At 63.1% G+C, this 57671-nt stretch carries 54 protein-coding genes and 1 tRNA gene (2 of these 55 only partly in view); 28 read left to right on the forward strand and 27 right to left on the reverse strand.

Annotated elements, in window-relative coordinates:
- A protein-coding gene (locus tag J2W40_RS06630; RefSeq protein ID WP_310222892.1) for a methyl-accepting chemotaxis protein crosses the window boundary here: on the reverse strand, positions 1–306 show its 5' portion. Its footprint begins 1074 nt before the window's first position; only the first 306 of its 1380 coding nucleotides appear in the window; the start codon lies at positions 304–306; its stop codon lies beyond the left edge, outside the window.
- Between the two features lie 132 nt (positions 307–438).
- Between J2W40_RS06630 and J2W40_RS06635 the strand changes: the two genes are divergently transcribed.
- Together J2W40_RS06635 and J2W40_RS06640 are read left to right on the forward strand one after the other, a co-directional pair.
- On the forward strand, positions 439–1614 hold the full coding sequence (locus J2W40_RS06635; protein WP_096061993.1) for a vWA domain-containing protein: 1176 nt from the start codon (positions 439–441) through the stop codon (positions 1612–1614).
- A gap of 125 nt (positions 1615–1739) precedes the next feature.
- Positions 1740–2708 (forward strand): hypothetical protein, encoded by a 969-nt coding sequence (locus J2W40_RS06640; protein WP_310222895.1) that lies wholly within the window; start codon positions 1740–1742, stop codon positions 2706–2708.
- A 41-nt stretch (positions 2709–2749) separates the two neighbouring features.
- On the opposite strand, the gene J2W40_RS06645 is transcribed toward J2W40_RS06640, so the two are convergent.
- Positions 2750–3835 (reverse strand): anhydro-N-acetylmuramic acid kinase, encoded by a 1086-nt coding sequence (locus tag J2W40_RS06645; protein WP_310222897.1) that lies wholly within the window; start codon positions 3833–3835, stop codon positions 2750–2752.
- 64 nt (positions 3836–3899) lie between these two features.
- Between J2W40_RS06645 and tyrS the strand changes: the two genes are divergently transcribed.
- Together tyrS and J2W40_RS06655 are read left to right on the forward strand one after the other, a co-directional pair.
- Positions 3900–5117 carry a tyrosine--tRNA ligase gene (tyrS, locus tag J2W40_RS06650; protein ID WP_310222899.1) on the forward strand — a complete coding sequence of 406 codons (1218 nt, stop codon included), beginning with the start codon at positions 3900–3902 and terminating at the stop codon, positions 5115–5117.
- A gap of 77 nt (positions 5118–5194) precedes the next feature.
- The gene (locus tag J2W40_RS06655; RefSeq protein ID WP_310222901.1) at positions 5195–5548 is read left to right on the forward strand and encodes a PilZ domain-containing protein; all 354 of its coding nucleotides are present in this window, start codon (positions 5195–5197) and stop codon (positions 5546–5548) included.
- Here the strand turns inward: J2W40_RS06655 and J2W40_RS06660 are convergent.
- From J2W40_RS06660 to plsY, 3 genes are all read right to left on the reverse strand, one after another.
- The gene (locus J2W40_RS06660) at positions 5520–6605 is read right to left on the reverse strand and encodes a mechanosensitive ion channel family protein (RefSeq protein WP_310222904.1); all 1086 of its coding nucleotides are present in this window, start codon (positions 6603–6605) and stop codon (positions 5520–5522) included. The genes J2W40_RS06655 and J2W40_RS06660 overlap by 29 nt on opposite strands.
- Positions 6606–6774: 169 nt before the next feature.
- Positions 6775–7857, reverse strand: coding sequence for a DNA-processing protein DprA (gene dprA / locus J2W40_RS06665; protein WP_310222906.1), 1083 nt, complete (start codon positions 7855–7857; stop codon positions 6775–6777).
- Positions 7854–8450, reverse strand: coding sequence for a glycerol-3-phosphate 1-O-acyltransferase PlsY (gene plsY, locus J2W40_RS06670; RefSeq protein ID WP_310222908.1), 597 nt, complete (start codon positions 8448–8450; stop codon positions 7854–7856). Before plsY ends, dprA begins: the two co-directional genes overlap by 4 nt.
- Positions 8451–8550: 100 nt before the next feature.
- On the opposite strand from plsY, the gene murI reads away from it, so the two are divergent.
- Positions 8551–9354: a glutamate racemase gene (murI, locus tag J2W40_RS06675; RefSeq protein ID WP_310223051.1), complete on the forward strand. Its 804-nt coding sequence runs from the start codon at positions 8551–8553 to the stop codon at positions 9352–9354.
- Positions 9355–9494: 140 nt separating this feature from the next.
- The gene (hemA, locus tag J2W40_RS06680) at positions 9495–10721 is read left to right on the forward strand and encodes a 5-aminolevulinate synthase (protein WP_310222910.1); all 1227 of its coding nucleotides are present in this window, start codon (positions 9495–9497) and stop codon (positions 10719–10721) included.
- A gap of 218 nt (positions 10722–10939) precedes the next feature.
- Here hemA and J2W40_RS06685 read toward each other — a convergent pair whose 3' ends face one another.
- Both J2W40_RS06685 and J2W40_RS06690 read right to left on the reverse strand, forming a co-directional pair.
- The gene (locus J2W40_RS06685) at positions 10940–11584 is read right to left on the reverse strand and encodes a class I SAM-dependent methyltransferase (RefSeq protein WP_310222912.1); all 645 of its coding nucleotides are present in this window, start codon (positions 11582–11584) and stop codon (positions 10940–10942) included.
- Positions 11581–12801: a BtaA family protein gene (locus tag J2W40_RS06690; RefSeq protein ID WP_310222914.1), complete on the reverse strand. Its 1221-nt coding sequence runs from the start codon at positions 12799–12801 to the stop codon at positions 11581–11583. Before J2W40_RS06690 ends, J2W40_RS06685 begins: the two co-directional genes overlap by 4 nt.
- A 132-nt stretch (positions 12802–12933) precedes the next feature.
- Between J2W40_RS06690 and J2W40_RS06695 the strand changes: the two genes are divergently transcribed.
- The gene (locus tag J2W40_RS06695; RefSeq protein WP_310223053.1) at positions 12934–13929 is read left to right on the forward strand and encodes a ligase-associated DNA damage response exonuclease; all 996 of its coding nucleotides are present in this window, start codon (positions 12934–12936) and stop codon (positions 13927–13929) included.
- A gap of 94 nt (positions 13930–14023) precedes the next feature.
- Positions 14024–15607, forward strand: a complete 1584-nt coding sequence (locus tag J2W40_RS06700; RefSeq protein WP_310222916.1) for a cisplatin damage response ATP-dependent DNA ligase — start codon at positions 14024–14026, stop codon at positions 15605–15607.
- A gap of 81 nt (positions 15608–15688) precedes the next feature.
- Here the strand turns inward: J2W40_RS06700 and J2W40_RS06705 are convergent, their stop codons facing one another.
- The gene (locus J2W40_RS06705; protein WP_069064773.1) at positions 15689–16252 is read right to left on the reverse strand and encodes a fasciclin domain-containing protein; all 564 of its coding nucleotides are present in this window, start codon (positions 16250–16252) and stop codon (positions 15689–15691) included.
- 196 nt (positions 16253–16448) lie between these two features.
- Between J2W40_RS06705 and J2W40_RS06710 the strand changes: the two genes are divergently transcribed.
- From J2W40_RS06710 to J2W40_RS06720, 3 genes are all read left to right on the forward strand, one after another.
- The gene (locus tag J2W40_RS06710) at positions 16449–17654 is read left to right on the forward strand and encodes a saccharopine dehydrogenase family protein (RefSeq protein WP_310222919.1); all 1206 of its coding nucleotides are present in this window, start codon (positions 16449–16451) and stop codon (positions 17652–17654) included.
- 98 nt (positions 17655–17752) lie between these two features.
- On the forward strand, positions 17753–18925 hold the full coding sequence (locus J2W40_RS06715; RefSeq protein ID WP_310223055.1) for a carboxynorspermidine decarboxylase: 1173 nt from the start codon (positions 17753–17755) through the stop codon (positions 18923–18925).
- Positions 18926–19073: 148 nt separating this feature from the next.
- Positions 19074–20264 (forward strand): type III PLP-dependent enzyme, encoded by a 1191-nt coding sequence (locus J2W40_RS06720; RefSeq protein WP_310222920.1) that lies wholly within the window; start codon positions 19074–19076, stop codon positions 20262–20264.
- Between the two features lie 69 nt (positions 20265–20333).
- On the opposite strand, the gene J2W40_RS06725 is transcribed toward J2W40_RS06720, so the two are convergent.
- The 7 genes from J2W40_RS06725 to J2W40_RS06755 all read right to left on the reverse strand — a co-directional run bounded on the left by J2W40_RS06725 (position 20334) and on the right by J2W40_RS06755 (position 28134).
- Positions 20334–21539, reverse strand: a complete 1206-nt coding sequence (locus J2W40_RS06725; protein WP_310222921.1) for a class I SAM-dependent RNA methyltransferase — start codon at positions 21537–21539, stop codon at positions 20334–20336.
- Positions 21536–22918 (reverse strand): NAD(P)H-hydrate dehydratase, encoded by a 1383-nt coding sequence (locus J2W40_RS06730; RefSeq protein ID WP_310222923.1) that lies wholly within the window; start codon positions 22916–22918, stop codon positions 21536–21538. The genes J2W40_RS06725 and J2W40_RS06730 overlap by 4 nt, the downstream gene beginning before the upstream one ends.
- Positions 22915–23277 carry a hypothetical protein gene (locus J2W40_RS06735; protein ID WP_310222925.1) on the reverse strand — a complete coding sequence of 121 codons (363 nt, stop codon included), beginning with the start codon at positions 23275–23277 and terminating at the stop codon, positions 22915–22917. The genes J2W40_RS06730 and J2W40_RS06735 overlap by 4 nt, the downstream gene beginning before the upstream one ends.
- Entirely contained in the window at positions 23274–23990 is a 717-nt protein-coding gene (locus J2W40_RS06740; protein ID WP_310222927.1) for an N-formylglutamate amidohydrolase, read from the reverse strand. The genes J2W40_RS06735 and J2W40_RS06740 overlap by 4 nt, the downstream gene beginning before the upstream one ends.
- Positions 23987–24868 (reverse strand): 4-(cytidine 5'-diphospho)-2-C-methyl-D-erythritol kinase, encoded by an 882-nt coding sequence (locus tag J2W40_RS06745; RefSeq protein WP_310222929.1) that lies wholly within the window; start codon positions 24866–24868, stop codon positions 23987–23989. The genes J2W40_RS06740 and J2W40_RS06745 overlap by 4 nt, the downstream gene beginning before the upstream one ends.
- Positions 24855–26411: a tetratricopeptide repeat protein gene (locus tag J2W40_RS06750; protein ID WP_310223057.1), complete on the reverse strand. Its 1557-nt coding sequence runs from the start codon at positions 26409–26411 to the stop codon at positions 24855–24857. The genes J2W40_RS06745 and J2W40_RS06750 overlap by 14 nt, the downstream gene beginning before the upstream one ends.
- Before the next feature lie 70 nt (positions 26412–26481).
- A complete protein-coding gene (locus J2W40_RS06755; RefSeq protein WP_310222931.1) occupies positions 26482–28134 on the reverse strand; it encodes an electron transfer flavoprotein-ubiquinone oxidoreductase in 1653 nt (550 codons plus the stop codon).
- A 128-nt stretch (positions 28135–28262) separates the two neighbouring features.
- Here J2W40_RS06755 and J2W40_RS06760 point away from each other — a divergent pair, with 128 nt between their 5' ends.
- The 7 genes from J2W40_RS06760 (at position 28263) to J2W40_RS06790 (ending at position 33440) form a co-directional block, all read left to right on the forward strand.
- Entirely contained in the window at positions 28263–28994 is a 732-nt protein-coding gene (locus tag J2W40_RS06760) for a uracil-DNA glycosylase family protein (protein WP_310222932.1), read from the forward strand.
- A complete protein-coding gene (locus J2W40_RS06765) occupies positions 28991–30778 on the forward strand; it encodes a lytic transglycosylase domain-containing protein (protein WP_310222934.1) in 1788 nt (595 codons plus the stop codon). Before J2W40_RS06760 ends, J2W40_RS06765 begins: the two co-directional genes overlap by 4 nt.
- Entirely contained in the window at positions 30778–31305 is a 528-nt protein-coding gene (gene moaB, locus J2W40_RS06770) for a molybdenum cofactor biosynthesis protein B (protein WP_310222936.1), read from the forward strand. The genes J2W40_RS06765 and moaB overlap by 1 nt, the downstream gene beginning before the upstream one ends.
- Positions 31306–31386: 81 nt before the next feature.
- Positions 31387–32151, forward strand: coding sequence for a 4-hydroxy-tetrahydrodipicolinate reductase (gene dapB, locus J2W40_RS06775; RefSeq protein WP_310222938.1), 765 nt, complete (start codon positions 31387–31389; stop codon positions 32149–32151).
- Positions 32152–32156: 5 nt separating this feature from the next.
- Complete coding sequence (gene nth, locus J2W40_RS06780) at positions 32157–32846, forward strand: endonuclease III (protein ID WP_310222940.1); 690 nt, start codon at positions 32157–32159, stop codon at positions 32844–32846.
- A gap of 57 nt (positions 32847–32903) precedes the next feature.
- Entirely contained in the window at positions 32904–33290 is a 387-nt protein-coding gene (locus J2W40_RS06785; protein WP_310222941.1) for a hypothetical protein, read from the forward strand.
- Positions 33291–33363: 73 nt separating this feature from the next.
- Positions 33364–33440 (forward strand) — tRNA-Arg (locus J2W40_RS06790).
- 21 nt (positions 33441–33461) lie between these two features.
- On the opposite strand, the gene J2W40_RS06795 is transcribed toward J2W40_RS06790, so the two are convergent.
- Both J2W40_RS06795 and J2W40_RS06800 read right to left on the reverse strand, forming a co-directional pair.
- Positions 33462–33935 carry a group I truncated hemoglobin gene (locus tag J2W40_RS06795; protein WP_310222943.1) on the reverse strand — a complete coding sequence of 158 codons (474 nt, stop codon included), beginning with the start codon at positions 33933–33935 and terminating at the stop codon, positions 33462–33464.
- Positions 33936–33945: 10 nt separating this feature from the next.
- Complete coding sequence (locus J2W40_RS06800) at positions 33946–34818, reverse strand: DUF3034 family protein (RefSeq protein WP_310222945.1); 873 nt, start codon at positions 34816–34818, stop codon at positions 33946–33948.
- A gap of 117 nt (positions 34819–34935) precedes the next feature.
- On the opposite strand from J2W40_RS06800, the gene J2W40_RS06805 reads away from it, so the two are divergent.
- The 3 genes from J2W40_RS06805 to J2W40_RS06815 are packed head-to-tail and all read left to right on the forward strand — an operon-like array spanning position 34936 to position 38292.
- Entirely contained in the window at positions 34936–35550 is a 615-nt protein-coding gene (locus J2W40_RS06805) for a cupredoxin domain-containing protein (RefSeq protein ID WP_310222948.1), read from the forward strand.
- Positions 35547–37850, forward strand: a complete 2304-nt coding sequence (locus J2W40_RS06810) for a putative bifunctional diguanylate cyclase/phosphodiesterase (RefSeq protein ID WP_310222950.1) — start codon at positions 35547–35549, stop codon at positions 37848–37850. Before J2W40_RS06805 ends, J2W40_RS06810 begins: the two co-directional genes overlap by 4 nt.
- 52 nt (positions 37851–37902) lie before the next feature.
- Positions 37903–38292: a nuclear transport factor 2 family protein gene (locus J2W40_RS06815; protein WP_310222952.1), complete on the forward strand. Its 390-nt coding sequence runs from the start codon at positions 37903–37905 to the stop codon at positions 38290–38292.
- Positions 38293–38301: 9 nt separating this feature from the next.
- Here the strand turns inward: J2W40_RS06815 and proS are convergent, their stop codons facing one another.
- The 3 genes from proS to phaR form a co-directional block, all read right to left on the reverse strand.
- A complete protein-coding gene (gene proS, locus J2W40_RS06820) occupies positions 38302–39828 on the reverse strand; it encodes a proline--tRNA ligase (protein ID WP_310222954.1) in 1527 nt (508 codons plus the stop codon).
- Positions 39829–39918: 90 nt separating this feature from the next.
- On the reverse strand, positions 39919–40260 hold the full coding sequence (locus tag J2W40_RS06825; RefSeq protein WP_310222956.1) for a hypothetical protein: 342 nt from the start codon (positions 40258–40260) through the stop codon (positions 39919–39921).
- 21 nt (positions 40261–40281) lie between these two features.
- On the reverse strand, positions 40282–40863 hold the full coding sequence (phaR, locus tag J2W40_RS06830) for a polyhydroxyalkanoate synthesis repressor PhaR (RefSeq protein ID WP_096060475.1): 582 nt from the start codon (positions 40861–40863) through the stop codon (positions 40282–40284).
- A 124-nt stretch (positions 40864–40987) separates the two neighbouring features.
- On the opposite strand from phaR, the gene J2W40_RS06835 reads away from it, so the two are divergent.
- Both J2W40_RS06835 and J2W40_RS06840 read left to right on the forward strand, forming a co-directional pair.
- Positions 40988–41950 carry an alpha/beta fold hydrolase gene (locus J2W40_RS06835; protein ID WP_310223059.1) on the forward strand — a complete coding sequence of 321 codons (963 nt, stop codon included), beginning with the start codon at positions 40988–40990 and terminating at the stop codon, positions 41948–41950.
- A gap of 48 nt (positions 41951–41998) precedes the next feature.
- Positions 41999–43171: an acetyl-CoA C-acetyltransferase gene (locus tag J2W40_RS06840; RefSeq protein WP_310222958.1), complete on the forward strand. Its 1173-nt coding sequence runs from the start codon at positions 41999–42001 to the stop codon at positions 43169–43171.
- Between the two features lie 98 nt (positions 43172–43269).
- Here J2W40_RS06840 and J2W40_RS06845 read toward each other — a convergent pair whose 3' ends face one another.
- From J2W40_RS06845 to J2W40_RS06870, 6 genes are all read right to left on the reverse strand, one after another.
- On the reverse strand, positions 43270–45267 hold the full coding sequence (locus tag J2W40_RS06845; RefSeq protein ID WP_310222960.1) for an acetyl/propionyl/methylcrotonyl-CoA carboxylase subunit alpha: 1998 nt from the start codon (positions 45265–45267) through the stop codon (positions 43270–43272).
- Complete coding sequence (locus J2W40_RS06850; RefSeq protein ID WP_310222962.1) at positions 45264–45575, reverse strand: hypothetical protein; 312 nt, start codon at positions 45573–45575, stop codon at positions 45264–45266. The genes J2W40_RS06845 and J2W40_RS06850 overlap by 4 nt, the downstream gene beginning before the upstream one ends.
- Positions 45576–45836: 261 nt before the next feature.
- Positions 45837–46934, reverse strand: coding sequence for a biotin synthase BioB (bioB, locus tag J2W40_RS06855; RefSeq protein ID WP_310222964.1), 1098 nt, complete (start codon positions 46932–46934; stop codon positions 45837–45839).
- Positions 46934–49081: a methylmalonyl-CoA mutase gene (scpA, locus tag J2W40_RS06860; protein ID WP_310222967.1), complete on the reverse strand. Its 2148-nt coding sequence runs from the start codon at positions 49079–49081 to the stop codon at positions 46934–46936. The genes bioB and scpA overlap by 1 nt, the downstream gene beginning before the upstream one ends.
- 182 nt (positions 49082–49263) lie before the next feature.
- Positions 49264–49701, reverse strand: coding sequence for a methylmalonyl-CoA epimerase (gene mce / locus J2W40_RS06865; protein WP_310223061.1), 438 nt, complete (start codon positions 49699–49701; stop codon positions 49264–49266).
- 114 nt (positions 49702–49815) lie between these two features.
- Complete coding sequence (locus tag J2W40_RS06870; RefSeq protein ID WP_310222969.1) at positions 49816–51348, reverse strand: acyl-CoA carboxylase subunit beta; 1533 nt, start codon at positions 51346–51348, stop codon at positions 49816–49818.
- Positions 51349–51512: 164 nt separating this feature from the next.
- On the opposite strand from J2W40_RS06870, the gene J2W40_RS06875 reads away from it, so the two are divergent.
- The gene (locus J2W40_RS06875; protein ID WP_310222971.1) at positions 51513–52928 is read left to right on the forward strand and encodes a helix-turn-helix domain-containing protein; all 1416 of its coding nucleotides are present in this window, start codon (positions 51513–51515) and stop codon (positions 52926–52928) included.
- Between the two features lie 9 nt (positions 52929–52937).
- Here the strand turns inward: J2W40_RS06875 and J2W40_RS06880 are convergent, their stop codons facing one another.
- Positions 52938–53378 carry a DUF983 domain-containing protein gene (locus J2W40_RS06880; protein ID WP_409050351.1) on the reverse strand — a complete coding sequence of 147 codons (441 nt, stop codon included), beginning with the start codon at positions 53376–53378 and terminating at the stop codon, positions 52938–52940.
- A 141-nt stretch (positions 53379–53519) separates the two neighbouring features.
- Between J2W40_RS06880 and ychF the strand changes: the two genes are divergently transcribed.
- The 4 genes from ychF to J2W40_RS06900 form a co-directional block, all read left to right on the forward strand.
- Complete coding sequence (gene ychF / locus J2W40_RS06885) at positions 53520–54620, forward strand: redox-regulated ATPase YchF (RefSeq protein ID WP_310222976.1); 1101 nt, start codon at positions 53520–53522, stop codon at positions 54618–54620.
- A gap of 4 nt (positions 54621–54624) precedes the next feature.
- Entirely contained in the window at positions 54625–55158 is a 534-nt protein-coding gene (locus J2W40_RS06890; protein WP_310222978.1) for a DNA-deoxyinosine glycosylase, read from the forward strand.
- 68 nt (positions 55159–55226) lie between these two features.
- Positions 55227–56501, forward strand: coding sequence for an alkaline phosphatase family protein (locus J2W40_RS06895; RefSeq protein WP_310222979.1), 1275 nt, complete (start codon positions 55227–55229; stop codon positions 56499–56501).
- Positions 56502–56522: 21 nt separating this feature from the next.
- Positions 56523–57671: the 5' portion of an alkaline phosphatase D family protein gene (locus J2W40_RS06900; RefSeq protein ID WP_310222981.1), read on the forward strand. Its footprint extends 402 nt past the window's final position; only the first 1149 of its 1551 coding nucleotides appear in the window; its start codon is at positions 56523–56525; its stop codon lies off the right edge, out of view.

The raw sequence follows: 57671 nt of genomic DNA on the forward strand, positions 1-57671 counted from the left end.
CTCCAGCCCTGTGACATGCTCGACCAGTCCGGTCAGCTCGCCGATCGACAGGGTGATGACGTCATGCCCCTCGGCAATGATCTGCCCGGCCCGCCGCGCGGTCAGGCGCAATTCTTGCGCCGCCGTCACGCTTTCGCCATGGCTAGCTGCCAGCGCGTCCATATTCGCCTGCAAATCAGCCAGTTGCGCGGCATCGCCCTGGATACGGTGATTGAGCGCACCCAGAAACCCGGCCGTTTCGCTGCATTGCAATGCAATGTCACCCGACCTTTCGCCCAGATCAGCCAGTAAATCCCCGTTTTTCAAGCGCGCCCCGCAGCATCAATCATGTCTGGATAGTGACGGATTAACCCTGCACTGCAACACTTAATATTGTGCTGCCGTTATGATCGCTCGACCGGCTTGCATCGGCGCACACCCTGTCCGACAAGCCTTCCCATGTTGCTCAACTTTCTCGACGCCCTGCGCGCCGCGGGCATTCCCGCCAGCATCAAGGAGCATCTGCTGCTCCTCGAAGCGCTCGACCGCGACGTCATCGCCCGCCGCCCGGAGGATTTCTACTATCTCGCCCGCGCGACCTATGTGAAGGATGAGGGCCTGCTCGACCGCTTCGACCAGGTGTTTGCGCAGGTTTTCAAGGGCGTGTTCAGCGCGGAGGGCGTCGAAGCCGACATCCCCGAAGAATGGCTCCGCCTCGTCGCGGAAAAGTATCTGAGCGCGGAAGAGATGGAGAAGATCAAGTCGCTGGGTGACTGGGACGAGATCATGGACACGCTGAAGAAGCGGCTGGAGGAGCAGAAAGGGCGGCATCAGGGCGGCAATAAATGGGTCGGCACCGGCGGCACCTCGCCCTTCGGCCATGGCGGCTATAATCCCGAAGGCGTGCGCATCGGCGGCGAATCCCGCCACAAGCGCGCGATCAAAGTCTGGGAAAAGCGCGACTTCGCCAATCTCGACAACACTAAGGAATTGGGCACCCGCAACATCAAGGTCGCGCTGCGCCGCCTGCGCCGTTTCGCCCGCGAAGGGGCGGCCGACGAACTCGACCTCGACGAAACCATCCGCGGCACGGCGCGGCAGGGCTGGCTCGACATCCGCATGCGCCCCGAACGGCATAATGCGGTCAAGCTGCTGCTCTTCCTCGACGTCGGCGGATCGATGGACCCGTTCATCACGCTCTGCGAAGAATTATTCTCGGCCGCGACCGGCGAATTTAAAAATCTGGAATTTTTCTACTTCCATAACTGCCTCTATGAAGGTGTGTGGAAGGACAACCGCCGCCGCTTCGCCGAGCGCACGCCGACCTGGGACATTCTCCACAAATATGGCCATGACTATAAGGTGATCTTCGTCGGCGACGCGGCGATGAGCCCCTATGAGATCAGCCATCCGGGCGGATCGGTCGAACATATGAACGAGGAAGCAGGTGCGGTCTGGCTCGAACGGGTCGCCCACACCTACCCCGCCACCGTCTGGCTCAACCCCACGCCGCAGGCCCATTGGGGCTATAGCCAGTCCACCCGCCTGATCCGCGACCTGATGAACGACCGCATGTATCCGCTGACGATCGAGGGGATAGACGAGGCGATGCGGGAATTGACCCGGAAGCGGTAAATTGGTCCATTTCGGATGGATGGCCCTTCCTGATGCCATATGGCGTCGAAACGGTCCAAACTCCCGTTGTTACGCCTCCGGTATAGGATCAGCCTTCTCTTCGCCAAACAGGTGGGAGAAGGCTCATGCGCGTCATCTATATTATTCCTGTACTTGCTCTGTCTTTGCCAGCGCCTTTGCTGGCGCAGGATGAAGAATGCACGGCCCAGGAAAAGGCCGTGAACGAAATCACCGGCCTGTTTCTCAAAGATCAGAATGATTTGAACAGTCGGTCGAAAAGCATTCAGGATGACGCGGACAAGGTCGGCATATCTGGCTCCGTGGACCTCAAGATGGTCGAGCAGAAATGGATTTTCGATATCCCGACCGTGGTGATGAAGACCAAGGCGATGGCGCTCGATCTGCCGCAAGTCACCATGAATTTACGCACCTTGTCTTGGGACAACCCCACCATCGTGATGCAGCCAAAGCCGATGGGGCGCTATCCCGAATTTTATTGCAAGGGCGGCTGGATTCCCAAATGCACGGTTAAATGGAAGGACATCATCACCCATGTCCCCGTCACCGAAATGCGGCGGAAAGAAATCAAAATGCACATTCCTGAAACGAAGATGGCGCGCACTGATTTCAAGATGGACATTCCCGAAATTCATTCGGATCGCAAAGAATGGTTCGTCAAAGTGCCCGAAGTCACGCTTCGCAATGTCGTCGTCGAAGCCGAAAAGCTCAAATCGCGCGGCGACGCCCTGGGCGCGGATGCCATGGCCTTGGCCTCCCGCCAGAAAGAGGTCGCGGCAGAGCGCACGGCCGCCCTGTTCCTATGCCACATCACCAGCCTGCAAGCCAAACGGACGGATGTTGCCACCCAGTTCGAAACAGCGCTGGGCAGCATCGACGGCGCGATCGACATGATCCAGAAAAATGGCGGCAATCCGAGCAGTCTTGTCACGGACGCTGGCGGGCCGCCTACCAATTTGCTGGCGCAGCGGCTGGAACTGATTGCCCAGCGCGATCTCGCGCTGAAGCAGATCGACGAGGCCCTGAACATATTGCAAAAGGATCAGGTGCTTCAGGTTGAAAAAACGATCGCCTGACACAAAGCGCGGCCTTGCTCATCAGGGGCAAGGCCGCGCCTTCACGCCTTGAACACCACCCCGCCCGTCATCGGCTGCGGCACCCCAGTCGTCCCCGGAAAGCTGATCGGCAGCCCCAGCAGCGACCGCACCGCCATATAGGCAAAGCCCTGCGCCTCCAGCGCGTCGCCGTCCCATCCCAGGCCATCGACCGGCACCACGTCCAACCCCGTCCGCGCCCGCAGCATCGCCATCAACGTGGCATTATGCCGTCCTCCGCCCGCGACATGGATGCAAGCGGGGCGTACCGCCAGATGGTCGATCGCCCGTGCCACCGCTGCGGCCGAAAAGGCAGTCAGCGTCGCCGCGCCATCCTCCAGGCTCAGGCCCAGTACCGCGTCAATGGTAAACGCTTCCCGGTCGATGCTCTTGGGCGGCGGCAAGTCAAACCAGGGATCGGCCAGCATCGCCGCCAACCGCGCCTCGTTCACTTGGCCAAGCGCCGCAACCGCACCCCCTTCATCATAGGCCGCATCGCCCTGCGCCTGCATCCAGTTGTCGATCAACCCGCTCGCCATGCCGGTGTCGAACGCGACCAGATCGCCGTCCGTCCCGATGGCGGTGATGTTCGCCACGCCGCCCAGGTTCAGGATCGCGGCGGGTTTCGCCAGCCCATCGGCGAGCGCGCGATGATAGACCGGCATCAAAGGCGCGCCCTGCCCGCCCGCCGCCACGTCGGCGCTGCGCAAATCGCCCACAACAGCTATCCCGAACGCACCCGCCAGCGCCGCCCCGTCCCCGATCTGCCAGCTCCAGCCCCGGTCGGGCCGATGCGCCACGGTATGGCCGTGAAAGCCGATCACCCCGATATCTTCCGCCACATGCCCGCTGCGCCCCAAAAGGTCCGCGACCGCCTCGACATGTAATTCGGTCAATTCGCCCTCGACCGACGCGATCAGCGGCTCGAACCCCGGCGTATCCATCGCCATCGCCCGCGTACAGCTTTCCGCCAGCCGCATACGAAAGCCGTCATCATAGGCTTTGGCGTGAAAGGCGACCGGCGTCACCGCCCCTTCCCCGTCGGTCTCGATCAAGGCCGCGTCGATGCCATCGCGCGACGTTCCGGACATCAGGCCAATTGCCAGCATTCATTGAACTCCGTTCGGATGGGGGACTTTTCGCCACGCATTGCCAATGCTACAGGCGCGGCCCATGAGCAACTATCAGTCCGATCTTCTGCGCCTGCTCGAAGCGCGCGGCTACATCCACCAGCTAACCGACGCGGCCGGCCTCGACGCCATGGCTGCCAGCCAGGTGGTGCCGGGCTATATCGGTTTCGATCCCACCGCCCCCTCGCTCCATGTCGGCAGCCTGGTGCAGATCATGATGCTGCGGCGGATGCAGCAGGCCGGGCATAAGCCGATCGTCCTGATGGGCGGCGGCACCGGCAAGATCGGCGATCCTTCGCTGCGCGACGAAGCCCGCTCGCTGCTGACCAACGAAAAGATCGCGGAAAATGTCGCCAGCATCAAGCGTGTGTTCGAACGCTTCCTGACCTTTGGCGATGGCCCGACCGACGCGATCATGGTCGATAATGCCGACTGGCTCGACAAGCTCGAATATATCCCCTTCCTGCGCGACATCGGCCAGCATTTCTCGGTCAACCGGATGCTCAGCTTCGATTCGGTCAAGCTGCGGCTCGACCGCGAACAATCGCTCAGCTTCCTCGAATTCAATTATATGATCCTGCAGGCCTACGACTTTCTGGAGCTGTCGCGCCGCGCCTCCTGCCGCCTGCAAATGGGCGGATCGGACCAATGGGGCAATATCGTCAACGGCATCGAACTCGCCCGCCGGGTCGATGGCACCCAGGTCTTCGGCCTTACCTCCCCGCTCATCACCACCGCGGACGGCGGCAAGATGGGCAAGACCGCCAAAGGCGCGGTCTGGCTCAATGCCGATGCGCTCTCGCCCTATGATTATTGGCAATTCTGGCGCAACACGCAGGATGCCGATGTCGGCCGCTTCATGCGCCTGTTCACCGACCTGCCGCTCGACGAGATTGCGAGGCTGGAAGCGGCACAGGGCGCTGAGATCAACGAGGCCAAGAAAATACTGGCCGATGCCGCCACTGCCATGGCCCATGGCACGGACGCGGCAAGCGCCGCCGCAGAAACCGCGCGCAAGACGTTCGAGGAAGGCGCGTCTGACGCCAACCTGCCGACCGTCAGCCTCGGCGCCGACGGCCTGACCGTCGTTCAGGCAACCGCTGGCCTCGGCTTTGCGCCATCGAACAAGGAAGTTCGGCGCAAGCTGGCCGAAGGCGCGATTCGCGTGAATGGCCAGGTCGTGACCGATCCGGCCATGATGCTGAACGCAGGCGACAAATTGAGTTTCGGCGCGAAAAAGCATGGCATGATCGTCGCCTGACGGGGAATAGAGTCTTAGGCCGACATTAACGCTTTCTGGCAGGACGTCGTTCACATCTAGGCGGGCAGGCTGCGGCCATGTCCTCGCTACTTGCCAATCTCGACCATGTCCTGCGCTCGCGCGATCCCGCCGTGGATCAGCGCCGTGCGCGCCGCGATCTCGTTGACCTGGTCAGCCATATGACCGCAGGGAGCCACGCCCATAGCGTGCGGATCATCAACCTCTCGCCGCTCGGCCTCATGTGCCGCAGCGACGACAGGGTATCGGTGGGCGAGCGCGTGACCGTGTGGCTACCGCTGGTGCAGGACGTGCCCGCCGACATTCGCTGGGTCGAAGATGGCCGGATCGGCATGGAGTTTATCGAGCCGATCAATCCGCGCATCTATGACGCGCTGATGGCGCTCATCCCGCCGCGTCGGACGGCCTGGTAAAAGGTACCATCGCCGCCCCCTCCGCCGTCTCGATCCGTTGCCGCCCGCGCACCAGCGCTTCGGGCATCTCGGTCCGCAAAAAGTCCAGCATCGCCTCGCGCACGTCGCAGCGTAGGTCGAACGCCACCCCGGCATTGCGCGCCGACAACAGGCAGCGCAACTCCAGCGCATCGGCACGATGGTCGGTCACCTGCAACAGTACGACCCGCCCGTCCCAGCGCGCATTTGCCTTGGTCACCTCGACGAGTTTTTCACGGATGCGCGCCACATCGGCGGTCGGATCGACATAGAGGAACACCGTGCCCAACAGGTCCGACGTCTTGGTCGTCCAGTTCTGGAACGGCTTTTCAAGAAAATAGGACACCGGCACCACCATCCGCCGATCGTCCCAGATGCGGACCACGACGAAGGTCAACGTAATATCCTCGATCCGCCCCCATTCGCCTTCCACAATCACCACATCGTCCAGCCGGATCGGCTCGGAAAAAGCCATCTGAATGCCCGCGATGAGGTTCTTGAGCGCAGGCTGGGCCGCCGCACCCACGGCTAGGCCCACCAGACCCGCCGAAGCCGCCAGCGTCACGCCGATCGTCCGCACGCCAGGAATCGCCATCAGGATCATCGCGATCACAAGCACCGCGACGATGCTCTGGGCAATGCGATAGAGGATGCGGACGCGGGTATGGCGCTGGCGCGCTTTCAGATTATCCTCGACATTAATGTCCGACCCGCGCTCGATCATCACCCGGATGGCGCGCATCAGCCGCAACAACATCCAGCCGACCAGCAGCGCGAACACCATCTTCGACCCGATCGACCAAAGCCCCTCGACGCGCGGCCCCAGATCCAGCGGCTGCACCCCCGCCCCCAGCGCCAGCAACACCACCAGCCACCGCGTCGGCTGAAACAGCGCGGGCAGCAGCACCGGGTCCATCCGCTGCCGCACAAGCCGCAACGCGATCGCATAGAGCGCCCATTGCAGCAGGAAGGCCGAGGCAACAGCGAGCGCGATCGAAAAGGCGGCGGTCGATGTGATATGAGTCAGGCTGATGTCCATCCCAAGAAAACGCGGCAAAAGGCCGATTGTTTCGCAGGTGCAGCATAACCGCCGAGAGTTTGGTTTCTTTCTTCCTCGCCCGCGCGCGCTGCAACCCGCCGTCGCGGCTAACCAGTTGTCTGCTTTTCTTAGCCCTCTACCGCCTTCGCTGGCATGACGAAATTTATCGTCACCGCAAACTCACCCGTCCGCCCGCCAGCCGGTCCAGCCGCTCGGCCAGTTCCAGTTCCAGCAGGACCGTCTGCACCACAGCCGGACTAAAGCCGCTCAGCCGGATCAGGTCGTCGACCGGCGCGGGTGCATGGCTGAGCAGCGCGATCACCGCGTCGCGTTCGCCCGCCGCGACGTCGCTTGAAACGGATTCGCCCGCAAAGTCAAAGCTGCCCTGCCGCACCATGCGCGGGTCGATCTGGCCGACCGCTTCCAGCACATCGGCCGCATTCTGGATCAGCGTCGCGCCTTCGCGGATCAACTGGTTGCACCCCTGCGCGCGCGGGTCGAGCGGGGAGCCGGGCACGGCCATCACCTCGCGCCCGGCTTCGCCCGCCAATCGCGCGGTGATGAGCGAGCCCGACTTGGGCGCAGCTTCCACCACCACGGTCCCCAGCGCCAGCCCGGCGATGATGCGATTGCGTGTCGGGAAATGCCGCGCCAGTGGTTGGGTGCCGGGCGGATGTTCAGTCACCAGCAGGCCTTCGTCCGCAATCTGCGCCTGCAAATCGCGATTTTCCGGCGGGAACACCACGTCCAGCCCACAGGCGATGACACCGATCGTCCCGCTCGCCACCGATCCTTGATGCGCGGCCGTATCGATACCCCGCGCCAGGCCCGATACGACCACCGCGCCGCGTTGGCCCAAATCCTGCGCCAACACCCGCGCAAAGCGCACCGCCGCTGCCGACGCATTGCGCGCGCCGACCATCGCGATACATTGCCCCTCCGTCAGTGCCGCATCACCGCGCACGATCAGCGCAGGCGGCGCGCCCTCCATCTGGTCGAGCAGCGCGGGATAGTCGGCATCGCCCATCATCAGATAGCGGGCGCCCAAAGCTTGTGACGCCGCAATCTCCCGCTCCACCGCGCCCGCGTCCGCCACGCTGGCCTTGCCACCACCGCGCGCCGCGAGGTCAGGGATGGCGCGCAACGCGGCTCCGGCCGTGCCGAAGCGGGCGAGCAATTGCCGATAGCTGACCGGCCCGATCCGGGGCGATCGGATCAGCCGCAGCCGGTCGAACCGCTCCCCCTCGCTCATTCCTTGGCGGCCCCGATCTTCGGCTCCGTGCCCTGCATCAGCCGCGCGATATTGGCGCGATGCCGCCACAATAGGATCAGCGTCAGCGCGAGCGTCACCGGCACCAGGTCGCTCCCCATGAACCACAAAGCGATCGGCGCGCTGACCGCTGCCGCCATGCCGCCGACCGACGACCATTTCGTCCCGAACAGCGCGCCCAGCCACACCGCCGCAAAAATGCATCCGGCGGGCCAATGGAGCGCCGTCACCACGCCCATCATCGTCGCCACACCCTTGCCCCCGGCAAAGCGCAGCCAGGCGGGGTAGCAATGGCCGATAAACGCCATCGCACCCGCCATCGGCCCACCCCCTTCGATAAGCGCCGCGCCGATCAGCACCGCCACCGCACCCTTGAGCAAATCCAGCAGCAAAGTCGCCGCCGCCAGCCCCTTGCGCCCGGTCCGCAGCACATTGGTCGCGCCGATATTACCCGACCCGATCTGCCGCAAATCCCCCGCCCCGGTGAGGCGCGTCAGCACCAGGCCAAAGGGGATGGAGCCAAGCAGATAGCCAAGGGCCAGCACGAAGAGCGGAAGCAGCCAGGGAAGTGTCATGATCTCGCCGATAGAAGGAAAGCGCGACCATAGCGTGACGAACGACGCGAGCAATGGGTGTGTTGACACCCTCGCCCGATCCCGCGACATGGTCGGCATAATGACCGTCGCATCCTCCGCCCCGATCCTGTTTTTCGATTCCGGCGTGGGAGGACTGTCCATCCTTGGCCCTGCGCGCGCGCTCATACCAACGGCACCAGTGATTTATGCCGCCGACAGCGCGGGCTTTCCCTATGGGACCAAGAGCGAGGCGGAGATTGCGGCGCGGGTGCCTGCGCTACTGGGGCGGCTGGTGGAGCGCTATCGGCCGCGCCTTGCCGTCATCGCCTGCAACACCGCGTCGACCATCGCGCTTCAGCATGTGCGCGCTGCGCTCGACATTCCGGTTGTCGGCACCGTCCCGGCGATAAAGCCTGCCGCGCTGGCATCCAAAACCCGCGTGTTCGGGGTGCTGGGCACCGCGGCCACCGTACGCCAGCCCTATGTCGATCGGCTCGCCGCCGAACATGGCGCGGACTGCATCATGCTGCGCCATGGCAGCGCGGCGCTGGTCGAATTGGCCGAAGCGAAGCTGCGCGGCGAGCCGCTCGATCCCGCCATTGCCCGCATTGCGCTCGCAGGTTTGACCGAGCAGCCAGGCGGTGATCGGATGGATGTGGTGGCGCTCGCCTGCACCCATTTTCCGCTGGTCGAGGCCGAACTGGCGGCCGCCGCGCCCCCTCCGCTTACCTTCGTCCATGGCGGCGACGGTATTGCCCGGCGCATCGCTTTTCTGACGCAGGGCCAGCGATGGCCCGATGCACCGCCGCCGGGCATAGCGGTATTCACGCGCATCGACGACAAGGTCCGCGCCCTTGCTCCGGCGCTGGCCCGCTACGGCCTGGACCGGATAGAACTGCTATAATATGGGGCTTGGACAAAAGGTCCGATATCACTGATCGGTATTTCCCCCTATGTCTGCGAGTGGTTAGCGCTGGTAAAGAGCGCCATCAGTCGGTAAACGCCGCACCCAGAGGATGCGGGCCATCAAGGGATAGGGCGAGCGTGAACTACAAGCATATCTTTGCGCAGGCGATCGACCGTCTTCATGAAGAAGGCCGGTACCGGGTGTTCATCGACATCCTCCGCAACCGCGGTTCCTACCCCAATGCGCGCTGCTTCCACGGCCATAATGGCCCCAAGCCGATCGCCGTCTGGTGCTCCAACGACTATCTCGCCATGGGCCAGCATCCCAAGGTGATCGCCGCGATGGAAGATGCGCTGCATGATGTCGGGGCCGGTTCGGGCGGCACGCGCAACATTGGCGGCAACACCCATTATCATGTCGATCTGGAAGGCGAACTGGCCGATCTGCATGGCAAGGAAGCCGCCCTGCTGTTCACGTCGGGCTATGTCTCGAACGAAGCGACGCTGGCGACGCTGGCGCGTCTGCTGCCCGGCTGCATCATCTTTTCCGACGAACTCAACCACGCCAGCATGATCGCTGGCATCCGCAATTCGGGCTGCGAAAAGCGCGTCTTCCGCCATAATGACGTAGAGCATCTGCGCGAATTGCTGGCCGCCGAAGACCCCGAAGCGCCCAAGCTGATCGCTTTCGAGAGCGTCTATTCGATGGACGGCGACGTCGCGCCGATCGCGGAAATCTGCGACCTGGCCGACGAATTCAACGCGCTCACTTATCTCGACGAAGTCCATGCCGTGGGCATGTATGGCGCGCGCGGTGGCGGCATTTCGGAACGCGACGATGTCGCGGATCGGCTGACCATCATAGAAGGGACGCTTGGCAAGGCGTTCGGCGTCATGGGCGGCTATATCGCGGCCGACCAGATGATCGTCGATGTGATCCGCAGCTATGCGCCCGGCTTCATCTTTACGACCTCGCTGTCGCCCGTGCTGGTCGCAGGCGTGCTGGCGAGCGTGCGCCACCTCAAGGCGTCGAGCGAAGAGCGCGAGGGCCAGCAGGCCGCCGCTTCCATGCTCAAGACGATGATGGCGGACGCTGGCCTGCCGGTCATGCCGTCGGTGACGCATATCGTCCCGCTGATGGTCGGCGATCCGGTCAAGGCCAAGCGGATCAGCGATATCCTGCTCGCCGAATATGGCGCCTATGTGCAGCCCATCAACTATCCCACCGTCCCGCGCGGCACCGAGCGCCTGCGCTTCACGCCGGGTCCGGCGCACACCGAAGCGATGATGCGCGACCTGGTGAGCGCGCTGGTCGAGATTTGGGATCGGCTGGACCTGGAAAAGGCAGCACGGCGCGCGGCTTGAATTCTCGCCTTCTCTGGGGGGTAGGCTTCACGTATTGGCAGAGGTCCACCCCCACCGTTCGCCCTGAGTTTGTCGAAGCCTGTCCTGAGCGCCTGCCTTGCAGGCAGTCGAAGGGGGCCTTACTTTTCTTCAGACAAGAAAGAGGCTTCGACAGGCTCAGCCCGAACGGCTGGGAAGTTGGTGCGTGATCAATAGTCTCCCTGCAGCGAGAGGCAGTACTAACCCAGCGCCACCCCTCCCCGCACCGCATAACCGCGATACAGCGTCCGAACGTTAGGTTGTCCACCAACGTCTCGTGCAACCGTTTCAATCGCATTGCTCAAAACCGCGCGCGGCGTCACATGAAAGCGCGCCAGCCAGCCGAACAACGCCCGCCGCCATATGCCCGGCCAGCCTTCCTGCTGCCCGAAATCCACGACTTCCAGCCGCCCGCCCGGCGCAACGCAGCGCGCCGCCTGGGCCAGCGCCGCTTCCCATTCGGGGATCATCGACAGCGCATAGCTGATGAACACCCGGTCGAAGGTCGCACGCCCAAATAGCGCCATCGGATCGAAGTCGACAGCATCGCCCTGTGCCAACCGGACGCAGCGCGCCATGCCGACCCGTTCGACCGACAGTTGCGCTGTGTCGAGCATCGCCTGCGAGATGTCCACGCCATATAGCCGGGCATGGGGCCAGACCTTGCCTACTGCGATCAGGTTGCGCCCGGTGCCACAGCCAATCTCCAACACGCTGCCACCCGATGGCGGGGCAAGGTCAGCGATCAGGCCATCGCGCCCCAGCAGATAATATTTGCGGGTAATGTCGTAGATATGGCGCTGCCAGCGATAGGTGCCATCCATCAACCGCCCATGGTCGCTCACAGCGCGTCCTTCAGCACATAGAGATGCACGCCGCCATAAATGGCCGACCGGTCGCGCGCGGTATAGTCGAGCGACGCTTCGGCGCGATACGCCCAGCGGTCCAGCACAGCGTCCACGACCCGGCCCGGCAGGATGCTGGGTTCGCCCGCCGTGCGGAACAGCACCCGTGCGCCAGGCTTGGCCGTCCGCGTGATCTGTGCCCACAGCGCATTGAGTTGCTCGTCATCCATCCAGTCCTGTGCATCGAGCAGGATGTAGCGATCCACCGACGCATCGGGCTGTTCGCGCAGGAAGTCGGTGAAATTGGCATGGCGCACATCGACGCGGTCCGCGCGCGCCCGGAGGGCATCATGATTGGCGGCCTGCAAATAGGGCGGCAATGGGCCCTCGCCCCCCGCATAGCCGCGGCCGAACGCCTGCACCGCGAAATAATTATCCTTCAGGTCGAAGTCGCAGGCGAGTTTCTCCAGCCGGGCCTTCAGCACCACGTCCATGCGCGCATCGCCCGCCAGCGCCTCGAACTGGGCGGGCGGTATGCCGAGGCCGAAGAGCGAGGCCGGCTGGCTTGTCAGCCAGCGGACAAAGGCGCGGTCGAAGATCGGCGCAACCTCCCGCTCGAAAATCTCGCGCTGTTCGGCGCGCGACGTCGCGGCCAGCATCCGCCGCAGGTCCACGCCATGGACCCGCGCCAGCAGATGCGCCGCGCCGATGAAGCGCCCCAACAGGCCATGTTTGTAGATGCCGCGCGCGAACCCGCCGATCCGTCGCCGCCCGATCAGGTCGCGTCCTTCCCAATAGCGCCGCGTCGCTTCATCGAGGTGCGGTGCGACGATGTCGCGATAGGCCGCGATATTTTCCTTGCTGTCCGCCTGCGCGAAAAAGCGGTGGAAGGCGGCATGGTCGGGCAAGGTCCGTGCCGCCATCAGCTTCAATTTGTTGAGCGCGATATGCGCGGTGTTGAGATCGACGGCGGTAATCTTGGCCGGATCAGCGGTCAGGTAGGACAATACGTTGCAGCCCCCCGACGCGATCGTCACGACATGGCTGTCGGGCGTGATCGCCAGCGCTTCCATGTCGACGGCGGGGTCTTCCCAAATCTGGGCATAGACGAGGCCGCGAAAGGCGAAGGTGAAGGCGCGCTCCAGCAGCCCCTGTTTGGACAAATGCCGGTGGCGATGCACCGCGCGCGTGACGTTCTGATGTGCCGGTGCCGCCATGTCCTTCAAGCCTCCTCGCAGTCGGGTCGTGGGCGGCGCATAGGGCAGATGCGTGTCGTGGCCGTGACGATAGCGTTACGTCCGCATGACCAGCTTGCGGAACCGCTGGCGCGCTCACATCTTCTGGAGGGAATGGCCCATTGGATCGAACCCCACCCCACCGGCATCTATGTCCGCCCCGCCGATGCCTGGATCGACCCGTCGATACCGCGCGAGCGGGCGCTCGTGACCCATGGCCATGCCGATCATGCGCGCGGCGGGCACGGCCATGTCTGGGCCACGCGCGAAACGCTGGCGATCATGGGGCTGCGCTATGGCACGGCATCGGGCACGACGGTCGGCTATGGTGAGGAAATCCGGCTGGGCGGCGTCACCATCCGCTATGTGCCTGCGGGCCATGTGCTCGGATCGGCGCAGATCGTGCTGACCCACGCGGGCGAGCGGGTCGTCGTGACCGGCGATTACAAGCGCCGTCCTGACCCGACCTGCCCCCCCTTCGAGCCGGTGCCCTGCGACATCTTCGTGACGGAGGCGACGTTCGGCCTGCCCGTCTTCCGCCATCCCGATACCGGCAGCGAGATCGACCGGCTGCTCGCTGCGCTCCACGCCAACCCGGACCGCAGCGTCCTGGTCGGGGCCTATGCGCTGGGCAAGGCGCAGCGGGTCATCTGCGAACTGCGCGCGCGCGGGCATAGCGACCCCATCTATCTTCATGGCGCAATGGAGCGCATGTGCGCGCTTTATGCCGAACTTGGCGTCGAGATGGGCGACCTGCGCCCCGCCACCGGCGTCGCGGCGAAGGATATACGCGGCGCGATCGTTGTCGCGCCACCCTCCGCGCTCAACGACCGCTGGAGCCGCCGCCTGCCCGACCCGATCACCGCCATGGCGTCCGGCTGGATGCGTGTGCGCCAACGAGCACGGCAGAAGAATGTCGAACTGCCGCTGATCCTGTCCGACCATGCTGACTGGGACGAATTGACCGACACCATCCGCGAGGTCGCCCCCACCGAAACCTGGATCACCCACGGCCGCGAGGAAGCCCTGCTTCACTGGTGCATGACCCACCAGATCCGCGCGCGTGCGCTGGCGCTGGTCGGGCGCGATGACGAGGAGGAGGAAGGGTGATGGCTAACATACCCCTCCACCCGTTCGGTTCGAGCTTGTCGAGAACTGCTCCTCCCCTGTTCTCGACAAGCTCGAACCGAACGGAGGTGGGATCATGAGGCCCTTCTCCCAACTGCTCGACGCGCTCGTCTACACCCGTTCGCGCAATGGCAAGCTAGCTCTGATCGCCGCATACCTCCGCGCCGCGCCCGACCCGAATCGCGGCTGGGCGCTCGCTGCGCTGACCGGCAATCTCGACCTCAAGGCCGTCAAATCCTCCGCCATAAGCGAGATGATCCGTGCCCGCGTCGATCCCGTCCTCTACGAAATGAGCCGCGACTATGTCGGCGATCTCGCCGAGACCGTCGCCCTGCTCTGGCCTCCGCCCCCCAATGAACCGCCCGACCTGGACGATGGCACGCTGACGCTGGCGACCGTGGTCGACCGCCTGCACGCCACGAGCCGCGCCGCCGCGCCCGATGTTCTGGCGCAGATGATGAACCATCTCGACGCATCGGGCCGCTTCGCTCTGCTCAAACTCGCCACCGGAGGCTTGCGCGTCGGAATCTCCGCCCGCCTCGCCAAGATGGGTTTCGCGCAGGCGTTCGTCCTGGATGTCGATGATGTCGAACAGGTCTGGCATTCCCTGACCCCGCCTTATGCAGCCTTGTTCGACTGGGCGGAGGGCCGTACCGAACGCCCCGACCCGTCAGGCACGCCCTTCTTCCGTCCGTTCATGCTCGCCCATCCGCTCGAAGCCGACAGCGTGGACCTCACCGACTATGTCGCCGAATGGAAGTGGGACGGCATCCGCATCCAGATCGTCGGCACGGGTAGCGAGACCCGCCTCTATAGCCGCGCGGGCGACGATATTTCCGCCAGCTTCCCCGAAATCGCCACCGCCTTCACGGGCCATGCCGTACTGGACGGCGAATTGCTGGTACGCGGCGAGTTTCAGGGCGGCGAAGCGGCGAGTTTCAACGCCCTGCAACAAAGGCTCGGCCGCAAGGTCGTCAGCACCAAGATGCAGGCCGATTATCCCGCTTTCGTCCGTCTCTACGACCTGCTGCTCGACGGCGACGAGGATTTGCGCGCCCTCCCCTGGACCGACCGCCGCGCCCGGCTCGAAGCCTATATGCCGCAGCTCGACGCGACCCGCTTCGACCTGTCCGCCATCATCGACGCCGCCGATTTCGACGCGCTCGCCGACATCCGCGCCGGTGCCCGCGACGCCGCGATCGAAGGCGTCATGCTCAAGCGCCGCGACAGCCCCTATGTCGCCGGGCGCAAGGCCGCGCTCTGGTATAAGTGGAAGCGCGATCCGCTGACCGCCGATTGCGTCATGATGTACGCCCAGCGCGGCCACGGCAAACGCTCGTCCTTCTATTCCGACTATACGTTCGGCTGCTGGACGGAACACGGTGAGCTCCATCCGGTTGGCAAGGCCTATAGCGGCTTCACCGACGAGGAACTCAAGATGCTCGACCGTTTCGTCCGCCAGAATACGGTGGCGCGCTTCGGCCCGGTGCGGGAAGTCGAAAAATCACTCGTGCTGGAGGTCGCGTTCGACAGCATCCACGACAGCAAGCGGCACAAATCGGGCCTCGCCATGCGCTTCCCCCGCATCGCCCGGATCAGGCGCGATAAACCTGCGGCTGAGGCGGATACGGTGGAGGGCTTGAAGAAACTGGTGCGCTGAGCCTGCTTCACCAACACAAACGGGCCAGCAACGGGAGTGTCCCGCCGCTGGCCCGCTGTCCTTCATGTCACCCGACAGGGATCAGGGCATCAATACCGTATCGATGACATGGATGACGCCATTGGACTGGTTGACGTCGGCGATCGTCACCTTGGACGTGCCGCCCTTGGCATCCTGCAGATAGACGGCATCGCCATCTTTCCAGGCAGTCAGCGGCTGGCCTTCGACCGTGGTCAGCGTCGCCTTGCCACCGGCCGCCTGCGCGGCGGCGATGATGTCGGCGGCGTTCATCTTGCCCGCGACCACATGATAGGTCAGGATCTTCGTCAGCGTCGCCTTATTCTCCGGCTTCACCAGCGTATCGACCGTACCGGCGGGAAGCTTGGCAAAGGCGGCATTGGTCGGCGCGAACACGGTGAATGGCCCGGCGCTCTTGAGCGTATCGACAAGGCCAGCCGCCTTGACGGCCGCGACCAGCGTCGTGTGATCCTTCGAATTGACGGCGTTATCGACGATATCCTTGGTCGGATACATGGCCGCGCCGCCCACCATTGGGTTCTTTTCCATATGATGATTGGCCAGGGCCGCGCCGCTGACGGACAACAGGGTCGCGGCCAGCGCGAGCGAGACGTTCGAGAATTTCATGGGCTTACTTCCTCTTCCACGCATCGGCTTGATAGAGATGCGATGCTGTTACGTATGCGGACTGGAGAAGGTTGCGCGACTGCCCCTTAAGGCATGTGCTGGGCGCCCAGCCCAAGCATCTGACTTTGCGCTGTCACGCCAAGCCCCTATATGACCCTTTTCGCGCACATGCCGCGTACAGGATATGGAGACGAGATTGAGCAAGGTTCTGGTCATCGGCGCAGGCGGCGTCGGGTCTGTCGCAGTTCACAAGATGGCGATGAACCCCGATATTTTCTCGCACATCACGCTGGCCAGCCGCCGCATCGTGAGTTGCGAGAAGGTCGCCGAATCGGTTCTGGCCCGCACCGGCGTCACCATCGACGTCGCGCAGGTCGATGCCGATGACGTCGCAGCCACCATCGCGCTGATTGAGAAGGTGCAGCCCAAGCTGGTCGTCAACCTGGCCCTGCCCTATCAGGATCTCAACATCATGGATGCGTGCCTCGCGACCAAGACTGACTATCTCGACACCGCCAATTACGAACCGCGCGACACGCCCAAGTTCGAATATGGCTGGCAGTGGGCCTATCAGGATCGCTTCAAGGAAGCGGGCATCATGGCGCTGCTGGGTTCGGGATTCGACCCCGGCGTGACCAGCGTTTTCGCCAGCTACATCAAGAAGCATCTGCTCGACACGATCGACACGCTCGACATTCTCGACTGCAATGGCGGCGACCATGGCCAGCATTTCGCGACCAACTTCAACCCGGAAATCAACATCCGCGAAGTGACCGCGCCGTCGCGTCACTGGGAAGCGGGCGAATGGGTCGAAGGCCCGGCGCTCAGCCACAAGCAGACATTCGACTTCGACCAGGTCGGCGAGAAGAATATGTACCTCATGTATCATGAGGAGCTGGAAAGCCTCGCCAAATTCTATCCCGAAATCAAACGCATCCGTTTTTGGATGACGTTCGGCGACGCTTATCTCAAGCATCTTGAAGTGCTGCAGAATGTCGGCATGACCCGCATCGACCCGGTGATCTATGAGGGCAAGGAGGTCATCCCGCTCCAGTTCCTCAAGGCCGTGCTGCCCGAACCGTCGAGCCTGGGTTCCACCACCAAGGGCAAGACCAATATCGGCGACATCGCGACCGGCGTGAAGGATGGCGAGGCCAAGACCGTCTATCTCTATCAGGTCTGCGATCATGAGGACGCCTATGCCGAAACCGGCAACCAGGCAGTCAGCTACACCACCGGCGTTCCGGCGATGATCGGTGCCGCCATGATGCTGACAGGCGCGTGGAAGGGTGAAGGCGTGTTCAACATCGAACAGTTCGATCCCGATCCCTTCATGGACATGCTCAACAAACATGGCCTGCCCTGGCAAGTGAAGGAACTGGACGCCCCGCTGGCGTTCTAAAATGTCGTGCTCCTGCGAAAGCAGGAGCCCAGAGTCAGGGGCGCAATGCTTGCCGCCCTAGGCTCCTGCTTTCGCAGGAGCATATGGGAATGGAATTCATGGAAACCAAAGCCGGCGATCCCGCCGCCTTCGCGCATTTCGATCTGTATCGCGTCCCCTCGCCCGCCTTCGTGGTGGATGAGGCCGCGATCCGGCGCAATCTGGCGATCCTCGCCGATGTTCGCGACCGCGCGGGCATCAAGGTGCTGGGCGCGCTCAAGGCTTTTTCCATGTGGTCGCTGGGCAGCGTGGTGGGCGAATATCTCGACGGCGTCTGCGCGTCGGGCCTGTACGAAGCGCGCCTTGGCCGCGAGGAATATAAGGGCGAGGTCGCCACCTATTGCGCCGCCTACAAGCCCGACGACCTGGCCGAAATCCTGAAAATCTCAGACCATGTCATCTTCAATAGCCCCGGCCAGATCGCCCGCTTCAAGTCCCAGATCGACGCCGCCCGCGCCGCTGGGCATGATTTCGACATCGGCCTGCGCATCAACCCGCAAAACCCGGAGGGCGAGGTCGCCAAATATGACCCGTCGCAGCCGCACAGTCGCCTTGGCTTTCCCGTCAGCCAACTCACGCCCGATCATCTGGTCGGCGTTGATGGCATCCATTTCCATAACCTGTGCGAACAGGATCTGGCACCGCTGGAACGGACATGGGCGGCGGTTGAACCGCATATCCTGCCGCACCTCTCGACCCTCAAATGGCTGAACTTCGGCGGCGGTCATCACATCACCCGCGCCGATTATCAGCGCGACGATCTTGTTGCCTTTCTCCAGGGGGTGAAGGCCAAGACCAGCCTCACCCTCTATCTGGAACCGGGCGAAGCGATGGCGCTCGATGCAGGCATATTGGTCGGCGAGATTCTCGACGTGATCGACAATGGCATGCCGGTCGCCATCACCGACATCTCCACCACCTGCCACATGCCCGACGTGATCGAGGCGCCCTATCGCCCCGCGATGCTGCATGAGCCGAGCGAAGGGCCGCTGGTCCGACTCGGTGGCCCCTCCTGCCTTGCCGGGGACATTATTGGCGACTATCATGTGCCTGGCGGCGCGGAACCGGGCGCGCGCATCGCCTTCCTCGACCAGGCCCATTATTCGATGGTCAAGACCAATAGCTTCAACGGTGTGCCCCTGCCCGCCATCTGGCTGTGGAACTCATCCACCGACGATCTCCGCGAAATCCGGGCCTTTTCCTATCAGGACTTCAAGGCCCGCCTCTCCTGACGCACGCTTCGTGCGACCTTGCGCAACAAAATTTTCATATGCGCTTTACAGGGGGGACCCCTCCGCATATAGCGGCCGTCCGCTGCCCCATGGGACTTCCACCGCAAGGCAGCTTCTTTCACCTTGACTACACTGGAGGTCCCTTGAATTGCACAAGCATCCTAGCGCGCTGGGGGTAGCAACCGCCCTCACACCGGCAGCACCGGTAACGCTTATTCGTCCCCAGGCCGCGGCCAGGGCAGCCCGATTCTTCGTCGAGAAGTTTCCGGGGCGCTCGCTTTATGCGGTCAAGGCGAACCCCTCGCCCGATTTGCTTCGGACATTGTGGGACAGCGGTATCTCGCACTATGACGTTGCTTCCATCGCGGAAGTGCGGCTCGTCGCGCAAACGCTGCCGGACGCGAAGCTATGCTTCATGCATCCGGTCAAGGCTGAAGAAGCCATTGCCGAAGCCTATGCCGTCCATGGCGTGCGCACCTTCTCGCTCGACACGATCGACGAGTTGGAAAAGATCATGCGCGCCACCAATGACGCGACCGATCTGGAACTGTGCGTTCGTCTGCGCGTGTCGTCCGAGCATAGCGAATTGTCCCTCGCATCGAAATTCGGTGCGGAACTGGGCGAAACCCGCGATCTGCTGATGGCCACCCGCCAGGCCGCCGATGCCCTTGGCATCTGCTTCCATGTCGGCAGCCAGGCGATGAGCCCGCAGGCCTATAGCGACGCGATCGAGCGCGTCCGCGCAGCGATCGTCGATGCGGCAGTCACGGTCGATATTATCGACGTAGGTGGCGGGTTCCCGTCCATCTATCCCGGCATGGAGCCGGTCGCGCTCGAAAATTATTTCGACGCGATCCACCGTGGCTTTGAAAGCCTGCCGGTCAGCTATTCGTCCGAATTGTGGTGTGAACCCGGCCGGGCCTTGTCCGCCGAATATAGCTCCATCATCGTGCGGGTAGAGCGCCGTCGCGGCACGGAACTCTACATCAATGACGGTGCCTATGGTGCCTTGTTCGATGCGGCGCATATCGGCTGGCGCTTCCCCGTCGCGCTGCTGCGCGAAGAGGATAGCATGGCGGAGCAGACCGGCTTCTCCTTCTATGGCCCGACCTGCGACGATATGGACCATATGGTCGGCCCGTTCATGCTGCCCGCCGATGTCGGCGTTGGCGACTATATCGAAATCGGCATGTTGGGTGCCTATGGCGCGGCGATGCGGACCGGCTTCAATGGCTTCACGTCGGAAACGACGATCGAAGTGGAGGATGAGCCGATGGCCAGCCTCTATGCCGAAGCCGTACCCGCCCGCCGTCGCGCAACGGTCATCAAGCTGGGCTAAACCGACTGCGGTTTCCCTGTGGAGAGGATGCCAGTCCCTCGCCGCTCCCCCTGCGGCGAGGGACTTTTTTTATCGGCGGAAGATGCCGACCATCTCGACATGGGTGGACCAGCGGAACTGCCCGACCGAGCGGACGCTCTCCAGGCGATAGCCGCCCGCGACCAGATGCACCGCATCGCGCGCAAAGCTCGCCGGATTGCACGAGACATAGGCGATTACCGGCACGGTCGAGGCCGCCAGTTGCATCACCTGTTCCCTTGCGCCCGCGCGCGGCGGGTCCAGCACGACGGCGGCAAAGCGGTTGAGTTCCACCGGCGTCAGCGGACGACGGAACAGGTCGCGATGGTCGGCCACCATCCGCCGCTGCGCGCGCTGTCCCGCCAGCTTGAGCGCCATCACGACATCGCGCGCGCCCTCCGCCGCATAGACCGGCCGTCCTGCCCCCAGCGCCAGCGCGAAGGTGCCCAACCCGCAGAACAGGTCCGCGATCGCCCCCGTCTCCGGCATCGCATCGCGCACCGCCGCAACCAAGGCCGCTTCGCCATCGGGCGTCGCCTGCAGGAAAGAGAAAGCCGGAAAGCCGACCGCTACGCCACCGAACGTCACCGTCGCCGCTTCGGGTTCCCAGCGCGTTTGCGGCCCATCACCCTCGTCGATCGTCAGCCGGGCAAGCCCATGCGTCCGCGCAAAATCGCCAAGCCCTTCGTCCGCAGCCAGTCCCTCGACCCGCACCCCTTCCAACAGCAGATCGACACCCTGGTCGATCAGCGACATGCGGACATGCGCGGCCCGCTTGTCCGGCAGGATCAGCGTCAGCAAATCCCGCAACGGCGCGAGCAGCGCGAACAGGCGCGGGTCGAGAACCGTACACATGGTGAGGTCAATGAGCGTGTGGCTGCCTGCCTCGGCAAAGCCGATAGTGATCTTGCGCCCCGATCGCGCCGCGCGTAGCGACGCGCGCCGTCGCGTCATCGGTGGCGACAGATGGGCGGGCAACACGGCCTGCGCCGTCACCCCTTGTCCGGCGAGCGCTCCGACCACCCGCCCGCTCACGAAATCGGACAGGCTGGCGTCATCGAGATGCTGCAACTCGCAACCGCCACAGGCCGGAAAATGGACGCAGGGCGGGGCGACATGATGGGGGCCGCGCTCGATGGTGCCATCGGGCAAGAGCCGGTCGCCCGGTGCGGTCAGCGCCGCATGACGGCCATCGGCGGTGATGCCATCGCCCTTGGCGGCGATACGGATGATGATGTCTGGGTCGCTGTCTGTCACAATCGCGCGGCGATAGCCGCTGGCAGCGCATCAGGCAAATCATCGGCCACAAACGCCGCGCCCGCCCGCCGCGCGGCATCGCCATGCAGCCACACCGCCTCGCTCGCCGCACGAAAGGGATCGCCCGTTACCGCCAGCCGCCCGCCGACCAATCCTGCCAGCACATCGCCTGTCCCGGCCGTCGACAGCCAGGTCGAAGCGCCTGCCGCCACTGCCACCCGCCCGTCCGGCGCGGCGATCACGCTGTCCGCGCCTTTGTAGATCACCACCGCGCCGCATTGCGCAGCCGCTACCCGCGCGCGATCGATCTTGCTGCCGGGCAGGTCGCCGAACAGCCGTCGAAACTCCCCTTCATGCGGCGTCAGGATCGAGCCCTGCGGAATAGCATCAGCCGCCAACAGCGTCAGCGCATCGGCGTCCAGCACCAGCCGATGGCCCGCCGTCACCGTTGCCGCCAGCCGGTCACGCGCCGCCGCATCGCGTCCCAGTCCCGGCCCGACCAGCACGACCGCGATTCGCTCATCATCCAGCGCTATCGCCACGTCCGCCGCCGTCTGCACCTGCTGATGAATGATGGCATCCGGCCCGGCCGCCGCCTCGTCCATGGCGAACAGCCGAACCATGCCAGCGCCCGACGACGACGCGGACTGCGCTGCCAGCCGCGCAGCACCAGCCATCGCGCCACCGACCACTGCCACCAGCCCGCGTGTATATTTATGCGCTTCGACCCCCGGTGCCATGAGCCTGGGCGGCCCCAGCCGGTGAACCTGATCCGGCGCAGCGATTCCGATCGGCCCATAGATCAGCCGATCGAAACATCCCGCCGCCGGATAGAGAAGATGCGCGGGCTTAAGTGCCCCCAGCGCGACGCAAAGCCGAAAGCGCGGCACCGCGGACAGCAGCGCGCCGCTATCGGTTTCCACCCCGCTCGGTAGGTCGATGGCATGGCTATGGCTCGCCGCCTGGGTCAGTTCGCCCAATCGCGCGGCAACCGCCGCATCCAGCCCCCGCGAGAGACCCGTGCCGAACAGCGCGTCCACGACCTGCGTCGCAGGCGCGGCCGTCGCCAGATCCTCGACTGGCCCGCCCCATTCGGCACGGGCGCGTTGGCTCGACGGTGTGCGGCTCTCGCCCAGCGCCGCCACCCGCACCGCCACGCCCCGTTCGCGCAGCAACCGCGCAATCACATAACCATCGCCGCCATTATTGCCCGGCCCGCACAAGACAAGCATGTCGCGCAGCCCGCCAGCCCGCCAGATGATCGCCGCCGCTGCCGCACCCGCGCGCTCCATCAGCGCATAGTCCGGGACACCCGACGCAAACACCGCCTGCTCCGCCGCCCGCATCTGCGCGGCGGTCAGGATCGGCGCACCCGTCATCGGGGAGCGGACCCCGCCACCTGAACCGACATGCGGTAACGATCACCGCCGATACGGATCTCGATCTGATCCTTGTCGATCAACTGGAGCCTGGCCTCCTCCGCCCCGTCAGCGGCTTCCAGACCCCGCCCATCGTCCAGCACCGTGAAGCGGCGAAAGCCGCCATCGGGATGCCGGATCGTCAACATGTTCCCCGCCCGCTCGATCACGCAATCCCGTGCCCAGGCTGCATCAGGCCCGATCGCACAGTCCGCCATGCCGTCATCAACGCGCGCGTCCGGCCCATTCCCCAAGACCGAGGGATCGCTCCCGCACGCCGAAAGGCTCAGCAGCAACCCCCAATAGCTATGACGCATCATGTCAGCGCACTCCGGCAAGCCAGCACCACCGGCCCCAGCAGATCGGCAAAATGCCTTTGCCCCGCCGCGTCGCCGACCAGATCCTGCCGCATCTCGATGCCGAGATAGGGGATGCCATTGGCCTCGGCATGGCGGTTCATCGTCGCATTGAGCATCTTGCCCGAATAGGGTTGCTGATCGCCGACGATCAACCCCACCCCCTCCAGCAGGGGAATGGCGATCCGGGCCGCGCGATCATCCTCGCCATAGAGGATGCCGATCTCCCATGGCCGCCGCTGGTCAGGATCGCTCGCCAGCCGGGGCGTAAAACTGTGGACCGACAAGATGAAGGGCGAGGCCATTATGGCCAATCGCCGCTCGACCGCCTGATGATAGGGATGGTAGAAGCGCCGCATCCGGTCGCTCAAATCCGCATCGCGATTGCCCGATATGGCGTGGCCATCGCTCATCACCGGCAACAGGCCGGGCGCGTCCTCTTCGCGGTTGAGGTCGATCACCAACCGCGACACGCCGCCCAATATCGCCGTGCCACCCAGTTGCGCCGCGAGCAGCCGACTGACCTCTGCCACGCCAATGTCGATCGCGATATGATTGCCAAGCAGCGCCGGGTCGATGCCAAGGTCGATATCCTCCGGCACATGCGCCGACGCATGATCCGCAACGATCAACAGGTCCAGCCCACCCGCTTCGATCAGGGTAAAGGCCTCGCTCATGCCGCGCCGATCCGTGTTTCCATCACCCACCAATCGGGATGGGCGATGCGCACCGCCATCGCCGCGTCCGCCAAAGCGATATCATCCTCGAACAACGCAAAGCAGGTCGCCCCAGACCCCGACATGCGGGCAAGCACCAGCCCCGGTTGCGCGTTGAGACAAGCCAGCACTTCTGCAATCACCGGAGCCACCACAATAGCCGGTGATTCCAGATCATTGCGGCCCGAACCTATCAGCGCATTCAAGCTCCCGGCATCGAGCGGCCCGCGATCCTGCCTGTCCCACCCGGCAAACACCTGCCCCGTCGGCACGGCAACGCCCGGATTGACCAGCAGCATCGCCATGCCCGCCAGTCCCTCGACCGCGTGCCGAGCAAGCCCCTCGCCCCGTCCCGTGACCAATTGCGTCACGCTGGCGATGCAGGCGGGCACGTCCGACCCCAGATCCAAGGCCAAAGCCGCCAGTTCGCCATCGTCGATCCGCACATCCCATAGCCGCACCAGCAGGCGCAGGGTCGCGGCGGCATCGGCCGACCCGCCGCCAATCCCCGACGCCACTGGCAAGACCTTGGTCAGGCGGATCGCCGCACCACGTTGTTCACCGAGATAGGATTGCAGCGCCCGCGCCGCCTTCACCACCAGATTGCCCGGCCCCGCGTCCAGCGCCTCGCCGAACGGCCCGTCGATCACCAGGTCGATCGCGCCATCATCGGTCGCCCAGCCGATCAGACGATCGCCATGCTCGGCAAAGACGAACAGGCTTTCCAACGCATGATAGCCATCGTCCCGCCGCGCCCGCACATGCAGCGCGACATTGACCTTGGCACAGGCGGTTTCGATGAAGCTATCGGCCTCCAACTCCGCGTCACGGTGCGGCATATTCGGGCTTCAATCCTTCCTTGGCCTTGGCAGCGATCCGTGCCGCGACATCGCCTTCGGCATAAACCGATGCCGCTGCCCAGGCATAGCGCGCCTCATAGCGGCGGCCGGCGGTCCAGAGCGCATCGCCCAGATGCTCGTTGATCGTCACATCCGATGGCGCGCCCGCTGCAGCCCGTTCCAGCACCGGCACGGCGGCTTTGACGTTGCCAGTCACATAATGCGCCCAACCCAGCGAATCGGTAATGGAAGGGTCCTGCGGCTTGAGCGCGCTTGCCTTTTTGAGAAGATCGAGCGCCGCCTCCACATTCTGTCGCCGCTCGATCTGCGCATAGCCCAGATAATTGAGGATTACAGGCTCATTGGGTGCCAGGGCAGCGGCGCGTTCCAGCACAGCGCGCGCCTCGTCCCAGCGCTTGCCCTGCTCCAGCGCACTGCCTTCGAACAGCAGCAGCGACCAGGGCGGATCGGCATCGCCAAACCGCGCCTGAGCCGCGCGAAAGGCGGCCGCTGCGCCATCGAAATCCCGTCTTTCCGCGAGCAGGCGGCCGAGGCGGACGTGCCGTTCCGGCTCCGCATCAGGCTCGGCGGCCAAGGTGCGGGCCAGCGCCAGCGCCGCATCCATTTGCCCGTCCGCCGCCAGGGCATCGACCCGTTCAGCCTGCGCGATCGCGCTGTACCAACCGGGCGGCACCTTGTCCGTCTCGGCAAGCGCCGCCGCCGCAAAGCCAGCCACCGTCAGCAGCCGGGCCGCCACAATCCGATGTTCAAACGATCCGGGGTCGGCGAAGGTCGCGATCCGTGCCAGCCGCAGCGCCAGCCCCACACCGTCCCGGTCCGAGCCGATATCCGTCGCCAACCGCGCCAACAACCGCGCATAGCCCTGCGCTGGTGTCAGTGGCGATGCCTTGACCCTGCGCCGGGCGATATCGGTTCGCGCCCGCGCAAAATGCGCATCATTCGGCGGCAGCAGCAAAAGAGCCTCCGCCTTGGCCTTGCGTGCCGCCAACTGTGTCGCGAAAGACAGACGCAGTAACGCATCGGCAGGTCTGATCGTAATTGCGCGTCGCAATGGGGCGATGGTGCCCTCTATGTCGCCTTCGTTGAGCGCCAGCAGCGCCTGATGCTCATCGACATAGCGCTGCGCCAATGCGGCAAAACGGTCTTGGGGGTCGATCGCGAGTGTTATCTTTTGCCCCTCGCCCGCAGCGATCCAGCTCCGCAAAATGGGGCCGATAAAGGCGAAATTGCCTTCCTGTTCCATCCGATCGACGAGAGTGTTGGCAGCAATCCAGTTCCGCTGCTCCAGCGCTTCACCGATCCGCAGCAAAGTGCCGTCTCGCGGCAATAGGCCTGCCTGATCCAGCAAAGCTGCCGATTGCAGCGCCAGCGCCTTGTCTCCGCTCTCAAGCGCCTGCACATAGGCGCGCTGGGCAATTTCCACCCGATCGGGATCACGCGCCAACGCCTCGCCATAATGGGTAACGGCCAAGGCCAGCGCGCCATCGCTGTCCGCCAATCGCGCCTGCGCATAGGTGTGCATCGCGCTGCGCGGATCGACCGATGCCCCGGCGGCAGCCGGGGCGATCAGCGCGAGAGAGAGGATCAGGCGCTTACATATTGGGATAATTCGGTCCTCCGCCGCCTTCGGGTACAACCCAATTGATATTCTGGGTTGGGTCTTTGATATCGCACGTCTTGCAATGAACGCAATTCTGCGCGTTGATCTGGAAGCGGGGATTGCCCTCTTCCTGACCCACCACTTCATAGACGCCTGCCGGACAATAACGCTGCGCCGGCTCGTCATAAAGAGGCAGATTATAGCTGATCGGGATCGCCGGGTCCTTCAACTGCAGATGGACCGGCTGGTCCTCCTCATGATTGGTGTTCGACAGGAACACCGAGGACAGGCGATCGAAGCTGATCACGCCGTCGGGCTTGGGATAGGCGATCCTGGCGCAGGCGTCCTTGTGCCAGATCTTCTCATTGTCGGGCTTGTGCTTCATCGTGAAGGGAAGCCCGATCTTGAGCGTCCGCATCCACATGTCTATGCCCGCCAGCAGCGTGCCGATCGTGCCGCCAAACTTGGACAGCAGCGGTTCGGCATTCTTGACCAGCTTCAATTCGTCAGCGATCCAGCTTGACCGCACGGCGGCGTCATAGTCGCCCAGGCTGTCGCTCGTCCGCCCCGCCTGCACGGCGGCAAAGGCCGCTTCGGCCGCCAACATGCCCGACTTCATCGCCGTATGCGTGCCCTTGATGCGGGGCACGTTCACAAAGCCAGCCGAACAGCCGATCAGCGCGCCGCCGGGGAAGTCGAGCTTGGGCACCGACTGCCAGCCGCCTTCGTTGATCGCCCGCGCGCCATAGGACACACGACGACCGCCTTCGAGGAACTTGCGGATTTCGGGATGCTGCTTCCAGCGCTGAAATTCCTCGAACGGGTAGAGATGCGGGTTGCGATAGCCAAGTCCGACGACGAAGCCCAACGCCACCTGGCCATTGGCCTGATGATAGAGGAACCCGCCGCCATAAGCATCGGTCAGCGGCCAGCCCTGGCTGTGAATCACCAGACCGGGCTGATGCAGCGCCGGATCAATGTCCCACAATTCCTTCATGCCCAGGCCATAGACCTGCGGCTCGCTGTCCGCGTCCAGCGCGAACTGGCGCTTCAAAATCTTGGTCAAATGCCCGCGCGCACCTTCGGCAAAGAAGGTATATTTGGCGTGAAGTTCAAGGCCGGGCTGATAATCGCCCTTATGCTTGCCTTCGCGATCGACACCCATATCGCCGGTCGCAACGCCCTTCACGCTGCCATCCTCATGGTAGAGAATTTCGGCGGCGGCAAAGCCGGGGAAGATTTCGACGCCCAGCCCTTCGGCCTGCTCGGCCAGCCAGCGGCACAGATTGCCCAGCGATCCGGTATAGGTGCCCTTATTGTGCATCCAACCCGGCGTCATGATGTGCGGCATAGCCATCTTGCCGGACTTCGTCAGAAACCAGTGCTGGTTGTCGGTCACCGGCGTGTCGGCGAGCGAACAGCCCATGTCGCGCCATTGCGGCAGCAATTCGTCGAGCGCCTTGGGATCGATCACGGCACCCGACAGGATATGCGCCCCGATTTCGGAGCCTTTTTCCAGCACGCATACGGCCAGTTCCTGACCCGCGTCAGTGGCAAGCTGTTTCAGCCGGATCGCCGCAGACAGACCGGCTGGTCCGCCGCCAACGATGACGATGTCATAGGGCATCGATTCCCGTTCGCTCATAGTCCCTCCATAGCGGCGTCCGGCGGGCTGCACCCCGATCTTCCGATCGCCTTATTACTCCAACACTCTACCATCACAGGCGATGAAGCACCTTGACCCCCTCGTCAACCTCTGGCCCTAAGGTACAGATGCGGGGATCAATGCAGGATAATGCGGTGTTGAGTGCCGACGCCTATCTGGCGTGGTGGCAGCTTACCGGCGTGGAATGCGCGGTGGCGGAAACGCCCGTCAACTGGTTGCGTCCGGCTTTGACCGCTACGGCATCAGCGGCGCAATCGAGCGTCGCGATTGCTCCGCCGGTCGCCAAACCGCAGGATTTGCAGGCGTTTCAGACCTGGTTGGCGAGCGACGCAGGACAACCCGAACAGCGCTGGGCGGGCTGTGCCATCATGCCCGCCGGACCAGTCGATGCGCCGTTGATGATCGTCACCGACATGCCCGATCCGGCCGATATCGAGCAAGGCACGCTCCTGGCGGACCGCGCGGGCGCGCTGTTCGATTCGATGCTGCGCGCCATCGGCCTCGACCGGGCGCATTGCTATATCGCCTCCCTGTTTTTTGCCCGTCCGCCCGGCGGCATGGTGGAGGCCAGTGACATTGCCAGTGCCGCCGCCCGCATGGCCACGCATGTCCATCTCGCCCGGCCACGCCGCCTGCTTCTGCTTGGCGATCGGACGATCCGTGCGTTGATGCCGACGGACGGTGGCGAAGCCTCCGTTGCTTTACCGGGCTTTAACCATGATGGCGGCATTGTGCCCGTCATCGCCACATTTCACCCGCGCCTGTTGCTCACGCAACCGGCGGCCAAGGCGCAATGCTGGCGCGCCCTGCAAAGCCTGATCGAGGAAAACCGTCCGTGATTCGAGCCGCGACCCGCCTGTCCTGCCTGGCCCTGTTCGCAATGGGTGCAGTCGCTACCCTGCCCGCTTCGGCCGAGACGACCGGCACCCTGCCGCCTGTATCGGCAGCGTTGGCCACCGGCTCGCCGCTGGCTTTGTCCGATGGGGACAAGGCCCGCTATCGCAACATCTTCGTTACCCTGCGCGATCAGAAATGGTCCGATGCACGGGCCATGATCGAGGCCTTGGACGGGCAGGATGCCATGCGCCCTCTCGCCCTGTCCGAACTTTATCTGGCGAAGGGATCGCCAAGGGTCGAACTGTTCGATCTGCTCGATCTGGTGAACAAGGCCGCGTGGCTGCCCAAGGCCGACCAGCTTTCCCGGCTGGCGCAGAAACGCGGCGCGACCATCTTGCCAACCCTGCCGCAGGTGCAGAAAATGGTCTGGCTAGGCTCGGCACCTCGCCGCGAATATGTCCCTGCGGTCAAGACCGATATGCTGGCGCAGGCACTGGCCGGACAGATCCAGACGTACATCAAAGCGGACAACCCCGCTGGTGCCGAATCGCTGCTGGCGAGCGGCGAAGCGGGTTTGACCCCCGAAGGCCTGACCGAAGTGCGCCAGCGCGTCGCCTGGGCCTATTATATCGAAAATGACGACAGCAATGCCCGCCGCATGGCGGCACGCGCGCTCGAAGCGCGGGCCGGGGGCGATTGGAGCGTACAGGCGCATTGGACCGCTGGCCTCGCCGCCTGGCGTCAGAACGACTGCCGCGCCGCAGCGCCCTCCTTTGCCAATGTCGCCGCACTGGCAGGCAATGTCGACATGCGCGCCGCTGGTGCCTATTGGGCATCGCGCGCCTATATGGTGTGCGGCGAAGCGGAGAAGGTTCAAAATTATCTCAGGCTAGCCAGCCGTTCGGAAGAGAGTTTCTACGGCCTGCTCGCCCGCGAATCGCTCGGTCTGCCGCTCGGCGCTGCGCCTGTCGCCAATCGGTTCGGCGCGGCCGAATGGCAATTGCTCAAGGACAGCCCCAATGCCCGCGCCGCCATCGCGCTGAGCGCCATCGGCGAAACCGCCCGTGCCGAAGAATTGCTCCGGCACCAGGCGAAGATTGGCGGCAACACGCAATATGACGCGCTTATCCGGCTCGCCAGTGCGCTGAGCCTGCCCGAAACCCAGCTATGGCTCGCCCATAACGGCCCGGTCGGCAAACAGCCGGAGAGTTTCGCCCGCTTCCCCGCGCCCAATTGGCAGCCCGACGGCGGCTGGCGCGTCGATCAAGCGCTGATCTACGCCCACACCTTGCAGGAATCGGGCTTCCGCTCACAGGTCGTCTCCAGCGCAGGCGCGCGCGGCCTGATGCAAGTGCGTCCCGGCACCGGCAGCGACATGGGGCTGGCGTCGGCCGACCAATTGTTCGTGCCATCGACCAACATGGAATTTGGCCAACGCTACCTCGAAGCGCTGCGCGACATGAGCGCGACCGGCGGGCTGCTGCCCAAGGTCATGGCGGCGTATAATGCCGGGCCGCTGCCAGTCGAACGCTGGAACAGCGAAGTGAAGCATCAGGGCGACCCACTGTTGTTCATGGAATCGCTGCCTTATTATGAAACCCGCGCTTATGTGAACATCGTCATGCGCAATTACTGGATGTACCAGATTCAGGGCAAGGGCAGCGCCGATTGCCTGACCGGCATGGCCCAGGGCCTGTGGCCGACCTTCCCGACATCCAAGGGCATGAAGCTGGTCCGACTGAGCAAAGCCGACGGGCGCGGCAGCATGGGTGGCGGTTCGGACTGATGCCGATCGACGAGAGCCGACCCTTCATCCCTGTACGCATCGCTGTACTGACAGTGTCGGACACGCGCGGACTAGCCGACGATCGGAGCGGCGACGCGTTGGTCGAACGGTTGGAAAAAGCGGGCCACATTCTTGCCGGTCGCTATGTCGAACGCGACGACAAGGCGGCGATCGTGGCACGTCTGCACGCCTGGATCGACGACCCCCAGGTCGATGTCATCCTGACCACCGGCGGCACCGGCGTTACCGGACGCGACGTCACGCCCGAAGCGGTAGCCCAGGTGCAGGACAAGGAAATTCCGGGCTTCGGCGAACTGTTCCGCTGGCTCAGCTACCAGAAGATCGGCACATCGACGATCCAGTCCCGCGCCACCGCCTGCGTCGCGCGCGGCACCTATATCTTCGCCCTGCCCGGCTCCACCGGCGCGGTGAAGGATGCGTGGGACGGCATATTGGTCACGCAACTGGACAGCCGATTTCGTCCCTGCAATTTCGTCGAACTGATGCCGCGCCTCAACGAGCGTTGAGGCTCTGCCCTGCATGTGGGGATGACAAAAGCGCATCGCTCTGGCATCCGCGCTTCCCAGCACAACAGGGACGGCGTCTTCATGATCAGCATCGGGATTTTCGGGGCCGCAGGCCGCATGGGACAGGCGATCGCCACCGTCGCGACGGACGCTGGCTTGGGCCTGGTAGGCGGCACCGACCGCGCAGGCAGCGGCGACATCGCGCCGGGTCTTCCGATCACGACCGACATAGCGGCGCTGGCGCAGGCAAGCGACGTGCTGATCGACTTCTCCGTCCCCGGCGCCCTCTCGGCCCATCTCGACGCCTGCATCGCCGCGCACAAGCCGATCCTGATCGGCACGACCGGGCTGGAGCCTGTGCATCACGCGCTGATTGATCAAGCGGCGCTGGTCATTCCCGTGCTCCAGACCGGCAACACATCGCTCGGCGTCAACCTGCTCGCCGCTTTGGTGGAACAGGCCGCCGCGGGCCTTGGTGACGACTGGGATATCGAGATCGTCGAGATGCACCACCGGCACAAGGTCGATGCCCCCTCCGGCACCGCGCTGCTGCTCGGCGAAGCGGCAGCGCGCGGACGCGGGATCGACCTTGCCGACCATAGCGAGCGCGGCCGGGACGGCATCACCGGCGCGCGGGGCAAGGGGGCGATCGGCTTTGCCGCCCTGCGCGGCGGATCGGTGGCGGGCGACCATCAAGTCATTTTCGCGACCGAAGGCGAGCGGATCGAAATCGGCCACCGCGCCGAAAACCGCTCCATCTTCGCGCGCGGCGCGATCAAGGGTGCGCAATGGCTCGTTGATCAGCCCGCCGGACGCTACGACATGAAGGGCGTGCTGGGCCTCTGACCGCCATGAACAAGGCACAGATTTTCGACTTTTTCAGCCGCCTGGCCGAAGCCAATCCGGCGCCGGTCACCGAACTGGAATATGGCAACGACTATCAATTGCTAGTCGCCGTCGTGCTGTCGGCCCAAGCCACCGATGTCGGCGTCAACAAGGCTACGCGTGCCCTGTTCCGCGACGTCCAAACGCCCCAGCAGATGGTCGATCTCGGCGAAGACGCGCTCAAGCAGCATATCAAGACGATCGGCCTGTTCAACGGCAAGGCCAAGAATGTCATCGCCCTGTCGGAGATACTGGTCCGCGATTTCGGCGGGGAAGTGCCGCAGGATCGCGACACGCTGACCACCCTGCCCGGCGTCGGGCGCAAGACCGCCAATGTCGTGATCAACACCGCCTTCGGGCAGGAAGCCTTCGCCGTCGATACCCATATCTTCCGCGTCGGCAACCGCACTGGCCTCGCCCCCGGAAAGACGGTGCTCGCGGTCGAGCTGAAACTCGAAAAGCGCGTGCCGGCACCATTCCGGCGCGACGCGCATCATTGGCTGATCCTGCATGGCCGCTATGTGTGCAAGGCGCGCCGCCCCGAATGCTGGCGCTGCATCGTCGCCGACCTGTGCCGGTTCAAGCCCAAGACACCCGCACCAAAAACACCCCCTGCCGCGCTGCCGTTATCGCCCGGTTCAGCGGGCAGCGAATAGGGAGACGGGATAGCGCTTGCCAGATCGTCGATTCGGCAAAAGCCAAGGAGAGACATTATGATCATTTTGCGCGCCTATCCCCTCGCGTTGGGCCTCGCCCTGACGGTCGCGGTGACCCCGGCCATCGCGAAGGACAAGCCTGACCCCTATGTGGCAAAGGGCGAAGCGGTCAGTTGCATTCCCATCCAGTCCATCCGCTCGACCAATGTGCGCGATGACCGCACCATCGACTTCGTCACGACCGGCCGCAAAATCTATCGCAACACGCTGCCCAATAGCTGCCCCAGCCTTGGCTTCGAACAGCGCTTCTCCTACCAGACCAGCATTTCGCAGCTCTGTTCGGTCGATATCATCACCGTGCTGTGGAACACGGGGCCAGGCCTGCAACCGGGGGCGAGTTGCGGGCTGGGCAAATTCCAGCCGATGGAAAAGGCCGCGAAATAAGATTGGTCATGGGTGAATTGAGGCTGGCGCAGGCCCATGGCCTTTGCTAAGCGCCCCTCCTGACCAGCGTCATGCACCCATAGCTCAGCTGGATAGAGCGTTGCCCTCCGAAGGCAAAGGCCACTGGTTCGAATCCAGTTGGGTGCACCATTACCGTCGGCGGCGATGGGCCTATTGCTTCACGACATCATGGTGCATTGGCGCAAGTTTCGACAGGAACCGATTTTGCGCCTGGAAATCGACCTTTTCCGCGCGCATGACTTCCTGGAGCAACTCGACCAGTCGGTTCATGTCCTTGCGCTGCACCCCTAGATCCTTGTGCGCGCTCGCCATGTCGCGACCGCTGTAGGAACAGCCCGCGTTCAGCAAGTAGCAGAATTGCTCGAACAGCGTCCGGCTAAGGCGCACCTTGTCATGTCCCATGAAAATCTCGCCAATGACGGGATCGGCATAGGCGCGGACAACCATGCCATCGACCACGCGCCTGATGCCGTCCTGGCCGTGAAATGCCCGTGCCATGGCATCGCCGGTGAAGGGTTCGCCGCCGGCATGGGCCGCATTGGGCACATAGGGATCGACCGCATCTTCGCCGGGCATGGCATGGGGTGCGGCTTGCAGCAGGAGCAGCGAGAGGAACAGAGACATGATGACGTCCTTAGAAAGCGGCCTGGAGTGACAGGAGCAGGCCGCGCTGGCCCTTGACGGTGGCGATGGAGCCAAGGTCGGCATAGGCGACCGTGGCGGTCACGTTGCGATGCACCGCGACAGCCGCGAACAGGTCGAACCAGTCATCCTCCCGTGCGATCCCCAGATTGTCGGGCTTGCTGCGAAATTCGCCGCCGATCGCGACGCGCCGCGACAATTGCCACGCGGCCGATCCTTCGAACTGCAGGCCATAGCTATCCTGCTTGTCGCCGCCAAAGCCCAGCAGGCCCATCTGGTTCGCCTTGGTCAGCCGCGCGGTGCCCGACAGCAGGATTGAGCGCGACAGGAACAGCTTGCTGACCGAAGCATAATAATCGACGCCTTCGTCATCCTGCGCGCCGATTGCGCGGACGACCGCGCCTTGGCCATTCTTCTTATATTGCGCGCCGATCGCAATGGCGGGCAACCGATCATAGACCAGATCGCCCGCGACCCGGAGCTTAACCCCTATGATGTCCTGCGAAAATGCATAGTCTTTGCCCAGGCCAAGCACGGTGCCGATGTCGTTGGTATTGAAATTCTGGTGCGCGTAGCTGATCTCAAGCCGGTCACGAAAACCGACGGCTACGCCTGCGCTCCAATAGTCATAATCCTTGACCTCGACCATCGTGCCATGGGCTGACAGGCCGATACCCTCGTCGGTTTCATTGCCCGCGATTACGGCCCAAGGCGTAAGGCCACCGCCACTTGCCCCCTCAAGCGATGTGATCCCATTGGTGAGCAGAAGTTTGCCGCCATGGCGAAGCGGTCTGGCGCTTGCGGTTGAGGCTAAAAATAAGCTGACGAGAAGCGCGACGGACGCGGCGAGAAGATGTCGTGTCATGACCGGTGCCTTACGCCGGTTTGGTTAAAATTATATTTGTCTTGGAAGATGCTATCCAAATCGGTCGGGCATTCGGCCATAAGCAATTGTTCAATATTTGGCTGTAGAGGAACAGCCATGCCTATCTTGCGCTTATTACTCATCCTATTGGTCAGTATCGCCAGTCCGGCCATCGCCGGTGACCTCAATCTTAAACTGGTCGATACCGATGGTCGGCCCGTCAACGACGCGGTTATATCGGTCCGGCCCGCAGGCGGCATTCCCGCAGGGCCGATCCGCTTTCCCTGGCCCACCGCCATGGTGCAGCAAAATGTCGCCTTTGTTCCGCATGTATTGATCGTGCCGGTCGGCGCGACAGTCAGCTTTCCGAACAAGGATAAGGTGCGGCATCACGTCTATTCTTTTTCCCGCCCAGCCAAGTTCGAGATCAAATTGTTCGGTCAGGATGAGACGCGCAGTTATACGTTCAAGACGCCCGGCGCAGTCGCGCTTGGATGCAACATACACGACCAGATGACGGGCTTCATCAAAGTGGTGGACACGCCCTTTGCGACCAAAAGCGACAGTGCAGGCGCCGCCCGGATTGCAGGCATGGCGACGGGTACGGCACAAGTCACGATCTGGCACCCTTTGCTGCGCTCCAAGGATAACGAGATAGTGCTGAATATTCCCATTCCCGGTAGCGGCGCGGCCAGCAAGACGGTGCCGCTGGCACTGCGCAGCGCGCGGTGACGCACTATCTTGCCATCACGCGGCTGTGGCGGCGATGGGTGGGGCGGCTGCAATCGACGCTGACCCTGCGGATGACATTATTCTACGGCATGCTCTTCCTGGGCGTGTCCATGCTATCGCTCTACGGCACGCGCAAGGCGATAGAGGCCTATGCCGAACAGGCCATCCGGCGCGAAATGGCCGTGGGCAGCGCCCTGTTCGATCGCATTGCCGCCATGCAGGTCAGTCAGATGGCCCAGGCTGGCAATGTCCTGGCCAGCGACTTCGGGTTTCGCGAAGCAGTCGGCACGAGCGATGCCCCCACGATCATATCGGCGCTCAAAAGCCTCCAAGGTCGCTTCGACCTGCAACATGCCCTGTTCGTCGGTGTCGATGGCACCGTGGTTGGCCATGTGCCGGGCATGTCGGCCGATGAGAAAAATCAACTGTTCGACGCACTGGATAGGGGGCGGGAGCGCGGTGTCGCCCGTTGGGGTGGGCAAAATTTCATGGCTGCGGCCTCCCCGGTTCGCGCGCCCGTTCTAACCGGATGGGTAATTTTTGCGCGAACGATGGGCCCGGCTGACCTAAGACAGATCGCCCGACTTTCTTCCATCGACCTGCACCCCCGCATCCTGCCGCAGGCCGAGTCCGGCATACGGGCTAGCAGCGTCAGCGAAGTAAGGCGCAATGGCGAGCGCATCCTGATGCAAGCCCGCGCAGTACCGACTTTGGTAGAATCTGCGCCGCAGCTACTGGTTCTCGAATATAGCCTCACACATGCTTTGCGAGACTATGCGCCCATTCTTTGGGCCTTGTTCGGTTTTGGCGGGCTGGGCGCGATGCTGGCAATCGCCGGCACTTTTGTTGCCTCGCGTCGGCTGGCCCGCCCGATCGTCGCGCTGGAGGCGGCCGCGCGCAAGGTCAGCGCAGGCCAACATGCCGAAGTGGCCGTGGAAACCCGCGACGAAATCGGGCAATTGGCCCGCAGCTTCAATCGCATGGTGAGTGCGGTCGAGGATCGCGAGAGGCAGATCGCCCATATGGCCTTCCACGATTCGCTGACGGGCTTGCCCAACCGCACCTTGCTGCGCGAACAGATTGCGTTAGCGCTCAACCGCCACGGCAGCGCGAACTTCGCGCTTTTCTGCCTTGACCTTGATAATTTCAAGTCGGTGAATGATACGCTCGGCCATCCTACCGGGGACGCGCTGCTGTGTGAGGTGGCGACACGGCTGGGTGCCATCTGCCCGCAGGCTTTTGTCGCCCGTCTTGGCGGCGACGAATTTGCGCTTATCCTGCCCGATGGCAATGGCAGCGCCGATCAGATTGGTCGAGCGCTGGTCAAGGCACTGGCGCAGCCCTTCGATGTTCATGGTCATCGGATCGTCACCGGCACCAGCATCGGCATCGTACTGGCCCCTCAGGATGGGCAGGACGCGACCGAACTGCTGAAAAATGCCGATCTTGCGCTTCACCGGGCCAAGGATGAAGGCAAGGGCAGCCATCGATTCTTCGAAAGTGCGATGGATGCCGAAGCCCAAGCGCGGCGCGCGATGGAAATCGACCTGCATGACGCGCTGCGCAAGGGTGAATTGGAACTCTATTTCCAACCACTGTTCGGTTTGTCACAAAATCGCGTGACAGCTTTCGAAGCCTTGCTCCGCTGGAACCATCCCGAACGGGGGATGGTATCGCCCGTGCAGTTCATTCCATTGGCCGAGGAAACCGGCCTTATCATCCCAATTGGCGAATGGGCGCTGCATGAAGCCTGCCGCATAGCCGCGACATGGGCCGACGATATCCGCATCGCCGTCAATATCTCGCCGGTGCAGTTTCGTAGTGCCACGCTCAACAGCATCGTGTTGCAGGCGCTAGCGCGCTCAGGTCTTGCGCCGCATCGGCTGGAACTGGAAATCACAGAAAGCCTGTTCATCGACAATGTCGAAGCAACGCTCGGCTCGCTTCATTCGCTGCGAGCCCTGGGTGTGCGAATCGCTCTTGATGATTTCGGCACGGGCTATTCCTCGCTCAGCTACCTGCGCAGCTTCCCCTTCGATAAATTGAAGATTGATCGCAGCTTCATCGTCGATCTGCTCGCCCATGACGGCGCGACCGCCATCATTCGCGCGATTACTACGCTGGCCGACGCGCTTGGCATCGAAACGACGGCTGAAGGGGTCGAAAGCAGCGAGCAACTGGAGATATTGCGCACCGAGGGCTGTAACCAGATTCAGGGCTATTTCTTCAGTCGGCCGATACCGGCGGGCCAAGTGGCAGCATTGCTGGACAAATTGTCGGGTGACCGCTTGGCCGCTTGACGCCCCGTCTGCCAATTGCGTCGGCTGATGCCACGCCCTACGACCATTTCCTATGAATACCGCAACCGACCTTGCCATCCGCCTGCGCCGCGCCAGCTTCAACCGCGCGCTGGCGCAAGCCGACCTGCGCACGATCGAAACGCTGCTGGCGCGGGACGCAATTCTCGTTGCGGGGACGGACAGTGCGGTGCTGGCCGGGCGCAAGGCGCAAATGCTGGCGTGGCGGCGCGAGTTCGCCGCGGCGGAGCGGCTGCTCTACACTCGCACGCCGGACAGGATCATTGTATCGGCCGTCGAGCCCATTGCAATGGAACATGGCCAATGGCAGGGCGTCCTCGCCTCGACGGGTGAACCGCAGGCGTCTGGCACCTATACCGCCAAATGGCGGCAAAACGGGCAAGACTGGCTGATTGAGGCCGAGATCTATCTCACCCTCGCCTGATGGGGCCGCTCAGTAGGAGCGGCCGACCAGCACCCGTTCCACCGCCGCGTCGCCCGTGAAGATGCACGCGCCATCCGCCGCCACTGCATCGCTCGGTACATTGCGCAGCGTCAGCTTTTCGCCTTTGAGCCACTGCACGACCTTGTCGAGCGCATCGCCGGTTGGCTTGCTCCACTGCACCAGCGCCCAGCCCGGCTTGGCGCTGGCGTCGAAATAGGCCTTGAGCGCATCCAACGAGCTGATCGAGCTGTCGATATTGCTGTCGAGCCGTCCCTTCGCATCGGCGAACAGCGCTTGCTGAATGTCGGCCAGTGTGGCCGTGGCCTCCGCAACAAAGTCCCCCTTCGCCACGATCTGGCTGTCGAGCTTGCCATCCTCGCGATAGAGCCGGTCGCGGCGGATGACCGAGACATTGCCGCCCGCAACATCGCGGCCGCCGACCTCGATCACGATCGGCGCGCCCTTCTTGACCCAGCCCCAGCGCTTGGTTGCGGCCTTGGCCGGGCGCTTGTCGAGCAGCGCGCGAACCGGCTCGCGAAACAGGTCGAGCGCATTCAACTGGCTGACCAGATCAGTGCAATAATCAACGATCGCTGCATCTTCGTCATTGTCGCGCAGCATCGGCACGACCACGATCTGATAGGGCGCGACGCGCGGCGGCACGCGCAGGCCGTCATCGTCACCATGGACCATGATGAGGCCGCCGATCATCCGCGTCGACATGCCCCAACTGGTCGTCTGGGCCAGTTCCTGCTGCCCTTCGGCATTTTGAAACTTGATATTCTGCGCCGCGGAAAAGGTGGTGCCCAGGAAATGCGAGGTGCCAGCCTGCAACGCCTTGCCATCCTGCATCATCGCTTCGATCGAATAGGTGGCGACCGCACCGGGGAAACGCTCATTCTCCGGCTTTTCGCCCGCGACCACCGGCATCGCCACGCAGTCCTCAGCGAAGCTGCGATAGACTTCGAGCATCTTCATCGTTTCTTCCAGCGCCTCGTCCACGCTGGCATGGGCGGTATGCCCTTCCTGCCAGAGAAACTCGGTCGTCCGCAGGAACATGCGGGTGCGCATTTCCCAGCGCACGACATTCGCCCACTGGTTGATAAGGACAGGCAGGTCGCGCCACGATTGAACCCAACGGCTGAACGCCGCGCCAATGACAGTTTCCGATGTTGGGCGGACGACCAAAGGCTCTTCCAGCTTCGCATCGGGATCGGGCACCAGCTTGCCGTCCTTCTGGATCAGCCGGTGATGGGTGACGACCGCCATTTCCTTGGCGAAACCATCGACATGCTCGGCTTCCTTCTCGAAATAGGAAAGCGGGATGAACAGCGGGAAATAGCAATTTTCATGGCCGGTCGCCTTGATCCGTTCGTCCAGCAATTTCTGGATGCGTTCCCAGATGCCATAGCCCCATGGCCGGATGACCATGCAGCCGCGCACGCCGCTTTCCTCGGCCAGGTCGGCCTCGGTAATGACGGCCTGATACCAGGCGGAAAAATCCTGTTCGCGGGTTACGGAAAGGGCGTGCTTCACGGGGTCGGGCCTTGGGCTAGAAACGGAAAGGAATGGCGCGCCATAGGACAAGCGCGCTACGCCTGTCGACCCCTGACCATGGCGATAGGGTCAGGCGGTCACACCCAGCCGTTCAAGCCAGGCCCGCGCCTGTTTGGGTTCGCCGACAGCATCGGACGATACCGGCCCACGCGCGGCCACGAATTCCTGATGCAGCGCAAATGGCTCTAGGCCTAAGGTCGTGCGTAGTTCGTCAATTTCGTCTGCAGTGTCGCTTAGCTCTGCCAATATCGGCGCGGTCTTCGCTCGTGCCGTTTTGTCCTTCTGATGATCGAACAGGCCCCATTTGCCGCTGGCGGTCGTCTGGAGCGCAGAGATCAACGCCGCGCGATAGGCCTGTTCCAGTTCCTCGCGGCGAACGTCCAGCCGCTCTAACCGATCCGCCTTCGCCATGGTCCCGTCCGATCCTCTTATTCAGCTCAGCTTGTCGATCTTCGCGTTCAAGGCCGCCAATTGCGCCTTGAGCGCGGCGATCTCGTCATCCTTGCTGCCGTCTGTAGCCGCTGGCGCAGGCGTCGCACCCGGAACGCCCGGCATCCCCGGCACGCCATTGCCAAAGGCGCTGGCCGCGGCTTCGAACATTTGCAGGTTGCGCTTGGCAATCTCGGCCAATGGTCCCCCGCCAAAGGCACCCTTCATGGCTTCCTGAAACTGCTGCTGATTCTTGCGGAAGGCATCCATCGACGATTCCAGATATTGCGGCACCATCGACTGCATCGAATCACCATACATGGAAATCAACTGGCGCAGGAAGTTGACCGGCAGCATGTTCGTGCCGCGCTGTTCCTCTTCCATGATAATCTGGGTCAGCACATTATGGGTGATGTCCTCACCGGACTTGGCATCGACCACGGTGAACTCGCGCCCTTCACGGGTCATCTGTGACAGCAGGTCGAGTGTAATATAACTGGAAGTTTCGGTATTATAGAGACGCCGGTTGGCGTACTTCTTGATAACGACCGGATCGGATTCGTTGACCACTTTAGATTTGGACATGAAAGCCTCTCCCTCAGAACCTCATTCTGCACTAGCACAAGGCCATGTCGCACCGCAACATGGACCGCGCCCATTACCCCTTTTTCTCAATATTTTATGGCGCGAGACGGAGGGTGATCCTGAACTGCGCCGCCGCGCGTTTATGGGCTTGCGCCGCTATCAGGATGCGCAGCGTCCTCCTGTGCCGACAGTGCCGCATTGCGTAGCTTCGGTCGGAAGCGCCCGACTATGTCGCTATGGTGCTGAAAATGGGCGCGCACCCATTGTGTTCATTCCATCACTGATCAATCCCCCGCAGGTGCTGGATCTGTCGGAAAGCCGGTCGATGCTGCGCCATATGGGTGCAGCAGGGCATGATGCCTATCTGGTCGATTGGGGGGCGCCAACGCACCGCGATGCAGCGATGGGCCTGGATTTACATATAACGGAGCGATTGCTGCCGTTGCTTGTCGACTTGCCGCGCCCGCCCATCCTGGTTGGCTATTGCCTGGGCGGCACCTTGGCGATTGCTGCGGCAATGCTGCGCGAGGTAACGGCCGTCGTCGCGATCGCGTCGCCATGGGCGTTTGACGGTTTCGCCCATGCCGACCGGCAGGAAATCAGCCTGCTGTGGCGCGACGCCAAAGCGATCTGCGAACGACTGGGCTATGTGCCGATGGAAGTGCTGCAATCGGGCTTCTGGGCGATGGACCCTCAGCGCACCATACACAAATATGCCGCGTTCGCCGATATGGAGGAAGGGTCGGACGCGGCCCGCGCCTTTCTGGCGGTCGAGGATTGGGCCAATGAAGGGGCACCGCTTACCTACGCTGCGGCAAGCGACTTGTTCGACGCCCTCTATGCCGGCAATGCGACCGGCGAAGGGCGGTGGTCAGTTGGCGGCAAAGTAATCAATCCCAAAGCCCTGCCCTGCCCCAGCCTTTCGATCCGATCGACAACCGACCGTATCGTACCGGCCGCCGCGGCTCCCGATCTGGCGGAGCAGCGCAGCCTTGCGCTCGGTCATGTCGGCATGGTGGTGGGTAGCAGGGCTCCCCAATTGCTATGGCATCCGCTGTCCGACTGGCTTTCCAGCCATGGCGGATGATGCTATGGGCGCGGGCGAAAACAACCCCCGTCATTGAGGATCAGGCCTTTGTCAGACATCGTGATTACCGCCGCCAAGCGCACCGCCGTCGGCAGCTTCATGGGCGCTTTCGGATCGACCCCCGCGCATGAACTGGGTCGCCAGGCGATCCTCGCCGCCTTGGCGCAGGCCGGTGTCGCGCCCGACGAGGTGGACGAAGTGATACTGGGCCAGGTGCTGAGCGCAGGCCAGGGCCAGAACCCAGCGCGTCAGGCCGCCGTCAACGCCGGTATCCCGGTGGAGCGCACCGCCATCGGCATCAACCAGCTATGTGGTTCCGGGCTGCGCGCAGTGGCGCTGGCGGCACAGGCCATCCGTGCGGGCGACGCGAACATCATGGTGGCTGGCGGGCAGGAAAACATGTCGCTTGCCCCCCATGCGCAATATCTGCGTGCAGGCAGCAAGATGGGCAATGTCAGCCTGATCGACACGATGATCCACGACGGCCTGACCGACGCCTTCAACAATTATCATATGGGCATCACCGCTGAAAATCTGGCGGAGAAGTATCAGATCAGCCGCGAGGCGCAGGACGCCTTTGCCGTCGCCAGCCAGAACAAGGCGGAAGCGGCGCGCGCTTCGGGTCGCTTTGCCGACGAGATCGTGCCGATCACGATCAAGGGTCGCAAGGGCGACACCATCGTCAATGCCGACGAATATATCCGCGCGGGAGCGACGATCGAGGGGATGCAGGCGCTACGCCCGGCCTTCAAGAAGGATGGCAGCGTGACCGCCGGCAATGCGAGCGGCCTGAATGATGGCGCCGCCGCGCTGGTGCTGATGACCGCTGATGCTGCGGCCAAGCGCGGTGCGACGATCCTGGGCCGGATCGCCGGTTTTGCAACCTGCGGCGTCGATCCCTCGATCATGGGCATCGGCCCGGCCCCGGCCAGCCGCAAGGCGCTGGAAAAGGCGGGCTGGTCCGTCGCTGATCTCGACCTGATCGAAGCCAATGAGGCGTTCGCGGCGCAGGCGCTGTCGGTCGGCCAGGAACTGGGCTGGGATGCGGACAAGGTCAACGTCAATGGCGGCGCGATCGCCATCGGTCATCCGATCGGCGCTTCGGGCGCACGGGTGCTAACGACCTTGCTGTACGAAATGGCCAAGCGCGATGCAAAGAAGGGTCTGGCGACCCTGTGCATCGGCGGCGGCATGGGCGTGGCGATGTGCATCGAGCGCTGATGTCGGCGTAGATGTGAAAAAGGTCGCCGCTCCTCGTGGAGCGGCGGCCTTTTTTATATGGTCCAGGACGGCTAGTTAAGCCGCCCCTTCACCGCGGGTTACTCCATCTCCAAAATGACCGCGTCGACGGCCAGGCTGTCGCCTTGCGCCGCGGAGACGCTTTTCACCGTGCCTGCCTTTTGCGCGCGCAGGATATTTTCCATCTTCATCGCTTCGATAACGGCGAGCGGCTGACCGGCCTCCACCTTGTCGCCCGCCCCCACATGCAAAGCGACCAGCAAGCCCGGCATCGGGCAGATAAGGTAGCGCGACAGGTCTGGCGGGATCTTCTCGATCATGTGCGCGGCATAGGGCGCGGCGTGCGCGGGCAGGATGCGCAGCTTGTGGCTGGCACCATGGGCGGTCAGGACGAAGCCGGCGCGGGTCGGCGCGATCTTCACCGCCAATTCCTCCTCGCCGAACTCGGCTTCGATCAGGCGATCGCCGGGCGTATATTCGAGCGCCATGTCTACGCTCACGCCATCGACGGTCACATCATCGCCGTCGATCTCCACATCATGGACGCTGTCGCCGATCTTGACCTGCCAGCCGGTCGGCGGCGGCAAGCGCTTGCCGAGTTGTCCGTCGATGCGGCGGGCGCGGTCGGCCTGGGCCATGGCGGCAAAGGCCCCGATCGCGGCGAGCCGCTGGAGCAGTTCGGGCGACGCGGGTGCGCCCTGGAAGCCGTCAGGATATTCCTCCGCGATGAAGCCGGTGGTGATGTTGCCGGAGCGGAACCGCTCATGCTGCATCAGCGCGGAAACGAAATCGATATTATGGCCCGGCCCCTCGATCTCAAATTTGTCGAGCGCCTCGATCTGCTTGTCGATGGCCTCCAGCCGCGTGGGCGCCCAGGTGATCAGCTTAGCGATCATGGGGTCGTAGAACATGGAGACTTCACCGCCTTCGACCACGCCGTCATCGACGCGGATCAGCGCGCCGCTTTCGTCGGTGCCGGTTTCGGGCGGATTGTAGCGGACGAGGCGGCCGGTCGACGGCAGGAAGCCGCGATAGGGGTCTTCGGCATAGACGCGGTTCTCGATCGCCCAGCCCTTGATCTTGACGTCATCCTGGGAGAAGGCCAGCGCCTCGCCATTGGCGACGCGGATCATCTGTTCGACCAGATCGACGCCGGTGATTTCTTCGGTGACGGGATGTTCGACCTGCAAGCGGGTGTTCATTTCGAGGAAGTAGAAGCCCTCCCCCGTCGTGTCCGCGCCGCTGACAATCAGTTCGACCGTCCCCGCGCTGAAATAGCCGACCGCACGGGCCAGGGCGACGCACTGCTCGCCCATCGCCTTGCGCATCTTGGGCGTGACGAAAGGCAACGGCGCTTCCTCGACCACCTTCTGGTGGCGGCGCTGGATCGAACATTCGCGTTCGTTCAAATAGACGATATTGCCATGCTGATCGCCCAATATCTGGATTTCGATATGGCGCGGGCTTTCGATGAATTTTTCGATGAAGACGCGGTCATCGCCAAAGCTGGCCAGGCCTTCGCGCTTGGTCGCTTCAAAGCCTTCGCGAACATCCTGCTCATTATAGGCGAGCCGCATCCCCTTGCCGCCGCCGCCAGCCGATGCCTTCATCATCACCGGATAGCCGATCTCGTTGGAGATTTTTACGGCATGTTCGGTGTCGTCGATGACGCCGACGAAGCCGGGGACGACATTGACGCCTGCTTCCAGCGCCAGCTTCTTGGACTCGATCTTGTCGCCCATCGCCGCAATCGCGTTGGCGGGAGGGCCGACGAAGATGATGCCTTCGGCGTCGAGCGCGTTGCGGAAACTCTCGCGTTCCGACAGGAAGCCATAGCCCGGATGCACAGCATCCGCGCCGGTCGCCTTGCACGCCGCGATGATCTTGTCGGCGATCAGATAGGATTGGGCGGCGGGCGACGGGCCGATATGCACGGCTTCGTCCGCCATCAACACATGCGGCGCGCGCGCATCGGCATCGGAATAGACCGCAACGGTCTTGATGCCCATCTTCTTGGCCGTGCGCATGACACGACACGCAATTTCGCCACGGTTCGCGATCAGGATTTTTTTGATCATAGGTTTGGCTTCTTCGTCCCCAAAAGTTCTAATTCCGACATAGTTGCAAGAATATCGTTTCCATTAAGGTCACGAAGACCGACCAAGATAGGCCCATCTGGCGAATGCTCGGCTTGAACAAGGATAACTGCCAGCTTCTCGCCGGGACTTTCTGACCAATAGGCATATTGAGGAATTGCTACGGTAGCGGCATCGCCGCCGGTTCCGTTGGTGTGAAAAACGGCATCACCGCGCTGCGCATCTTCGAGCGTAGCAGGTCGCCCGACTATGAAACCCTGCGATGGCAGATCAGGCCACGAATCATTCACCGTGCTGGCTCCCAATCACAATTGTCACCCTGAACTTGTTTCAGGGTCCATCCCTCCACATGCACCAACGCTCTCGGAGGCGTGATAGATGCTGAAACAAGTTCAGCATGACGGAGTGTTGAGAGGCGGATCATGCAGCGACCACCCCACACTTATCCGTCATGCCGGACTTGATCCGGCATCCCGCTTTCTTCTCGCGCATCGCCAGAAGAGAAGCGGGACCCCGGATCAAGTCCGGGGTGACGAAGGTGGGCGCACAAATCATTCCGCCGCCACAGCCTCCATCTCAACCTTCACCTCAGCCTGCATCGGCACGACGCCCAGCTTCGCGAACAGTGCCGCATCGGCATTGTCGCCCGCATTCGCCGTGGTCAGCAATTTGTCGCCGGTGAAGATGCTGTTCGCCCCCGCCATGAAGCACAAAGCCTGACACGCATCCGACATGCTCTCACGCCCGGCACTCAGCCGCACCATGCTCTCCGGCATCACGATCCGCGCGACCGCGACCGTCCGCACGAACTCGATCTCGTCGATCTTCGCCAGCGGCGTGTCGGCCAGCATATTGCCCAGCACGGTGCCCTTGACCGGCACCAGCGCGTTGATCGGCACGCTCTGCGGATGGGTCGGCAACACAGCCAGCGCGTGCAGGAAGCCGACACGATCCTCGCGCGTCTCGCCCATGCCCACAATGCCGCCGGAGCAGACATTGATCCCCGAATTGCGGACATTCTCCAGCGTTTCAAGCCGGTCGTCGAACGTCCGGGTGGTGATCACCTTCTCATAATGTTCGGGCGAGGTGTCGATATTATGGTTGTAATAATCCAGCCCTGCATCCGCCAGAACCTTGGCCTGCCCCTCGCTCAGCATCCCCAGCGTCATGCAAGTTTCCATGCCCATCTGGCGCACGCCCTGCACCATCTGGACGATGGCGGGCATGTCCCGCTCCTTGGGATTACGCCAGGCAGCACCCATGCAAAAACGCGAGCTGCCAGCATCCTTGGCCTGCGCCGCGGCCTGCATCACTGCCTGCACGCTCATCAGTTTCTCGGCCTTCAGACCACTTTCCGCCGAGGCCGACTGGTTGCAATAGCCGCAATCTTCCGGGCAGCCGCCGGTCTTGATCGACAGCAAAGTCGAAAGCTGCACCTCATTGCGCGGGAAATTGGCGCGATGGATCGACTGCGCCTCGAACATCAGGTCGTTGAACGGCAGGTCGAACAGCGCGGCGATTTCGGCGCGGGTCCAGTCATTACGGGCAGTCCCCCCAACCCGTTCAGTTCGAGCTTGTCGAGAACCCTGCGCGACCTCCGTTCTCGACGGGCTCGAACCGAACGGAGATTGGGAATTAGTGGCGTTCATTAGGCAGCATCCTCCACCGGGGGCATATTATGGCCGAGGAGGCGCAGCACGTCGGCGGCGCATTCCACGACATTGGAGCCCGGTCCATAAATGCCCTGAACGCCCGCGTCACGGAGGAAGTCATAATCCTGCGGCGGGATGACGCCGCCCGCGATCACCTTGATGTCGTTGCGACCTGCTTCACGCAGCTTGGTGATGAGGTCGGGAATCAGCGTCTTGTGGCCCGCCGCCAGCGACGACGCGCCCACCACATCGACGTCGCTTTCCAGCGCCAGCACCACAGTTTCTTCGGGCGTCTGGAACAGCGGCCCCGACACCACGTCGAAGCCCATGTCGCCAAATGCCGACGCGATCACGTTGGCGCCCCGGTCATGCCCATCCTGCCCCATCTTGGCGACGAGGAGTTTGGGCCTGCGACCGAGGCGCCGCTCGACGGCCTGCACGCCGTCAAGAACCTGTTGCCAGCGGCTGTCGCCTGCATAAGGCGCACTGTAGACGCCCTTTACCGGCGTCGGCTGGGTGCCGTAGCGATCGAAGCTCTCCTCCATGGCGGAGGAAATCTCGCCCAGCGTCGCGCGGGCGCGGGCCGCTTCGACGGCAAGGGCGAGGAGATTATTGTCGAGACTGGAGGGCTTCGCCGCACCGTCGCGCAGCGCCTGCAGGGCGGCTTCGCATTTGGCCGCATCGCGCTCCGCCTTTACCCGGTTGATGCGCGCAATCTGGCCTTCGCGCACCTTGGCATTGTCGATATCGAGCGTTTCGAGGAAATCCTCTGTCGCAAGGCGATATTTGTTCACGCCCACGATGACGTCATCGCCGCGATCCACCCGCGCCTGACGGGCAGCAGCGGCGGTTTCGATCATCGCCTTGGGCCAACCTGCCGCCACGGCTTTGGCCATGCCGCCATCGGCCTGCACCTTTTCGATGATGGCCCAGGCTTCATCGACCAATTGCTGCGTCAGCGCTTCAACATAATAGGAACCGCCCAACGGATCGACCACCTTGGTCATGCCGGTTTCTTCCTGGATCACGATCTGCGTGTTGCGCGCGATCCGGGCTGAGAAATCGGTGGGGAGCGCAATGGCTTCGTCGAGCGCATTGGTGTGCAGCGATTGCGTACCGCCCAGCATCGCGGCCATCGCCTCGATCGTGGTGCGCATCACATTATTATAGGGGTCTTGCTCGGTCAGCGACACGCCGCTGGTCTGGCAATGGGTGCGGAGCATTTTGGACCGCTCGTCCTTCGCCCCCAGTTGCGTCATCGCCCGGTGCCATAGCACCCGCGCCGCGCGCAGTTTGGCGATCTCCATGAAGAAGTTCATGCCGATCGCGAAAAAGAAGCTCAGGCGTCCGGCGAACTTGTCGATGTCGAGGCCGCTGGCCACGCCATATTTCACATATTCCATGCCGTCGGCGATGGTGAAGGCCAATTCCTGCACCTGTGTCGCGCCCGCTTCCTGCATATGATAGCCGGAAATGGAGATGCTATTGAACTTGGGCATCTCGCGCGACGTGTAGCCGAAAATGTCGCTGATGATCCGCATCGAGGGTTCGGGTGGATAGATATAGGTGTTGCGGACCATGAACTCCTTGAGGATGTCGTTCTGGATGGTCCCGTCCAGCAATTTGCGGTCGACGCCCTGCTCCTCCCCCGCGACGATGAAGAAGGCTAAGATCGGGATCACCGCGCCGTTCATGGTCATGCTGACCGACATCTGATCGAGCGGAATCCCGTCGAACAGGATCTTCATATCCTCAATCGTGTCGATCGCCACGCCCGCCTTGCCGACATCGCCGGTGACGCGCGGATGGTCGCTGTCATAGCCGCGATGGGTGGCGAGGTCGAAGGCGACGCTCAGCCCCTTTTGCCCCGCCGCCAGGTTGCGGCGATAGAAAGCGTTGGATTCCTCGGCGGTCGAAAAGCCCGCATATTGCCGAATGGTCCAGGGCCGCCCAGCATACATGGATGCGCGCACGCCGCGCGTGAACGGCGCAAAGCCCGGCAAGCCCGGATCGACGGTCACGTCCTCAGCCGTGTAGAGCGGCTTGACCGCGATCCCTTCCGGGGTCGCCCAGGTCAAATCCTTGCCCTTCACTTCCTTGGCGGCAGCGGCGGCCCAGTCGTCCAGCGTCGGCTTGTCGGTCATCTTCTACCCTATCTCTTACCCCTCTCCCGCAAGCGGGAGAGGCAACGAGACTTAGGTCCGCGCAGCGGGCCTTAGTCGCAGTGGTGAGGGTCTTGCGTGTCGCTGGCCCTCACCAACTTCGCCTAGGCGGACAAGCCGCCAAGGCTCCGTATCCTCTCCCGCAAGCGGGAGAGGATTTAAAATCAGTGCGCCTCTTTCGGCGTCTCCATGATCTCGGTCAGCACCCCGTTCATATCCTTGGGATGCACGAAGAAGATCGGCGTGCCATGCGCCCCGATGCGCGGCTCACCCAGCACCCGCGCACCCTTTGCCTCGAACCACGCTTTGGCTTCGAGAATGTCGGGCACTTCATAACACATATGATGCTGCCCCCCCGCCGGGTTCTTGGCGATGAAGGCGGTGATCGGCGAGCTTTCGTCGAACGGCTCGATCAACTCGATCTGCGTCCCCGCCGTGCCGCCTTCACCCGGTGTATCGACAAAACACACCTTCACTCCCTGCGCGGGCAAGTCGAAGGGTTCATGGATCTTCGTCGCACCCATAACATCGCGATAATAAGCGATGCTCTTTTCCAGGCTGGGCGTAGCCACGCCGATATGGTTGAGACGGCCGAGTTTCATCATGCGTTCCTAAACTTCGTCATTCCCGCGAAGGCGGGAACCCATCTCCCGTCCCATCCCCAGGCGCGAGGCCCGGAAATGGATCCCCGCCTTCGCGGGGATGACGGGCCTTAGTTAAAGCGGAATATTGTCATGCTTCTTCCACGGATTCTCCAGCGCCTTGTTGCGCAGTTTGCGCAGGCCCAGCGCGATCCGCCGCCGCGTCGAATGCGGCTGGATCACCTCGTCGATAAAGCCTTTTGAGGCCGCCACGAACGGATTAGCGAAGCGCGCCTCATATTCCGCCGTCCGCTCGGCAATCTCGTCCGTGGTCTTGCCACGGAAGATAATCTCGACCGCGCCCTTGGCCCCCATCACCGCGATTTCGGCGGTCGGCCAGGCATAGTTCAAATCGCCGCGCAGATGCTTGGACGCCATCACGTCATAGGCGCCGCCATAGGCTTTGCGGGTGATGATGGTGATCTTGGGCACCGTGGCTTCGGCATAGGCGAACAGCAGTTTCGCGCCATGTTTGATGATGCCATTATGTTCCTGTGCCGTCCCCGGCAGGAAGCCCGGCACATCCACCAGCGTCACGATCGGTATCTCGAACGCATCGCAAAAGCGCACGAAGCGCCCGGCCTTCTTGGACGAATTGATGTCCAGCACGCCCGCGAGCACGAAAGGCTGGTTCGCCACGATGCCAATCGTCCGCCCCTCGACCCGGCCAAAGCCGCAGATGATGTTGCCGGCGTGCGCGGGCTGCACCTCGAAGAAATCGCCCTCATCCACGATCTTCTTGATCAGTTCGTGCATGTCATAGGGCTGGTTCGCATTCGCCGGGATCAGCGTGTCGAGGCTCGGCTCAATCCGGTCCCACGGGTCCGCGCTCGGCCGCTCCGGCACCGGTTCCTTGTTCGACGCGGGCAGGAAGTCGACGAAATCACGCACCGCCAGCAGCGCCTCGATATCATTCTCGAACGCCACGTCCGCCACGCCCGACTTGGTCGTGTGCGTCACCGCGCCACCCAACTCTTCCTGCGTCACCACCTCGTTCGTCACCGTCTTGACCACGTCAGGACCAGTCACGAACATGAAGCTGCTGTCCTTCACCATGAAGATGAAGTCGGTCATCGCCGGCGAATAGACTGCGCCGCCCGCGCATGGCCCCATGATTACGCTGATCTGCGGCACCACGCCGCTGGCCAGCACATTGCGCTGGAAAATCTCGGCATAGCCCGCGAGCGAAGCGACGCCCTCCTGGATGCGCGCACCGCCGCTGTCATTGAGGCCGATCACCGGCGCGCCAACCTTCAGCGCCATGTCCATGATCTTGCAGATTTTCATCGCATGCCGTTCCGACACCGCGCCGCCATAGACGGTGAAATCCTGGCTGAACACGAACACCAACCGCCCGTTGATCGTACCCGATCCGGTGACCACGCCGTCGCCGGGGATATGCGCTTCGTCCATGCCGAAATCGACGCAATTATGCTCGACATACATGTCCAGCTCTTCAAAGCTATCTTCGTCCAGCAGAACCTCGATCCGCTCGCGCGCGGTCAGTTTGCCCTTGCCGTGCTGGGCGTCGATGCGCCGCTGGCCACCGCCCATGCGTGCGCCTTCGCGCTTGGCTTCAAGCTGTTCGACAATGGCAAGCTTCGACATAGGCACCTTCTCTCCGGTCATTACGCGGATATCTTATAGCTGCTCTGTCACAAGCTTTGGCAACTTTCGCAAATGCAAATTTGCTAAGTTGCAAATCACCACTTCGCAAATTAGTGTCGAACACCCCACCATCCGTTGGGAGCTACTGAGGACGGAATTATACAATGGCACGCGGCAATCGTATCTTTGCAGGACCAAGGCTGCGCCAGTTGCGCCTCGATCATCGCATGGACCAGGCGACGATGGCGCAGGCGTTAAGCATATCCGTGTCTTACCTTTCCCAGATGGAGAATGACGACCGACCCCTGACCGCCAAGGTCAAGGCCGCACTCGCCAATGCCTTTCCGACCGATTGGGCCAGCTTCGACGCGCGGGAGGACGAGCAGATGCTGGGCGCCTTCACCTTCGCGCTCAGCCATCCCGAATTGCCCGGTGCCGCACTGGAGCCGGAGCGCATCGAGAAATTGCATCTGCAATTCCCCGAATTCGCGGCACGGTATCTCGACCTTTATAATGCGCATCTGCGGGCGAACGAGCGCATCAACATGATCGAGGAAGCGATCGCGAATGACAGCACGGTGCAGGCGCGGCTGCCATGGGAAGCGGCACGCGACTGGTTTCATGAAGCGGGCAATTATGTCCACAGCATCGATTGCCTGGCCGAAGACATGGCTGCCAGCTTCACCGCCGGACAGACTTTGGACGAAGGGATGCTGGTCGAAGCACTGGCACGGCGACACGGCATCGAAACGCTGATCGCAGACACGCCCGACAGCGCGCTGCGGTCCTATACCAGCAGTACCAAGCGGCTGTTCGTCAATGCAGCCCTGCCGACCGAGAGCCGCAAGTTCATGCTGGCGCACCAGCTCATGATGCTGGAGGGCCAGGCCGTGATCGCCGATGTGGTGAGCAAGGCCGGACTGCCGGTGACTGGGGCAGACCGGCTGCTCGCCATAGGTCTCGGCAATTACGCGGCAGGCGCGCTACTGATGCCCTATGCCGCCTTCCGCGAAGCCGCCCGCACGATGCGCCACGACATAGACCGGCTCGCCCGCACCTTCGGCGTCAGTTTCGAGCAGGCCTGCCATCGACTTTCGACGCTCCAGCGGCCGGGGCTGCGCGGCATCCCCTTCTTCTTCTGTCGCGTCGATATGGCGGGCAACATCACCAAGCGGCACAGCGCTACCCGCCTGCAATTCGCGCGGTTCGGCGGCGCTTGCCCCTTGTGGAACGTGCATGAAGCGGTGGCGATCCCCGACCGGATCAACGTACAACTGGGTGAGACGCCCGATGGCGTGCGCTACGTCTCCATGGCCAAGGGGCTGGTAAAGCCATCGGGCAGCTATAGCCGGACGCCGCGCCGCTTTGCCGTGGTGTTGGGTTGCGAGACGGCGCATGCGGCGAACTTCGTCTATGCCGATGGGCTGCAACTGGATGTCGAGGGCGCGGCCACGCCGATCGGCATCACCTGTCGCCTGTGTTCGCGCCAAAGCTGCGACCAGCGCGCCTTTCCGCCCGCCGATCGGCCGATCCATGTCGATCCGGACAATCGGCAGATCGTGCCTTACTGGATCGGGTAAACAATAAGGTCAGGGTTTCGGGCCTTGGCCATCGTGCAACTTGGCCCATAGGCCCGCCGTGCCCGCTTCCTGTGCCTTCATCGTGAACTGCGCGGCAACCAGCCAGCCCTTGATCGGGCGCATGGGCAAAATGGTGGTCAGGATCAGCACCGGCACGCCAACGGCCAGGTGGACCCACACGCTCGGCCGCGCCATGATTTCGAGCATGATGATGAAGATGACGCCGGGCACGCAGGCGAACAGTTGCACGAACACGGCGGGGCCATCGGCAGGGTCCGCAAAGCTGTAATTGAGGCCACAGACTTCGCAATGATCGCGCATCGTCAGGAAACCTTTGAAGATATGCCCTTCGCCGCAGCGGGGACAGCGGCCGAGTACACCCGTCTCATGCGCCGGGCGCTTGGGCCACTGGCGGCCGGTCTCGTCTACCCAATGGGCCTGGCTTTGCATGTCTGTCATAACGCTCCATGTGGCGCGTGCGAAACGCATTGCAATTGGCCCTTTTGTCCTACCCCTTTGCGCGCCACTGGCCAAGGGGCGCACAAGGCGCTATCGCGCGCGCCAATCCTTCCGATCTTCAAAGGCAGTCAAATGGGTTTTCGTTGTGGTATCGTCGGCCTTCCCAATGTGGGCAAGTCCACCCTGTTCAACGCGCTGACCGAGACGCAGGCGGCGCAGGCGGCGAATTATCCCTTCTGCACGATCGAGCCGAACGAGGGGCGCGTGGCTGTGCCTGACCCAAGGCTGGAGACAATCGCGAAGATCGGCGGGTCGGCCAAGATTATTGAGACGCAATTGGCGTTCGTGGACATTGCGGGCCTGGTGCGCGGCGCGTCCAAGGGCGAAGGGCTGGGCAACCAGTTCCTCGCCAATATCCGCGAGACCGACGCGATCGTTCATGTGCTGCGCTGTTTCGAAGATGACGACATCACCCATGTCGAAAATAAGGTCGATCCGATCGCCGACGCCGAGACGGTCGAAACCGAATTGATGCTGGCCGACCTCGAAAGCCTGGAAAAGCGCGTTCCCAACCTTTTGAAAAAAGGTGCACAGGGCGACAAGGAAGCCAAGGCGGCCGCCGCCGTTCTGGGCCAGGCGCTAGACCTGCTGCGCGATGGCAAGCCCGCGCGCCTGACGGTGCCTCGCGATGAGGAAGAAGCGCGGCTGTTCGCGCAGGCGCAACTGCTGACCGCCAAGCCCGTCCTCTATGTCTGCAATGTCGAGGAGGACAGCGCGTCCAGCGGCAACGCCCATTCGGCGCGCGTGTTCGAAAAGGCAGCGGCGGAAAATGCCAAGGCGGTGATCGTGTCCGCCGCGATCGAGGCCGAACTCGTCACCATGCCGGTCGAGGAACGGGCGGAATATCTTGAAGCGCTGGGCCTTGCCGAAGCGGGTCTCGCGCGGATCATCCGGGCGGGCTATGAACTGCTCGGCCTCATCACCTTCTTCACCGTCGGCCCCAAGGAAGCCCGCGCCTGGACCGTGGCGCGTGGATCGAAGGCTCCGCAGGCGGCGGGCGCGATCCATACCGATTTCGAAAAGGGCTTCATCCGCGCCGAAACCATGGCCTTTGACGATTATGTCCAGTTCAATGGCGAAGCCGGTGCCAAGGAAGCGGGCAAATGGCGGTCGGAAGGCAAAGAATATGTGACGCAGGATGGCGACATCATGCTGTTCCGCTTCAACGTCTGACCCTATGGCGCTGCGCCCCGGCCAGTCGCCTGCGCAGCGCAAGACCGCCTTCCCGCCCAGCGTCGATGCTGACACAAGGCTGCTGATCCTCGGCAGCCTGCCCGGCGATGCGTCGATCCGGCAGGGCGAATATTATGCCCATCGTGGCAACGCCTTCTGGATACTGATGGGCGATGTGCTGGGCGAGGATTTGCGCGGCCAACCCTATGCCATGCGGCTCAAGCGGTTGCGGTCGCGGGGCGTCGGCCTGTGGGATGTGATCGAAAGCGCGCAGCGTGAGGGGAGTCTGGACGGAGCCATTCGCGCTGCGGAATTGCGCGATCTGGGGGCGTTCATCGCCCGGCTGCCTAAATTGGCGGCGATCGGTTTCAACGGCAAGACCGCAGCCACGCAGGGGCGGCGCCAATTGGGCGACCGGCCGAGCCTGACGCTGATCGACCTCCCCTCCTCCAGCGGCGCCTATGCCAGCCTGTCGCGGGCCCAAAAGGCGGAGCGCTGGGCCGCCCTGCGCGCGTGGATCGACCCGCCCGAAGCCTAGTGTCACTTTACCGTCATGGCATCCCTGCTAAGCGGCTGTCTTCGCAAGCCCATAATCGCAGAGTCGTCATGATCCCTCGTTCGATAGCCGTTGCCCTTTGCCTCTCTCTGTCCGGTGTGCTGGGGGCCTGCGCTTCGGTCGAACAGCATCTGGCCATCGTGGCACAGGTGGAAGAACGCGCGCCGGTCACCATCCTGGTGTCGATCGACGGGTTCCACCCGGATTATCTGGAACGGGGCGTGACGCCTGTCCTGTCCGGGCTGGCAGCGGGCGGCGTCGAAGCGCCCATGCGCCCCTCCTTCCCGACCAAGACCTTCCCCAATCATTGGACGATCGTGACCGGCAAGCGGCCCGATCATAATGGCATCGTCGCCAACAGCATGGAGGATGTCACCCGCCTCAATGAACGCTTCACCATGGCGAGCGACGATCCCTATTGGTGGAATGAGGCGGAACCGATCTGGGTGACGGCGGAAAAGGCGGGAATACGCACGGCCACCATGTTCTGGCCCGGCTCCAACGTCGCCTGGGGCGGCACGCGCCTGCAGCAATGGCCCTATACATTGGACGGCGGCACCCGGCCGAGCGACTGGGCGCAGTTCAATCAGCAGGTCAGTGGCACCCAGCGCGTCAACATGGTGCTGGACGTCCTTCGCCGCCCGGCCGCCATCCGCCCGCGCTTCGTCACCCTCTATTTCGACATCGTCGATACGGCCGGTCATATTTATGGACCGGATGCACCGGAAACCGCGCGCGCGGCAACAGAGGTGGACGGCCATATTCGTGACCTGATCGACGGGCTGAAGACTATGGGGCAGCCCGCCAATCTCGTCATCCTGTCCGATCACGGCATGGCCGCCAGCGCCAGCGACCGGGTGGTGATATTGGACAAGGTCGCTGATCCGGCCGATTATCGCGTTGTCGAATCCGGGCCTTACGCCACGCTGGCGGCACAGCCGGGACGCGAAAAGGCGCTGGAAGCCGCTCTGCTCAAGCCCCACCCCCATATGCAATGCTGGCGCAAGGAAGCGATGCCCGCCCGTTTCCATTATGGCACCCATCGGCGCATCCCGCCCTATTTCTGCCTGGGCGAAACCGGGTGGGAGATTCAGCCGACCACCCCGACCTACGCCATAACCGGCGGCAGCCATGGCTGGGACGATCAGGCACTGGAAATGCGCGCATTGTTCATCGCGCACGGCCCGGCCTTCGCGGCAGGCAACAAGCCGAAGCGCGATTTCGCCAATGTCGATGTCTATCCCCTGCTCGCGCGCCTGATCGGCATCGCGCCCGTGCCCGGTGACGGTGATCCGGCCGCGCTTGCCCCCATCCTAACACACTGACATCCCTTCAGGACATTTGCCATGTTGACCCGTCGCCAGATACTGACCGCCGTTGCTATACCCGCCATCGGCGCACCCGCTCTATTGAAGGCGCAAAGCTGGTATGCGGGCTATCCCTTTTCGCTGGGGGTAACGTCCGGCGATCCGGCCGCCGATGGTTTCGTGATCTGGACTAAGCTTGCACCCAAGCCGTTCGAGCCACATGGCGGGATGCCGACCATCCCGCTGCCGGTGAAGTGGGAAGTCGCGAGCGACGATCGCTTCAGGACGATCGTGGCGTCAGGCGAAGCGACCGCACGGCCCGAACTTGGCCATAGCGTTCATGTCGAGGTCGCGGGATTACAGCCTGATCGTCCTTATTGGTATCGCTTTGCTCTGGCAGGCGACCAGTCGCCGCGCGGGCGGGCACAAACGTTGCCGCTGGCGTCGGCCAGCCCCAAGGCGCTGAAATTCGGAGTCGCCGGGTGCCAAAATTATGAGGACGGCCTGTTCACCGCCTTCCGCCATCTGGCGCGCGAGGATGACCTGAATTTCGTCTATCATTATGGCGACTTCATCTACGAATATAAGAAGCGCGGGCCGGACTATGACAAGGATGGGCTGCCAGTGCCGCAGGTGCGCCAGCATGTCGGCCAGGATTGTATCGACGTTGTCGACTATCGGCTGCGCTATGCCCAATATCTGAGCGATTACGATCTGCAAGCGGCACGCGCCAGGCACACATGGTTCCCGACGTTCGACGATCATGAGATCGACAATAATTGGGTCCAGGATTTCGCCGGCAAGGGGAACAGCCCCGCTGAAATATTCCGCCTGCGCCGCCAGGCGGGTTTGCAGGCCTGGTATGAATTTATGCCGGTGCGCGCGGCGATGATGCCGCGCAACGGCCTCATCACCAACGCCTATCGCGAAGCGCGGTTCGGCGATCTGATGTCGATCGACTTTCTCGACACCCGCTCCTTCCGCACCGATCAGCCCTGCAACGATGGGTTCAAACCCTATTGCCCCGGCATCGACGACAGCAAGGCGATGGTCATTTCCACCGAGGAGGAAAGCTGGCTGGTACGCAACATGACGCGGGGCCAGACGAAGTGGAATTGCGTGGCACAGCAGGTGATGATGATGTCGCTCGATCGCCGTCGCTATGCCGACGAGACGCAGAAAATCTAC

The organism is Sphingobium xenophagum (genome assembly GCF_031457465.1).
In the GTDB taxonomy this organism is placed as follows: domain Bacteria; phylum Pseudomonadota; class Alphaproteobacteria; order Sphingomonadales; family Sphingomonadaceae; genus Sphingobium; species Sphingobium xenophagum_A.

Bases quoted from the DNA above. Each gene is read 5' to 3' on its own strand.
- J2W40_RS06735 (WP_310222925.1), bottom strand. From the start codon at position 23,277: ATGATGCGTCATAGCTATTGGGGGTTGCTGCTGAGCCTTTCGGCGTGC.
- J2W40_RS06745 (WP_310222929.1), bottom strand. From the start codon at position 24,868: ATGCCGCACCGTGACGCGGAGTTGGAGGCCGATAGCTTCATCGAAACC.
- ychF (WP_310222976.1), top strand. From the start codon at position 53,520: ATGGGTTTTCGTTGTGGTATCGTCGGCCTTCCCAATGTGGGCAAGTCC.
- J2W40_RS06875 (WP_310222971.1), top strand. From the start codon at position 51,513: ATGGCACGCGGCAATCGTATCTTTGCAGGACCAAGGCTGCGCCAGTTG.
- murI (WP_310223051.1), top strand. From the start codon at position 8,551: ATGACCGTCGCATCCTCCGCCCCGATCCTGTTTTTCGATTCCGGCGTG.
- mce (WP_310223061.1), bottom strand. From the start codon at position 49,701: ATGAAACTCGGCCGTCTCAACCATATCGGCGTGGCTACGCCCAGCCTG.
- scpA (WP_310222967.1), bottom strand. From the start codon at position 49,081: ATGACCGACAAGCCGACGCTGGACGACTGGGCCGCCGCTGCCGCCAAG.
- J2W40_RS06695 (WP_310223053.1), top strand. From the start codon at position 12,934: ATGGCCCATTGGATCGAACCCCACCCCACCGGCATCTATGTCCGCCCC.
- J2W40_RS06880 (WP_409050351.1), bottom strand. From the start codon at position 53,378: ATGCAAAGCCAGGCCCATTGGGTAGACGAGACCGGCCGCCAGTGGCCC.
- dprA (WP_310222906.1), bottom strand. From the start codon at position 7,857: ATGAGCGAGGGGGAGCGGTTCGACCGGCTGCGGCTGATCCGATCGCCC.
- J2W40_RS06785 (WP_310222941.1), top strand. From the start codon at position 32,904: ATGATCATTTTGCGCGCCTATCCCCTCGCGTTGGGCCTCGCCCTGACG.
- J2W40_RS06845 (WP_310222960.1), bottom strand. From the start codon at position 45,267: ATGATCAAAAAAATCCTGATCGCGAACCGTGGCGAAATTGCGTGTCGT.
- J2W40_RS06870 (WP_310222969.1), bottom strand. From the start codon at position 51,348: ATGTCGAAGCTTGCCATTGTCGAACAGCTTGAAGCCAAGCGCGAAGGC.
- J2W40_RS06890 (WP_310222978.1), top strand. From the start codon at position 54,625: ATGGCGCTGCGCCCCGGCCAGTCGCCTGCGCAGCGCAAGACCGCCTTC.
- J2W40_RS06705 (WP_069064773.1), bottom strand. From the start codon at position 16,252: ATGAAATTCTCGAACGTCTCGCTCGCGCTGGCCGCGACCCTGTTGTCC.
- J2W40_RS06715 (WP_310223055.1), top strand. From the start codon at position 17,753: ATGGAAACCAAAGCCGGCGATCCCGCCGCCTTCGCGCATTTCGATCTG.
- J2W40_RS06690 (WP_310222914.1), bottom strand. From the start codon at position 12,801: ATGGCGGCACCGGCACATCAGAACGTCACGCGCGCGGTGCATCGCCAC.
- J2W40_RS06895 (WP_310222979.1), top strand. From the start codon at position 55,227: ATGATCCCTCGTTCGATAGCCGTTGCCCTTTGCCTCTCTCTGTCCGGT.
- dapB (WP_310222938.1), top strand. From the start codon at position 31,387: ATGATCAGCATCGGGATTTTCGGGGCCGCAGGCCGCATGGGACAGGCG.
- J2W40_RS06730 (WP_310222923.1), bottom strand. From the start codon at position 22,918: ATGACGGGTGCGCCGATCCTGACCGCCGCGCAGATGCGGGCGGCGGAG.
- J2W40_RS06740 (WP_310222927.1), bottom strand. From the start codon at position 23,990: ATGAGCGAGGCCTTTACCCTGATCGAAGCGGGTGGGCTGGACCTGTTG.
- J2W40_RS06655 (WP_310222901.1), top strand. From the start codon at position 5,195: ATGTCCTCGCTACTTGCCAATCTCGACCATGTCCTGCGCTCGCGCGAT.
- J2W40_RS06640 (WP_310222895.1), top strand. From the start codon at position 1,740: ATGCGCGTCATCTATATTATTCCTGTACTTGCTCTGTCTTTGCCAGCG.
- J2W40_RS06760 (WP_310222932.1), top strand. From the start codon at position 28,263: ATGCGGGGATCAATGCAGGATAATGCGGTGTTGAGTGCCGACGCCTAT.
- J2W40_RS06635 (WP_096061993.1), top strand. From the start codon at position 439: ATGTTGCTCAACTTTCTCGACGCCCTGCGCGCCGCGGGCATTCCCGCC.
- nth (WP_310222940.1), top strand. From the start codon at position 32,157: ATGAACAAGGCACAGATTTTCGACTTTTTCAGCCGCCTGGCCGAAGCC.
- J2W40_RS06800 (WP_310222945.1), bottom strand. From the start codon at position 34,818: ATGACACGACATCTTCTCGCCGCGTCCGTCGCGCTTCTCGTCAGCTTA.
- J2W40_RS06750 (WP_310223057.1), bottom strand. From the start codon at position 26,411: ATGCACACCTATGCGCAGGCGCGATTGGCGGACAGCGATGGCGCGCTG.
- bioB (WP_310222964.1), bottom strand. From the start codon at position 46,934: ATGAACGCCACTAATTCCCAATCTCCGTTCGGTTCGAGCCCGTCGAGA.
- J2W40_RS06815 (WP_310222952.1), top strand. From the start codon at position 37,903: ATGAATACCGCAACCGACCTTGCCATCCGCCTGCGCCGCGCCAGCTTC.
- tyrS (WP_310222899.1), top strand. From the start codon at position 3,900: ATGAGCAACTATCAGTCCGATCTTCTGCGCCTGCTCGAAGCGCGCGGC.
- J2W40_RS06795 (WP_310222943.1), bottom strand. From the start codon at position 33,935: ATGTCTCTGTTCCTCTCGCTGCTCCTGCTGCAAGCCGCACCCCATGCC.
- J2W40_RS06825 (WP_310222956.1), bottom strand. From the start codon at position 40,260: ATGGCGAAGGCGGATCGGTTAGAGCGGCTGGACGTTCGCCGCGAGGAA.
- J2W40_RS06805 (WP_310222948.1), top strand. From the start codon at position 34,936: ATGCCTATCTTGCGCTTATTACTCATCCTATTGGTCAGTATCGCCAGT.
- J2W40_RS06700 (WP_310222916.1), top strand. From the start codon at position 14,024: ATGAGGCCCTTCTCCCAACTGCTCGACGCGCTCGTCTACACCCGTTCG.
- moaB (WP_310222936.1), top strand. From the start codon at position 30,778: ATGCCGATCGACGAGAGCCGACCCTTCATCCCTGTACGCATCGCTGTA.
- J2W40_RS06755 (WP_310222931.1), bottom strand. From the start codon at position 28,134: ATGAGCGAACGGGAATCGATGCCCTATGACATCGTCATCGTTGGCGGC.
- plsY (WP_310222908.1), bottom strand. From the start codon at position 8,450: ATGACACTTCCCTGGCTGCTTCCGCTCTTCGTGCTGGCCCTTGGCTAT.
- J2W40_RS06660 (WP_310222904.1), bottom strand. From the start codon at position 6,605: ATGGACATCAGCCTGACTCATATCACATCGACCGCCGCCTTTTCGATC.
- phaR (WP_096060475.1), bottom strand. From the start codon at position 40,863: ATGTCCAAATCTAAAGTGGTCAACGAATCCGATCCGGTCGTTATCAAG.
- J2W40_RS06645 (WP_310222897.1), bottom strand. From the start codon at position 3,835: ATGCTGGCAATTGGCCTGATGTCCGGAACGTCGCGCGATGGCATCGAC.